Below are 42,127 nucleotides of genomic sequence, written 5' to 3' on the forward strand. Positions count from 1 at the left end.
ACGGCCGTGCGGAAGCGTCTTCGCGGCGTTCGGCCTGCGAAGGTGTTGGAGGGCTGGGCGGAGCGCCGGGCCTTCGCCCGGAGTGTGAGTTTGTGAGTACCGTTTCGACGAAGGGTTGACGCTCCGCGCGGTTGGTTGGCCTGCAAGCTCGGGGCGTCGAGCGGTGGCGGTCTTATCGCCTAACCCCATAAGCCTGCGACGGGTCGGCAGTCCCTGCGAGGACTGTCCCGAGTGCGGCCGAGTATCCCCCTCGACCCTCCGACGGCGCACCGTATGTCGCCGTCAGCGCGAGCCGTTTCAGACCCGCTCCCGTTCCATCCGCTCCCGCCGCCGCAAGGTCGCAGGCCAAGCGAGCCCTCCGATGCGACGGGACGGGTGTATTATGCGGCGGTTTGACCCCATGGGCAGGAGAAGGGGGACATAAATCGGCAAGCGATTGGATTCGCTACGAATGGACCAGCGTCATTGTGCGCGTTGGCGCGCGTTTCTCCCTCCCCTTCATGGGGAGGGGCGGCGAAGCGGAGCGCAGCCGGTGTGGGGGCGTGTGAAGCACTGCGCCCGCCCTCACGGCCCCACCCGGATCGCTGCGCGATCGTCCCTCCCCATGAAGGGGAGGGAGAGGCGTCTGTAGGGCTTTGAGAGTTCCTCCCTTGTCACCTGCGGCATCGACGCGCCTTCACGCAATGTTGCGAGCGGCGAAACCCCGTGCTATCAGGCGCCCGGCTTGAAGGGGGCGTATTTACGGATACGGCCTCTGTCGTGCTTTCCGTAAGCATTTCAAGCTTTTGACCGTTGCGAGCCTCGCAGTCGGTTGCGACCCTGACACAACGACCTCGGACCCTAATCAGTGGCTGATGATTTCAGAACGACGGAAGTCGGCGATCGCTACGCTCAGGCGCTGTTTGACCTGGCGCTGGAAACCGGCCGCCTGGACGCCGTGCGCGCCGATCTGAAGTCGCTGAAGGCGGCCTGGATCGAGAGCGCCGACCTGCGTCGTCTGGCCGCCTCGCCCGTCATCTCTGCGGACGATCAGGCCAAGGGTCTGGTCGCCATCGCCGCCAAGGCGAAGTTCGAGCAGACAACGTCCAACTTCCTGGGTCTGCTGGCCCAGAACCATCGCGCCAAGGATCTGCCGGGCGTGATCGCCGGTTTCGAAGCGCGCTACGCCAAGCACGCCGGCGTCGTCGCCGCCGAGGTCGTCTCGGCCCAGCCGCTGGACGCCAAACAGGTCGCCGCCATCACCGCAGCCCTGTCCAAGAGCCTGGGCAAGGCGCCGGAACTGACCGCACGCGTCGATCCGTCGATCCTGGGCGGCCTGAAGATCAAGGTCGGCTCGAAACTGTTCGACGCCTCGCTGAAGACCAAGCTCGACCAGATGAAGTTCGCCCTCAAGCGGGCTTAAAGCCTGCTCCCCGCACACAAGAATGAAGCGCGCCTGATCGGCGCACCCGCATAAAGACTGAAGAACAGAGAGCCCGTCATGGACATCCGCGCCGCTGAAATCTCGGCCATCCTCAAGTCGCAGATCGCCAACTTCGGCGTCGAAGCCGACGTTTCCGACGTCGGCAGCGTGCTGTCGGTCGGCGACGGCATCGCCCGTATCCACGGTCTGGACAATGTCCAGGCCGGCGAAATGGTCGAGTTCACCAAGGCCGGCGTCAAGGGCATGGCCCTGAACCTGGAACGCGACAACGTGGGCGCCGTGATCTTCGGCGCCGACGCCCAGATCGCCGAAGGCGACGACGTGCGCCGTCTGGGCGAGATCGTGGACGTGCCGGTCGGCCGTGGCCTGCTGGGCCGCGTCGTCAACCCGCTGGGCGAGCCGATCGACGGCAAGGGCCCGATCGAGTTCACCGAGCGCCGCCGCGTCGACGTCAAGGCGCCGGGCATCATCCCACGCAAGTCGGTCCACGAGCCGATGCAGACCGGCCTGAAGGCTATCGACACCCTGATCCCCGTCGGCCGCGGCCAGCGCGAGCTGATCATCGGCGACCGTCAGGTCGGCAAGACGGCCGTCGCCGTCGACACCATCCTGAACCAGAAGAACGTCAACAAGACCGACGACGAGAGCGCCAAACTCTACTGCATCTACGTCGCCATCGGCCAGAAGCGTTCGACCGTCGCCCAGATCGTCAAGACCCTCGAAGAGGCCGGCGCGATGGAATACACCATCGTCGTCGCCGCCACGGCGTCGGAACCGGCCCCGCTGCAGTTCCTGGCGCCGTTCGCCGGCACCGCCATGGGCGAGTTCTTCCGCGACAACGGCATGCACGCCCTGATCGTCTATGACGACCTGTCGAAACAGGCTGTGGCCTATCGCCAGATGTCCCTGCTGCTGCGCCGCCCGCCCGGCCGTGAAGCCTATCCGGGCGACGTCTTCTACCTGCACAGCCGCCTGCTGGAGCGCTCTGCAAAGCTGAACGAGGACTACGGCTCGGGCTCGCTGACGGCCCTGCCGATCATCGAAACCCAGGCCAACGACGTGTCGGCCTATATCCCGACCAACGTGATCTCGATCACCGACGGCCAGATCTTCCTGGAATCCGACCTGTTCTACCAGGGCATCCGCCCGGCCGTGAACGTCGGCATCTCGGTGTCGCGCGTCGGCTCCTCGGCCCAGACCAAGGCGATGAAGAAGGTCGCCGGCACCATCAAGGGCGAGCTGGCCCAGTATCGCGAGATGGCCGCCTTCGCCAAGTTCGGCTCTGACCTGGACGCCTCGACCCAGAAGCTGCTGGCGCGCGGCGCCCGCCTGACCGAGCTGCTGAAGCAACCGCAATATTCGCCGCTGGCGATGGAAGAGCAGGTCGTCTCGGTCTACGCCGGCACGCGCGGCTATATCGACGGCATCGCCGTGGGCGACGTCGGGCGTTTCGAGAAGGAACTGCTGGCGCGCATCCATGCGAACCACGCCTCGCTGCTCGAAGGCATTCGCACCAAGAAGGACCTGACCTCGGACCTCGAAGCCGAGCTGAAGGACATCCTGGCCGCCTTCGTCAAGACCTTCGCCTGAACCCCGCCGGTAGTTAGAGGAAGAGCAACGCCGGATGGCCAGCCTCAAGGAAATGCGCAATCGGATCGGAAGCGTGAAAGCCACGCAGAAGATCACGAAAGCCATGCAGATGGTCGCCGCGGCCAAGCTGAAACGCGCCCAGGATCAGGCCGAGAGCGCCCGTCCCTATGCGCAGAAGATGGCCTCGGTCATCGCCAACCTGGCCGCCGGCGTCTCGGGCGCCGACGCGCCCAAGCTGCTGGCCGGCACCGGTCAGGACCATCGTCACCTGATCGTGGTGGCGACGGCGGACAAGGGTCTGGCGGGCGGTTTCTCGACCAACGTCATCCGCGCCGCGCGCGAGCGGATCAACAGACTGATCAACGCCGGCAAGGACGTGAAGATCATCGCCGTCGGCAAGAAGTCGCGTGATCAGCTGACGCGTCTGTACGGCGACAAGGTGATCCACACCTTCGAGCTGAGCGCCCAGAAGACCATCGGCCTGCCGCTGGCCCAGCCGGTCGCCGAAATGATCGCCACGGCGTTCGAGGACGGTCAGGCCGACGTGGTCACCCTGTTCTACAGCCAGTTCAAGTCGGTGATCCAACAGGTCCCGACCGGCAAGCAGCTGATCCCCGCCGTGGTCGAGGGCGACGCTCAGCCGATCGACCTGAACGGTGCGGTCTATGACTACGAGCCCTCGGAAGAGGAAATCCTCGAGACCCTGCTGCCGCGCAACCTGACGACCCAGATCCTGGCCGCTCTGTACGAGAACCAAGCCGGCTTCTTCGGCTCGCAGATGGCGGCGATGGACAACGCCACGCGCAACGCCGGCGACCTCATCAACGCCCTGACGCTGCAATACAACCGCAAGCGCCAAGCTCAGATCACCACCGAACTGATCGAGATCATCGCCGGCGCCGAAGCCCTCTGATCCCGACCGAACAGACATTCCGATACGGACCCCAGCCATGACCGACACCGTCGCCAAAAAACCCGCCGCCAAGAAGCCCGCCGTCAAGAAGGCGCCCGCCGCCGCGACCGCGCCGGGCTCCATCGTCGCCACCGGCAAGATCGCCCAGGTCATCGGCGCCGTCGTCGACGTCGAGTTCACCGGCCATCTGCCGGCGATCCTGAACGCCCTGAACACCCAGAACGTCGACCAGAAGACGGGCGAGCCCTTCACCCTGGTGCTGGAAGTCGCCCAGCACCTCGGCGAGAACATGGTCCGCACCATCGCCATGGACACGACCGAAGGCCTGACGCGCGGTCAGCCCGTGATCGACACCGGCTCCTCGATCCAGACCCCGGTCGGACCGGGCGTGCTGGGCCGCATCATGAACGTCGTCGGCCAGCCGATCGACGAAGCCGGCCCGATCCAGACCACGCAATACCGTCCGATCCACCGCGAGGCCCCGACCTTCGAGGAGCAGACCAACTCGTCGGAAATCCTGGTCACGGGCATCAAGGTGATCGACCTGATCTGCCCCTACACCAAGGGCGGCAAGACCGGCCTGTTCGGCGGCGCCGGCGTCGGCAAGACCGTGACCATGCAGGAACTGATCAACAACATCGCCAAGGCGTACGGCGGTTATTCGGTTCTGGCCGGCGTGGGCGAGCGCACCCGCGAAGGCAACGACCTGTATCACGAGATGATCGAGTCCAACGTGAACGTGGACCCAGCCAAGAACGGCGGCTCGACCGAAGGCTCCAAGTGCGCCCTCGTCTATGGCCAGATGAACGAGCCTCCCGGCGCCCGCGCCCGCGTCGCCCTGACCGGCCTGGCCCAGGCCGAGTATTTCCGCGACGAAGAAGGCAAGGACGTCCTGCTGTTCGTCGACAACATCTTCCGCTTCACCCAAGCCGGTTCGGAAGTGTCGGCTCTGCTGGGCCGCATCCCGTCGGCCGTGGGCTATCAGCCGACGCTGGCGACCGAGATGGGCAACCTGCAAGAGCGGATCACCTCGACCAAGAAGGGCTCGATCACCTCGGTCCAGGCCATCTACGTCCCGGCCGATGACCCCACCGACCCGGCGCCCGCCGCGTCCTTCGCCCACTTGGACGCGACGACCATGCTGTCGCGCGACATCGCCGCCCAGGCCATCTTCCCCGCCGTCGATCCGCTGGACTCGACCTCGCGGATCATGGACCCGCTGGTCATCGGCGAAGAGCACTACCAGGTCGCCCGTTCGGTCCAGGAAGTGCTGCAGCAGTACAAGGGCCTGAAGGACATCATCGCCATCCTGGGCATGGACGAGCTGTCGGAAGAGGACAAGCTGGTCGTCTCGCGCGCCCGCAAGATCCAGCGCTTCCTGTCGCAACCCTTCTTCGTTGCCGAGCAGTTCACCAACGCTCCCGGCAAGTTCGTCGAGCTGGCCGACACGATCCGCTCGTTCAAGGGCATCGTCGCCGGCGACTACGACCACCTGCCGGAAGCCGCCTTCTACATGGTCGGCGCCATCGAAGAGGCCGTCGCTAAGGCCGAGAAGATGGCTTCGGAAGCCTGATCATGGCCGGCAAGCTGAACTTCTCCCTCGTCTCGCCGGAACGCGAGGTCTTCTCCGGCCTCGTGGACCAGGTGGACGCGCCGGGCGTCGAGGGCGACTTCGGCGTTCTGCCGGATCACGCCCCCTTCATGACCGCCCTGCGCGAGGGTCTGGTGACCGTCTATAACGGCGGGACCAAGATCCAGTACGACGTCCACGGCGGCTTTGCCGACGTCAACGGCGAAGGCCTAACCATCCTGGCCGAACAGGCGACCGAGGTCGTCGCGGGCTGAACGTCGAACGCCTATATTTAAGTTGACGGAAACGGCCCCGGCGTGATCGCGTCAGGGTCGTTTTCAATTCTTCGCCAGGTGATCATGAAGCGCGCCCTGACACTGTTTGCGATGCCGGTGCTGTTTGGTGCGACGTCCGGCTGCGCGGCCCTGGTCGAGCCGAATCTGGACGCCAACGGGTGTCGTCCGGCCATGGCCATCTATCAGCCGCCGGTGCGCCTGGGCGGTGCCGGGCAGGTGATCCATATTCCGGCGTCCTGCCCGTCGAACGCGATGTTGGAGGCGCAGGTCGCGCAGGCCAATGCCGAAGCCCAAGTCGCTGCGGCGCAGGCCGTTGAAACGCAGGCGTCGGACGCAGCGCCTGTCGAGGCTCCGGCCCGTCCTGCGCCGCCTGCATCCGTCGAGCCGGTGGCCGCCATACTCAACGGCGTCGATCGGTTCTGCGGCTGGTTCCTGGGCGACAAACCCTATTCGCTGGAGGGATTGCGGCAGGCCGCTTTCGACGCCGGCTATGCACGCGGTGCGCCGGTGCAGATGATCCCGCTGCCCGAGATGCGCGAAGCGGCGTCATACAGCACGATGGGCTTCACCGCCGTCATCGCCGAGCCGCCCAGCGACGGCCACGGCATGGCCGCCTTCGTCACCTTCCACGATCCGGCCTGTCAGGTGCTGGTCTATGGCTACGCCGATGCGGCGCAGACGGCGCTGGCGCGGTTGGAAACTCAAGGGTGGCGCAAGGACGGCGAGCCGGTCGCGCTGCCTGATCTGACGGCGCAGCGCTATCGCGGGCATGGCATGACCTTGACCGCGCATCGTCCCAGCGCGCCGTCCGAGGGTGCGCGGCTGGAGCTGATCCTGAACCTGACGCCCGGCGAGGGCTCGACGCGGGGCCTGTTGGAATAGGCCGGCGTCGGTCTGTACGTCCCGCGCGGCTGACAGACGGCCGGCGGGCGGCTAAAAGCAGCCTCATGACCGATCCCATCGACATCCAAGGCGTCTGCGCACCCGGCTATGAGGCCGTGCGCGAAGCGTTCGCCGACAACTTCACCGAGGCGCCCGAGGGGCTGAACGAGCAGGCGGCGCGGTTCAGCGTGCTGGTCGAGGGCGAGGCGGTCGTCGATCTGTGGGCGGGCCATGCGGATACGGCGAAGACGACGCCGTTCACGGAGGCGACCCTGACCTCGGTCTTCTCGACCGGCAAGGCGGTGATGGCGATCCTGATGGCGACGGCGGTCGAGGCGGGGCAGATCGAGTATGACCAGACGGTCGCCTCGCTGTGGCCCGAGTTCGGGGCGGCGGGCAAGGCGGACGTGACCGTGGCCCAGTTGATGAGCCATCAGTCAGGCCTGCCCGGCTTCTCCGAGGCGGTCGATCCGACCATCTGGTTCGACGTGCCCGCCGTCCTGGCGCGGTTGGCGGCCCAGGCGCCGATGTGGGAACCGGGTACGGCCTCGGGCTATCACCCCGTCACCGTCGGCTATCTGGCCAATGAGGTGTTTCGCCGTGCGACGGGGCGGACCATGGGTCAGGCCCTGCGCCAGGACTTTTCCGATCTCGATCTGTGGATCGGCCTGCCGGAGAGCGAGCACGGGCGAGTGGCGCAGATGAGGAAGCCGACCGCGGCGCCCAGCCTGGGGACCATCGATCCGATCAAACAGGCCGCCTTCCTGGATCGCGGCTCGGCGCCCGGCGGGCGGGGCTCGGCCGCATGGCGCGAGATGGAGATCCCGTCGGCCAATCTGCACGGCACGGCCCTGGGGCTGGCGCGGCTGCTGGGCGTGGTCGCCAATGACGGCGTGCTCGACGGCCGGTCGGTGCTGTCGGCGGGGACGCTGGAGCAGTTGACGCGCGAACGCATCCAAGGGCGGGACAAGGTGCTGCCCTATACGATCAGCTGGGCGGCGGGCCTGATGCGCAACGACGGGCTGAAGGTGTTCGGGCCGGATGAAGCCTTCGGCCACTATGGCTGGGGCGGGTCGATGGCCATGGCCGATCCGTCGCGCCGGTTGTCGGCCGCCTATGTGATGACGCGCCAGTCGCCCCACCTGATCGGCGACCCGCGTCCCAAGCGCCTGTTGGAGGCGCTGTACGGCGCGCTCTAGACCGTTTCAGAGAGGGCGACGGCCCGCTTCGCGGCGCGCGAGCGGTTGAGCGCGCCCAGGGCGAAGACGCCCGCGCCCGCCCAGATGAAGACGAAGGAGACGATGCGCAGCGGGGTCAGGGCCTCGCCCGTCAGGACGCCGCAGGCGAACTGGAGCGTGGGCGCCAGGAACTGGATGAAGCCGACGGTGGACAGGGGCAGCCGCCGCGCCGACCAAGCGAACAGCACCAGCGGGATCACCGTCGCCGGCCCGTTGATCAGGGCCCAGGCCAGGCCCGAGGGCGAGGAAAAGCCGACCGCCTGGCCCTGGATCGTCAGCCAGGTCAGGAAGACCGCGCCGATGGGCAGCAGGACCAGGCATTCGACAAACAGGCCGGTCTGGGCCGAGGCGGGCACGCGCTTTCGGATCACTGCATAGGCGCAGAAGGTGACGGCCAGGGTCAGGCCGATGATCGGCACATGACCCAGGGCGACGGTCTGGATCACGACACCGACGGCGGCCAGACCGATGGCGACGGCGCTCCAGCGGTCGATCTTCTCGCGGAACAGCACGGCGCCCGCCGCCATGTTGAGCAGGGGATTGATATAGTAGCCGAGGCTGGCCTCCAGCGTCGCATGGTGCGTCGTTGCGTAGACGTAGAGGCTCCAGTTCGTCGCGATCAGCAGGGCCGACAGAGCCAGCCAGGCCAGGGTGCGCGGCGTGGCCAGCACCTTTTTCGCCTCGCCCCACTGGCCGGCGAGCAGCAGAACCAGGCCCGCGATAAAGACGGACCAGACCGCCCGATGCGCCAGGATTTCGGGCGCGCCGAATCCGTTGGCCGCCATCGCCATGAACAGCAGCGGCAAGAGGCCCCACAGGGTGTAGCAGGCAACGGCCGTGCCGACCGCGCGGGGGTCGTTGGGGGTGGCGGGGGCCGGGAGCATGATGCCTATCCCTTTCGTCATCCTCCGGCGAGCCGCGCAGCGGCGAAGACCGGTGGACCCAGCGGCGCGCGTGAGCGCGAACCTGTCGCGGAGAACCTTCTTCGACGATCCAGCGGCGGATGGATTTCGCCTTCGGCGCCGCTGGGTCCCCCGGTCGCGCTAGGCGCGCCGGAGGATGACGAAAGTCCGGATCAGACGGTGATCGAGCGATATCCCGACGACGATTTGATCACGCCCGTCTCGTCCAGCAGCTGGGCGATCTGGATGGCGTTCAGAGCGGCGCCCTTGCGCAGGTTGTCGGACACGACCCACAGGTTCAGGCCGTGCTCGACGGTCGGATCCTTGCGGATGCGGCTGACATAGACGCCGTGTTCGCCGGCGGCGTCGACGGGGGTGATGTAGCCGTCGTGCTCCTGCTTATCGATGACCAGCACGCCCGGCGCCTCGCGCAGGATGGCGCGGGCCTCGTCGGGTTCCATGGGGCGGTCGAACTCGATGTTCACGGCCTCGGAGTGGCCGACGAAGACCGGCACGCGCACGCAGGTCACGGTGACCTTGATGTCGGGGTCCAGCATCTTGTGCGTCTCGTCCGACATCTTCTGCTCTTCGTCGGTCGAGCCGTCCTCCAGGAAGGAACCGATGTAGGGGATGACGTTGAAGGCGATCTGTTTGGGGAACTTATTGGGACGCGCGTCGCCCAGGCCGTAGATGGCCTTGGTCTGGTTCCACAGCTCGTCCATGCCTTCCTTGCCGGCGCCGGACACCGACTGATAGGTCGAGACCACCACCCGCTTGATCTTCGCCACGTCATGCAGCGGCTTCAGCGCCGTGACCAGCTGGATGGTCGAGCAGTTGGGGTTGGCGATGATGTTCTTCTTGGTCGCGTCCTTGATGGCGTCGGGGTTCACCTCGGGCACGATCAGCGGCACGTCCGGGTCCTTGCGGAAGGCCGAGGAGTTGTCGATCACGATGGGGCCGGCCTTGCCGATCTTTTCCGACCATTCCTTGGACACCGCGCCGCCGGCGGACATCAGGACGATATCGACGGTCGAGAAGTCGAACTGTTCGATGTCCTGGCATTTGATGGTCTTGTCGCCGAACGAGACCTCGACGCCCTTGGACTTGCGCGAGGCGATGGCGTGGATGGCGTCGACGGGGAATTCGACCTCTTCCAGAATGTTCAGCATTTCGCGGCCCACATTGCCCGTGGCTCCGACGATGGCGACGCGATAACCCATGATGCTTGGTCCTTCGGACGCGCTACGCTCGGCTCAGCGGAGCCTCGCTACTTGAGCGCATTTTTGGTGTGGTGGTTGGGGACTGCAATTAGGCGTTCGCAGCCGCGAAGCAATCGCTTTTCGGTTCGGGGGACTTTAAGCAGGGCCGCATGACCTCCCGCATCCGCAACGCCTACGATATCCGCGTGGAAGAGGGCGTGCTGACGCTCGATCCGGCGCAAAGCACGGTGATCGCGGCGCTGGAGCGGCTGGAGGTCGATCTGGCCAGGCGCGGCCTGTTCGGCAAGGCGCCGGAGGTGAAGGGGATTTACCTGTGGGGACCGCCGGGACGCGGCAAGTCCATGCTGATGGACCTGTTCTATTCGGCCACGCCCGAGCCGCGAAAGACCCGCGCCCATTTCCACGCCTTCATGGCCCGCATCCACGACCTAGTGAAACAGTGGCGCGAGGGGGATGCGAAGACGAGGAAGGCCGTGTTCGGGATCCATAAGGGCGACGACCCCATTCCTCCCATCGCCCGACTGATCGCGTCGGAAGCCCGGCTGCTGTGTTTCGACGAGCTTCAGGTGACGGACATCGCCGACGCCATGATCCTGGGCCGGCTATTCGAGGCCCTGTTCGAGGACAAGGTGGTGCTGGCCATCACCTCGAACCGGGCGCCGGAGGACCTGTACAAGAACGGCATCAACCGCCAGCTGTTCGTCCCCTTCATCGACATCATCCGCGAGCGTTGCGCGGTGGTGGAGATGGCCGGGGCGCGCGACTGGCGGCTGGACCGGATGACCTCGGCCCAGGTCTGGCACACGCCGGACGACCGCGCGGGGTTCGAGGATCTGTGGCGCGAGCTGAAGGGCGGCGAGCCCGAAGAGCCGGCGCACCTGATCGTGCTGGGCCGTGACGTGGTGGTGGAGCGCACCGTCGGATCTATGGCGCGGGCGACGTTCGCGGAGCTGTGCAGCAAGCCGCTGGGGCCGCAGGACTATCTGGCCATCGCCCAGCGGTTCCACACCCTGTTTCTGGAAGACGTGCCGATCCTGAGTTCGGCCAACCACCACGAGGCGCGGCGTCTGGTGACCCTGGTCGATGCGCTTTACGAGGCCAAGACCAAGCTGATCGTTCTGGCGGCGGCCAAGCCTGAGGCCCTCTATACCGAGGGGGTGGGGGCGTTCGAGTTCGAAAGGACCGTGTCGCGCTTCAACGAGATGCAGAGCAAGGACTGGCTGGCGCACGTCCGCCACTGACAGCTAGGGTGGGGGCTGACCTTCGGAGTGCCTCCATGCGCTGTCTCGCCCTCGCCGCCCCCATTGCAGCAGTTGCTTCGACTTTGTTCCCGCTGATGACGGGGGCGGCCTTGGCTCAGACGGCGCCGGCGACGGCCAGTCGCGGCCTGACGCCGGCCGAGGTCGGGACCTGGGTGACAGGGCTGGGCGGTCGCGTCGGGCCGGCGCAGACTGAGAACGGCCTGACCTTCTTCACCGTGACCAATGCTGGCCTGACCTGGGCGGTCTTCTTCTACGGCTGCGAGGCGGGCGTCTGCGGCGAGGTTCAGTTCAGCGCCGTGGTGCCGGGCGCCGGCGCGACGCTGGACAAGGTCAACGCCTGGAACCGCGACAACCGCTATCTGAAAGCCTTCCACACCTCAGCGGAAACCCCGACGGCGACGGTGCAGTACGACGTCGTCGTGCTGTCGGGCGGAGGCGTGACGCAACTGGCGGACCCGCTGGCGGTCTGGCTGCAACTGCTGCCCAAGTTCGCGGGCGAGATGGGGTATGTGGCGCCGCAATGACGCCCCTCTCCCGGTGGGAGAGGGCTTGAGCACACGGCGGCTATAGCCGTCGTTCTTGTGCGAAAGGGTGAGGGTCGCGTTCCTGCGTGTTGGCCCACCGGCCGACCCTCATCCGGCCCTGCGGGCCACCTTCTCCCAATGGGAGAAGGGAAGAATTGAAAAGGGCCGCGGATTGCTCCGCGGCCCTTCTTCATTCGATTGACGGGTGGCTTAAGCCAGCGAGGCGTCGATATCCTTGCAGGCTTGCAACAGGCCCTGGACCGAGGCGACGGACTTTTCGAACATCGCCTTTTCTTCGTCGTTGGTGGTGAACTCGATCACCTTCTCGACACCGTTCGCGCCGATCAGGGCCGGGACGCCGACATAGAGGTCGGACAGGCCATATTCGCCCGACAGCCAGACGGCGCAGGGCAGGACGCGCTTCTGGTCCAGCAGATAGGACTTGGCCATGGCGATGGCGCTTTCAGCGGGGGCATAGAAGGCCGAGCCGGTCTTGAGCAGGGCCACGATCTCGCCGCCGCCCTTACGGGTGCGGTCGACGATGGCGTCCAGGTCGGCTTGCGACAGCAGGCCGGCGGCGACGGCGTCCGGCAGGGGCAGGCCGCCGACGGTGGAGTGGCGCACCATCGGCACCATGTCGTCGCCGTGACCGCCCAGGGTCCAGGCGTGGATGTCCTGAACCGACACGCCGGTCTTTTCAGCCAGGAAATAGGCGAAGCGGGCGCTATCCAGCACGCCGGCCATGCCGACGACCTTCTCCTTGGGCAGGCCCGAGAACTTCTGCAGGGCCCAGACCATGGCGTCGAGCGGGTTGGTGATGCAGATGACGAAGGCGTTCGGAGCGTGGGCCTTGATGCCCTCGCCGACGGCCTTCATGACCTTCAGGTTGATGCCGATCAGATCGTCGCGGCTCATGCCCGGCTTGCGCGGCACGCCGGCGGTGACGATGCAGACGTCGGCGCCCGCGATGTCGGCGTAGTCGTTCGCGCCCTTGAGCGACACGTCCGAGCCGAAGACGGCGGTGGCCTCGGCGATGTCCAGCGCCTTGCCCTGAGGGGTGCCTTCGGCGATGTCGAACAGGATCACGTCGCCCAGGGCTTCGCGCGCGGCCACATGGGCCAGGGTTCCGCCGATCATGCCGGCGCCGATGAGGGCGATCTTCGCGCGAGCCATGGATGTCTCCGTTTATTGCGTGTGCGAAAGGGGATTAATCGTGCGGGCGGTCTAGACCCCTCTCGCGGCTGTCGCAAGAACCTCGCTTTACGGCCTTGGTCAGGCTTGCGAAGGTCCGGCCCCAACCGGAGGATTTCGATGCGCCCTTCTCTCGCTCTCGCCCTGCTGCTGGGCGCCGCGCCCGTCGTCGCTTCTGCGCCGGTTCTGGCCCAGACGCCGCCCGCCACGATCGGCGACCGCTACATTCCCGCGCCCTGGTGGATGCGCGATCCGGTGATCGCCTCGGTCGGCCAGGTGCGGGTCGAGATCCAGGCCAACCGCGCCTTCGTCTCCGCAAGCTTCCAGTCGGTAGACCGCAGCGTAACGGAGGCCTCGCGCGCCGCCGCCGACCAGGTGCGGGCGCTAAGCCAGTCGCTGTCGGCCTATGGCGCCGACAAGGTTCGGGTCGAGACCAGCGTCACCACCCGGCCCCTCTATGACCAGTATCGCGACGAAAACGGGGTGATGCGCGACAACACCCGCGCCGACCGCGTGGCCCGCTATCAGGCCGACGCCTCGGTCAGCGTCACGGTGCGCGACGTGCGCCTGATCGAGCGGGTCTATGCGACGATCGTGGCCTCGCGTCCGACGTCGATCGGTCAGGTGAACTTCCAGCTTGAGCCGGAAAACAGCTGGAAGGCCAATCTTCAGGCCGAGGCGATGAAGGATGCGCGTCGCCGGGCCGAGGCGGCCGCGACGAACGCCGGCGCGACCCTGGGGCGGGTCAAGATCATCGATCCGTCGGGACGGGTGTGCCAGACGGACGTCCTGGCCGGCTGGCCATCCTACGCCGCCGGCGGACAGGCGACGACGGTGGACGACATCGTGGTGACCGGATCGCGGTCGGAGAACCGGGTGGAGTATTCGTCGCCGCCCGTGGCCGTACCGCCGCCGCCTGGTGGCGGAGCGCCCAGCGAGGCGCAGATCGAGGCGGCGCGGCTGGCGCTGCAACCGCCGTTGCAGACCCTGACCGACAGCGCCTGCGTCATCTACGGGCTGAACTGAGGATGGGGTTTGAGGTTGCGCCGGCCTTCAAAGCCGGGTCGGTCGCCGCGGCCGAATGGCCGCTGTGCCATGTGCGGCTGCAGAACGATGCGCGGTTCCATTGGCTGATCCTGATCCCGCGCGTCGAGGGGGCGGTGGAGCTTGAAGATTTGAGCGTCGAGCAGCGGGCGATGCTGATGGAGGAGACGGTGCGGGCCGGGGTGCTGGTTCGGCGGCTGGGTATGGTGGAGAAGCTGAACGTCGGCGCCATCGGCAATGTGACGGCGCAGCTGCATGTCCATGTGGTCGGGCGGAGGCGCGATGACGGCCTGTGGCCCGATCCGGTGTGGGGGCGAGGGCCGGTTATTCCGTATGCGGATGATGAGCAGTTGCGGCTGCTGGGAGTGATCGCGGGCGCGGGTCTGTAAGGCAAGAATCCTGTTTGATCCCCCCCCGTCACCCTCGGGCTTGTCCCGAGGGCCCACGGTAAGGCAAGCCCGGTCGCAAGTCGCTGCAAGTCGCGCCCTGAACGTGAGGCTGCCGAGCCTGAACCTGCGGTGGGCCCTCGGGACAAGCCCGAGGGTGACGGAATAAAGCTTTGGAACTCAGATGATATCCAGCGGCACCGCATGGTTCGGCGCCCGAAACGCCTCGTCCAGGCGTTCCAGGTCTTCCAGATCGAACTGGATTTCCAGGGCGTCGGCATTGGCTTCGACGTGTTCGACGGAGCTGGCCTTGGGGATGGCGATGACGCCGTCGTGGCGAAGGACGGCGGCAAGGGCGACCTGGGCGGGGCTGGCCGAATGGCGGTTGGCGATGTCGCGGATCAGGGGCTGTTCCAGCAGTTCGCCGCGGCCAAGGGGCGAATAGGCCATCATCGGCATGTCGCGCGCCTGCATCCACGGCAGGAGATCGAACTCCACCCCGCGCGACGCCAGATTATAGAGCAACTGATTGGCGGCGCAGTCCTCGCCCCCCTCGATCTCCATCAGTTGTTCCATGGCTCGCAGGTCCAGGTTGGACACGCCCCAGCGGGCGATCATCCCCTCGTCGACCAGGTCGCGGAAGGCCTCGACGGTCTCTTCCAGCGGGACGTTGCCTTCCCAGTGCAGCAGGTAGAGGTCCAGCCGCTCCACGCCGAGCCGTTCCAGCGACTTCTCGCACGCCAGCATCATCTTCATCTCCGAAGCGTTCTCGGGCCGCACCTTGGAGACCAGGAAGACCTCGTCGCGGCGGTCGGCGATGACCTCGCCCACCAGTCGCTCGGACCGGCCGTCGCCATATAGTTCGGCCGTGTCGATCAGGGTCATGCCCAGGTCGATGCCGCGCGCCAGAGCCTGCTGCTCCTCGTCGCGCCAGGCCGGGTCGTCGCCCAGCTCCCAGGTGCCTTGGCCGAGGGCGGGAACGGTCGTACCGTCCGCAAAGGTGACGAGGCGGGTCATGTCCGTCCTGACGAAACTAGAAGCGGCGAAGACCGCGAAAGAGGGTGGAATGCGAACGCGGCTTATCAAGACCGACGGCCTGGTCCAACAGGTTCTGGACGCCGGGTTCGAGGACCAGAACGCGCCGCTGGTCCTGCTGATCCACGGCTTTCCCGAACTGGGGGTCAGCTGGCGGGCCCAGGTCGAGGCCTTGTCTCAGGCAGGATACCACGTCGCAGCCCCGGACATGAGGGGTTATGGCGGGACCGAGAAGCCGGCGGGGGTGGAAGCCTATTCCATCCTGCATCTGGTCGGGGAAATGGTCGATCTGGTCCGGGCGCTGGGCAAGGCGTCCTGCGTCGTCGTGGGTCACGACTGGGGCGCGCCGGTGGCCTGGCATTGCGCCCTGTTGAGGCCCGATGTGTTCACCGCGGTGGCGGGCCTGTCGGTGCCGTTCCAGCCGCGCCGGCTTAAAGGACCGCCCACCGCCGCCATGGCCGCGATCTCGAAACGGGCCGGGCTGGGCGATCTCTACATCAGCCGGTTCCAGGCGCCGGACGCCCATGTGGCGATGGACGCCGATCCGGCGACGACGTTGAGGAAGCTGTTTTACGCCTATGACGGGGCGACCCCGGCGGATCGGCGCTCCACCGGCTTCATGCCGCAAGGCGTGGATTTGCTCGACACCATCGACGACGCGGCGACCCTGCCGCCGTGGATGAGCGCGGATCATTTCGGCGAGTATGTGCAGGCGTTTTCGGTGGGCGGGTTCGACGCGCCGCTGAACTGGTATCGCGCGATGGATCTGAACTGGTCGCTGACGGCCTTCGTGCAGGACCAGAAGATCACGCCGCCGGCCCTGTTCGTCGTCGGTGAGGACGATCCGGTGCGCCACTACGCCGGAGGCCATGAGGCGGGGCTGAAGGACTGGGCGCCGGGGCTGACCCGGTCGGTGGTCGTGCCGGGGGCGGGGCACTGGATCCAGCAGGAGCGGTCCGCAGAGGTGAACACGCTGCTGCTGGAGTTTTTGGCCGTGCTTTAGGCCGCGGCAGCCATCGCCATCTGCTCGCGCGCCTCGGCGACGATTTCCAGGCTGTGGATGCGGGCGGCGTTGTCGAACATCATGCCGGTGACCATCAACTCGTCCACGCCGGTCAGGGCGATGAAGTCGGAGAGCTGGCGCTTGACCGTCACGGGCCCGCCGACGGCGGAATAGAGCAGGCGGCCCTTTGCGCCTTCGATCTGTTGCGGCGTCAGGACGGTGGTGATGTCGTCGACGGGCGGGGGCAGTTTGCCGGGCTTGCCGGTCGAGAGGCGGGCGAAGCTCTGCTGCATCGAGGTGGACAGGCGCACGCCCTCGGCGTCTGTGTCGGCGGCGAAGACGTTGATCGCGGCCATGGCGTGGGGCTTGGCCAGGCGGTCCGAGGGGGTGAAGCTGCGGCGATAAAGCGCCAGGGCCTCAAGCAGCAGTTCGGGCGCGAAATGGCTGGCGAAGGCGTAGGGCAGGCCCAGCTGACCGGCCAGCTGCGCGCTGAACAGGCTGGAGCCCAAGAGCCAGACGGGTACGCGCAGCCCGGCGCCGGGCACGGCGCGAACGGGCTGGTTCTCGGACGCCGGTTCGAACCACTGGATCAGTTCGACCACGTCGCGCGGAAACTGGTCGGCGCCCTCGAAATAGCGACGGAGCGCACGGGCGGTGGCGCCGTCCGTGCCGGGCGCGCGGCCCAGGCCGACGTCGATCCGGCCGGGGAACAGGGTCTCCAGCGTGCCGAACTGTTCGGCCACGACCAGGGGCGCGTGATTGGGCAGCATGACGCCGCCGGAGCCGACGCGAATACGCTGCGTCCCCGCCGCCACATGGCCGATAACGATCGAGGTCGCGGCGCTGGCGATGCCGGGCATGTTGTGGTGTTCGGCCAGCCAGAACCGCTCATAGCCGAGACGGTCGGCCGCCTGGGCCAGGGCCAGGGTTTCGTCCAGGCCGCGACGGGCGTCGCCGCCTTCGACGATGGGGGAGAGGTCGAGAACTGAGAACGGGATCATGACGCCTAGATCGGGGCTGTCCGCCGAGGTTCAAGGGCGCGGCGGCGGAACCGCAACCGGGTCGGGCGCTTTAAGACTCAAATCCTCACTACGGAGACCTGCGCCATGACGGACATCGATCCCAACAAGCCCGAAGTGGATTGCGACGACGCAAGAGAGGCCGCCGACATGGGCGAAAAGCCGGATCTGGGGCACAAGGCGGACACGCTGATCGACGCCCTGGATGGCAGCGATTCGGGATCTGACACGCGGGCAGGATCGCTGCGGGGCGGATCGGCCTCGGGATCGGACGACGATCCTGATTCACGCGAGATCAACGACGCCCTGGCGGAAGAGGGACGTGAGTCCGCCGATGCAGTCGAGCGTGGGGACTGAACCACGGCGCCTTGCTGCCGCCGCACGCATGCGCCACGGTGGCGCTTCGACCAAATTAGGTCAGGGACGATCTCTCGATGACGCTTCGTAGGGCGGCAGCCGCCGCCGTGGTTCTGTTATGTATCGCCGGATGCGACCGCACGGCCGAGCCGGCCGATGCGAAACAGGCGCCCGATGCGGCCGCGCCTGCGGTGGTCGCAGAGACGCCGACGCCTGACCCTGTCGCGCCGTCCGACGACGCGCCCGTCGCGGGCGCGCCTGCGGTCGATGGTGCGCCGGCATTCGCCGCGATTTATCCGGGCGGCCAGGTCGAGGGACAGCCGCTGCTGGCCGGCGGCGAAGCGGGCGCCGGCGGTCTGGTCACCTTCACCACCGACGCCTCGCCCGATCAGGTCGTGGCCTTCTATCGCGAGCGGGCGGAGGCGGCTGGGCTGCGATCCGTCACGGGCATGAACCAGGGCGAGGCGCGGGCCTATGGCGCGGCCGGCGACCAGGCGAACGGGCCGTCGCTCCAAGTCGTGGCGGCGCCGACGGATGCGGGCGCGACCTCGGTCCAGCTGGGCTGGAGCGCCGGGCAGTGAGGCCGGTCGCCGCCCTGGGCGCGGCGACGGCGATCCTGCTGGTCGTCGGTTGCGCCGGCGCCCCGAAACCGGTCGTGACGATGCCGAGCGAGGGATTTCTGGCCGAGGGCGCGATCGCGCGGCTGGCCGAGGCGGTCCCGCCGCCGCCTGCGGTTGGGTCGATCCAGGACCTGGCGGACAAGGCGGCCTCCGCGCGCTATGTCGCGCTGGAAGACAGTGATCGCTGGCTGCTGGCGACCTCCCACGCGGAACTGCGTCCGCCCCTGGCCTTGCAGCATTTCGACTGCGCCCTGGGCGTGCGGCTGGGGTCGGCCGAGACGCCGGCGCTGGATCGGCTGATGGCGCGCGTGTTTCACGACGCGAACAGCGTGGCGGAACGGGTGAAGGCGCGACAGGCGCGGCCCCGACCGGTCGGCGACGATCCCCAACGGCGCGCCTGTCAGGTCGTGAACGCGGCCACCCGACAAGGCGCCTCCTATCCGTCGGGCAGCGCCGCCGTCGGCATGGCCTATGGCGAGGCCTTCGCTGCGTTGGAGCCGGAGCGGGCCGAGGCCGTGCGACGGATCGGCCATCAGCTCGGTGTCAGCCGCCTGATCTGCGCCATGCATTATCCGACCGACGTGGCTGTGGGCGAAGCGATCGGCCGGGCCGTCGTTGTTGAGGTCGTGCAGACGCCTTCCTTTCAGGTGGATGCCGCGACGGCGCGAGCGGAACTGGAGGCCGCGCGTCGCAGCGGCCTGACCAACCCCGGCTGCGCGGCCGAACGCGCGGCCCTGGCGACCGTTCTGCCCTGACATGGCGCTGTGGCTCGCCCTGGCTGCCCTGGCGTTCCAGGCGCCGCCTGCCGACCGGCCCTGCACGGCGCAGGAAATCCGAGACCTGACCACGCCGTCGGATCAGCCCTATCGTCTCAGGTGCCGCGCCGAACTGTCGGGCGTCGACATTCGCCGCCGTGTCCTGATCGAGGGCGCCGAGGCGTCGGGCGCGTCGCTGGACTGCGGCGGGGGCGCTGTCCGCGCGCCGGGTCAGGCGACGACCTCTGCCCCGACCGTGGCCGTCTGGTCCCGGCGTGACGGAGAGGGGTGGTCGCGGCCGGTCGATGTCACGGTGCGCAACTGCACCGTCGTCGGCAATGTGCGGATCTGGGGCATGGGGGCGGGCGGGTCGATGCGCGACCTGCTGGCCTCGTCGCGCACCGCCGGCCATACGCAGGCGGCCCAGTCTGCGGCGCCGATCCGGGTCACCCTGGACCGGGTGCGGTTCGAGGGGGCGGGGACCATCCCCCTCTATGTCGGGCCGGGCGTGACGCGCACGACGGTGACGCGTTCGACCTTTTCCGGCCGTTCGACCTCGACCGCCGTCTATCTGGACGCCGAGAGCGCGGGCGCCCTGATCCAGGATAACGATTTCGACATCCGCACCGGGCGCGAGCAGATCGCCGTGGATGGATCGGGCGCCAATCGAATCGTCGGCAACCGGCTGGCCCTGGGCGGCAAGGGCGGGGTGTTCCTTTACCGAAACTGCGGCGAGGATGGGGTGATCCGGCACCAGACGCCGTCCTATAATCAGATTACGGACAATGTCTTCACCAGCGCCGGCTGGTTGCGTCCGCGCGCGGTGGTGATCGGCTCGCGCGAGGGCGGACGGCGCTATTGCGGCGACGACCGGGGCTGGCCGTTCGGCTCCAGCGCGAACGACAGCGATGGCGCCACGGGCAATGTGACGGCGCGCAATATCGTCCGGCGGTGAGGCCTTTGGGCCGCACTTGCGCAACCTCGCGGTTCGAGGCTGACTGAGCGCCTGATCGATCGGGGGATTTGAGTATGCGGCTGATCCTGTTTCTGGCGTCCCTGGCCGCCGCCCTGGGACTGGCCGTTTTCGCCAGCCAGACGCCCGCGCCCCTGCCGGCCTCGACGCCCGCCATCGGCTTTTCCGCCGAGCGGGCCATGGCCGATGTGCGCCGCATCGCCCGCACGCCCCATCCTGTCGGATCGGCCGAACATCAGCGGGTCCAGGCCTATCTGGTCCAGCGGCTGGCCGCCCTGGGGCTGCAGCCCAGCCTGCAATCCGGCGCCCTGTCGCCGGCCGCTGTGGCGCGGATCGAGAAGGACGGCGGCGACGCCGGCGCGCTGAGAGCCGTCAATATCGTCGGAGTTCTGCCGGGGCGAGATCCCGGCCTGCCCGCCGTCGCCCTGATGGCCCATTACGACAGCGTGCCGAACTCGCCGGGGGCCGCCGACGATGCGAGCGGCGTCGCCGCGATCCTGGAGGCGGTGCGGGCGATCAAGGCGCGGGGCGGGGCGGACAGGACGCTGGTCGTGCTGCTGACCGATGCCGAGGAGTTGAACCTGGACGGGGCGCGGGCCTTCTTCAGCGAGCATCCGTTGCGCGACCGCATCGGGGCCGTGATCAATCTGGAGGCGCGGGGCGGCGGCGGGCGCGCCATGATGTTCGAGACCGGCCCCGGCAACGCCGAGACCATTGCCCGCTACGCCCAGGCGACGGGCAAGGCGACCGGCGGCCCGTCTAGCAACGCCCTGGCGATCTTCATCTATCGGCTGATGCCCAACGGCACGGATTTCACGGTGGCGGCGGGGCGCGAACTGGCGGGCATCAACCTAGCCTTCATCGGCCGACCGGCCCAGTACCACTCGCCGGCCTCGACGCCCGAGGCGCTGGACCAGGGCAGTCTGCAGCATATCGGGTCGCAGGCGTTGGAGACCGCCGACGCCTTCCTGCGCGCGCCGACCCTGCCCCAGGCGACGCAGAATGCGGTCTATGCCGATGTGTTTGGCTTGTTCGTCGTGCGTCACCCGCCGGTCGTCGGCTGGATCCTTCTGATCGCCGCCGGGCTTGCGACCGCCTTCGCCGCCTGGGGCGCGCATCATGCGACGGGGCTGAGGGCGATGTCGGTTGTGCGGGGCGCGACGGACGGGCTGTGGCTGCTGGCTAGCGCCGTGGTCGTCGGCCAAGCCGTGCGGGTGCTGGCCGGGCCGGTCGGCGGCCGGATCGATTCGGCAGAGACCTACTACACCCTGCTGCGGCGCCTGCCGGTGCTGGAGGTCGGTGTGGCGCTGGCGATGCTCGCCCTGGTTCTGATGGCGGCGGGGGGACGGGGGCGGATCGGCCGAAGGGCGATAGTTGGGGTGGTCGCCGCAGCGGCGGTGCTCGCGACGGTTCTCGGGGGGTTCAGCCTGCTGGTCGTCGGGGCGGCGGTGGTCGCGGCGGGGTTCAGCCTGTGGCCTTTGGGCGAGGACCAGACGACCTGGGGCGGCTGGCTGGGCTTGATCGTGCTGGTGCTGATCCTGGGCGGGTTGATCCAGGCCGTGGCGCCCGAGGCGGCCTTCCTCTTCCTCTGGCCCGGCCTGATTGCGGCCCTAGCCGCAGCGATTACGGCCGTGATCGGAGCCAGGCTGACGTCCTGGCGCGCCCTGATCCCGGCGGCGATCGCAACCGTGGCCTTGGGCGGATGGCTGCTGGTCCAGGGCCACGGCGTGTTTCTGGGCGTCGGCATGGACCTGCCCGGCGCGTTGGGTCTGATCGCCCTGTTGGTGGTGCTGACGGCCCGGCCGCTGGCGCCGACGTCGGCAGGCGAGGCGCGGGTAGTTAGCTTGCTTGCCTCCGCCGGCCTGCTGACGGGCTGCGCCGTGGCGCTGGCGGCCCGGTTCGTCTCCTGACGCCGCCGTGATTTCCGGGTCGTAGGGGTCATCGATCCGGGTTATGGGTGCGGCTGTTTTCTTCCGGAGCCCAGGCGCGCTTGCACCACGCATACGTCAACCCGTTCACCGTCCTGTCGCTGGCGGTTGCGATCCTGGGCGCGTGGACGGCTCTGGACCTGTTCAATCGGACCCGCAGCCACCTGGGCGCGGCGCGATTGCGCTGGCTGGGCGTCGCCGCCCTGGCTCTGGGCGTCAGCATTTGGTCGATGCATTTCCTGGCCATGCTGGGTTTCCATGTCGAGGAGCCGGTTTCCTATGACGCCGGCCTGACGCTGGTTTCGTTCCTGCTGGCGACGGCCGGGACGGCGGCGGCCTTTCTGGCGGCGGGGACGGCGGGGCCCGCAGCATGGCGACTGGCGCCGGCGGCGCTGCTGATGGGAGGCGCGATCGTCGCCATGCACTATGTCGGCATGGCCGCGATGCGGATGAATGCGACCCTGACCTATCGGCCCGGGCTGGTCGCCTTGTCGGTGGTCGTCGCCGTGGCCGCCGCCTATGCCGCCCTGATCGCCGCCCGTCAGGAGCGCGACCGGGCCTGGCGCGGCGTCGCCGCCGTCATCCTGGGGTTGGCCATCGTCTCCATGCACCATATCGGCATGGCGGCCCTGACGGTGACCGCCAATGCCGGTGGGGCGCCGGTCGAGGGCGGGGCCTCTCCGGTAGTGCTGGCGGTCGCGGTGACGGCGGGCGCGGTCACCCTTTTGTTTCTCGCCGTCGGCGCCTCCATGGCGGACCAGAGGGCCAACGTCCTGGCCGCCGTGGACGCCGGAGGCGTCGGCTTCTGGGAGGCGACGCTGCCGATGAAGGCGCCGGTCATGTCCCGCAGAGCCAGAGAGATCCTGTCCATCGACCCCGCCGAGCGCCTCGGCCCCAGCGAGATCGGCGACCGCCTGTCGCCCGAGGATCTGCCGCGGCATCGCCAGGCGCTGGAACAGTCCATCGCGGGGACCGGCGAATACGATCAGGAATGGTTCCTGCCGGGGTCCGGCCGATGGATTCATCTGCGCGGGCGGTTGATCCGCAGTCGCTCGGGGCGACCCCTGAAGATGTCCGGCGTGATCACCGACATCACCGACCGCCGAGAAGCCTTCGCCGCCCTGGCCGACAGCGAACGGTTGCAGTGGGTGTTGATCAATGAGCTGAATCACCGGGTCAAGAACACCCTGGCGACGGTGCAGTCGATCGCCAGACAGACCGCCCGGCGGACGCCGGACGTGGCCACCTTCACCACCCTGTTCGAGGCCCGGCTTCTGGCGCTGTCCAACACCCAGAACCTGCTCACGGCCGGCAACTGGGAACGCGTCGATCTGCGCGCCATGCTGGCCCAGGAACTGGCGCCCTATGCCGAGGAGCAGGTGCGCCTGACCGGCCCCGACGTTGATCTGAACGCCCAGCAGACATTGGGGATGGGGATGGTGTTCCATGAGCTGGCGGTGAACGCCGCCAAATACGGCGCCCTGGCGAATGCGACGGGATGCGTTCGCGTCGATTGGTCGGTGGCGGACCGTCACCTTCTGCTGGATTGGGTCGAAAGCGGCGGACCACAGGTGCAGCCGCCACAGCGGCGGGGCTTCGGCTCGGCTCTCATCGAGTCCACCGTCAACCGATCCCTGGGCGGGTCGTCGGCCATGGCCTATCTGCCCGAAGGCCTCAGCTTCAGCCTCAGGTTGCCGTTGTAGCTTGCGTCAATATCGGACGTAGCTTTTCGATGTTCTTGTTTTGATCGACGAGAACATCTTGTGAACCAGAACAAACCATGCACATAGTCGTCCTCACGAAACGGGGGCGGGTCCAGGCGGGTCTCTCCCAAGCTTAATGACGGGAATCATGGCAAGGGAGACGAAGGCAATGGCTTCACAGGCAGCACTCAAGTTGGTGGGCAAGGACGACGGCGACAAGCAACGCGCCCTGGAGGCGGCGATCGCTCAGATCGATCGCGCCTTCGGCAAGGGTTCGGTGATGAAACTGGGCAAGGGCGGGGTCGCGGACGTGATCCCCTCGGTGTCCACCGGATCGCTGGGTCTGGATATGGCGCTCGGCATCGGCGGCCTGCCGCGCGGGCGGGTGATCGAGGTGTTCGGCCCTGAATCCTCGGGCAAGACGACCCTGGCCCTGCATACGGTGGCCGAGGTTCAGAAGGCCGGCGGCGTCGCCGCCTTCGTGGACGCCGAACACGCGCTGGATCCCGGATACGCCCAGAAGCTGGGCGTCAATCTGGACGACCTGCTGGTGTCTCAGCCTGACACCGGCGAACAGGCGCTGGAGATCGTCGATACGCTTGTGCGCTCCGGCGCCGTGGACATCGTGGTGATCGACTCGGTCGCCGCCCTGACGCCGCGCGCCGAGATCGAGGGCGAGATGGGCGACAGCCTGCCGGGTCTTCAGGCGCGTCTGATGAGCCAGGCGCTGCGCAAGCTGACGGCGTCGATCTCCAAGTCGAACTGCATCGTCCTGTTCATCAACCAGATCCGTCACAAGATCGGCGTCATGTACGGCTCGCCCGAGACGACGACGGGCGGCAATGCGCTGAAGTTCTACGCCTCGGTGCGTCTGGACATCCGCCGCACCGGCGCGATCAAGAACCGCGACGAGGTGGTCGGCAACACCACCCGGGTCAAGGTAGTCAAGAACAAGGTCGCCCCGCCGTTCCGTGAGGTCATCTTCGACATCATGTACGGCGAGGGCATCTCCAAACTGGGCGAGATCATCGACCTGGGCGTCAAGGCCGGGGTGATCGAGAAGTCGGGCAGTTGGTTCAGCTATGACTCGACCCGGATCGGCCAGGGCCGCGAGAATGTGCGCGAATTCCTGAAGCAGAACCCGGACATCGCCGCCTCGATCGAAAAGGCGGTGCGCGCCTCGACCAGCAAGATCGCCGACGAACTGCTGGGCACGCCCGAGCCGGACGAAGGCCAGGATCTCGAAGGCTGACGACCGTCTCGCCTTCCTAGACACTCCGTCGCCCCAAGCGACCCGCCACCGACCCCGCGAGGGGCGGCGGAGCGACCCGTCCGACCTCGTGTCGGATGGGTCTTTTTTGGGCGGTGTCAGATATCGAGGTCGTCCCGCACCTTGGTCAAAATCCGACCCAGCAAATTGCTGCCTCGCCAAGCATCGGGTGAATGCACCGCCGGATCATCGATCATCAAACCCACGCCCCAGATCCAGTCCCTCGGATTTGCCTCGACCAACATAGCACTTCTCGTCGCGGCCAACTGACGTGCCGCCCCGGCGTTTTGCGCAAACTTGGCGAAATTGCCTCGATAGACGATGTCGATCTTCGCCGCGTCCCAGCGCGCCTGATCGAAGCCAGCTATCTGCTGACCAAGTCGTTTCTGCTCTCCCGGATCCGGCGTCGTCATGACCGCCTTCGCGCGTTGTTCGTCTCCGAACAGCTGCGCCTTCGCCAGCATCATCCACTGCTCCGCAGTGACATAGGTCACACCCTCAAGTGTGAAGGTCGTCGCATGCCACTGGCTGAACACTCCCTTGATGAAGGGGTGAAACTGCGTGAAGGCGTCACTTCGTGGAAGGTCAGCCTCGGTGATGAAAGACAGAGCGCTCATATAGGGCGATCATAGCTGTCGTTCTTCCAAACCAAAACGGGCGACCCGAAGGCCGCCCGTTCCGTACTCACACTACTCCGCAACCGATCAGGCGGCGGCCCTCTCCGGGGCGAACTTGCCGTAGAAGGTCTCGTTCTTGGCGGCCATGTCGCGCAGCAGCTGCGGGACCTTGAACCGGTCGCCGTAGGTCGCCGCCAGACGGTCGGCGGTTTCTACGAATTTGGCCAGGCCGATGCCGTCGATCATGCTGATCGGGCCGCCGGTCCAGGGCGCGAAGCCCCAGCCCAGGATGGCGCCCAGGTCGGCCTCGCGCGGGTCGTCGATCACGCCCTCGGCCCAGCAGCGGGCGACCTCGACGGCCTGCCGATACAGAAGCCGCGTTTTCAGTTCGTCGATCTGGGCGAAGGCGGTCGCCTCTTCGGGCTTGTCGATGCCCTTGGTGGTTGGCGCCAGTTCGGCCAGGCCAGCCCAAAGCGTCTTGGGCTTGCTGTCATAGTCGTAGAAGCCCTTGCCGTTCTTGCGGCCGAAGCGTCCGCCCTCGACCATGGTGGCGACGATCTGTTCGCCCTCGTTGGCGACGTACTTGTCGCCGAGGTCGGCCTTGGTCTGTTTGGCGATCTTGTAGGACAGGTCCAGGGCGACGTCGTCGTGCATCTCCAGCGGGCCGCGCGGCATGCCGGTCATGCGTCCGACATTGTCGATCAGGGCCGGGCCATAACCCTCTTCCAGCATCGCCATGCCTTCCATCAGGAAGGTGGAGAAACAGCGCGAGGTGTAGAAACCGCGGCTGTCGTTGACGACGATCGGGGTCTTCTTGATCTTCAGCACATAGTCCAGCGCCTTGGCGATGGCGGCCTGACCTGTCTTTTCGCCCAGGATGATCTCGACCAGCATCATCTTGTCGACGGGCGAGAAGAAGTGGATGCCGATGAAGTCCTCGGGACGAACCGAGGCCTCGGCCAGGCCGGTGATCGGCAGGGTCGAGGTGTTGGAGCCGAACACGGCGCCTTCGGCCAGTTGCGCCTCGGCGCGCTTGGTCACGTCGGCCTTGATCTCGCGGCTTTCGAACACGGCCTCGACCACGAGGTCCGAGCCCTTGATGTGGTCATAGTCGGTCGTCGCCGTGACCAGGGCCAGGGTCGCGTCATACTTGTCTTGCGTCATTTGACCGCGCGACAGACGCTTCTTCAGCAGTTCCTCGACATGGGCCTTGCCCTTGTCGGCGGCTTCCTGGGTCTGGTCGATCAGGATGGTTTCGATGCCGGCCATGACCTGCACATAGGCGATGCCCGCGCCCATCATGCCGGCGCCGATGACGGTGACCTTCTTTGCGTCCGACTTGGGCACGCCGGCCGGACGCACGGCGCCCTTGTCCAGTTCCTGCTTGGACAGGAACAGGCTGCGGATCATGGCCTGGGCCTGCGGCGTCATAAGGGTCTTGATGAAATAGCGGGTCTCGATCCGCAGGGCCGCGTCCATCGGAACCTGGGTCCCTTCGTAGACGGCCTTCATCAGGTTCACCACGGCCGGATAGTTGCCGTAGGACTGTTTGCGCAGCATGGCGTTGCCGACCATGAAGTTCTGGATGCCGGCCGGGTGATAGGGGCCGCCGCCGGGCAGTTTGAACGACTTGTCGTCCCACGGCTGGACGGCCTTGCCGCCGTTCTTGATCCAGGTCTTGGCGGCCTCGACCGACTGACCCTTGTCGACCACCTCATGGACGATGCCGGCGCCCTTGGCGTCGTTAGGACGGAAGGACTTGCCTTCGCTCATCGCCATCATGGCGTTCTGCACGCCGACCAGACGCGTCAGGCGCTGGGTGCCGCCGCCGCCGGGGAAGAGGCCGACCTTGATCTCGGGCAGGCCCAGCTGGATCTTGTTGTCGTTCTCGACCACGCGATAGTGGCAGGCCAGGGTGAACTCCAGCCCGCCGCCCAGGGCCAGGCCGTTGATCGCGGCCGCGATCGGCTTGCCCGAGGTTTCCAGCGCGCGGAAGGCGCCGTTCAGCTTCCAGCCGGCGTCGAACGCCTTCTGCAGGTCGCCGCCGCCCGAGAGCACGCCGCCGGCCATGTCGCCCAGGTCCGCGCCGGCGCAGAAGCCGGAAGGCTTGCCCGAGGTGATGACCGCGCCCTTGATGGCGTCGTCGGTCTTGATGCGTTCGACCAGTTCGGGGATTTCCGCCATGACCGAAGAGGTCAGGGTGTTCATCGAACGACCCGGCACGTCGAACGTGACCAGGGCGATGCCGTCGGCGTCGACGTCGATCTTGAAGTTTTCCATGGGTGTGATCCTCAGACGCGTTCGATGACGGTGGCGGTGCCCATGCCGCCGCCGATGCACAGGGTGATCAGGGCGGTCGACTTGTTCGAGCGTTCCAGCTCGTCCAGGGCGATACCGGTGATCATGGCGCCGGTGGCGCCCAGGGGGTGGCCCATCGAGATGCCGCCGCCGTTCACATTCATCTTGGCGTGGTCGATGTTCAGGGCCTGCATGTAGCGCAGGACGACGGCGGCGAAGGCCTCGTTCAGCTCCCACACGTCGATGTCGTCGGGCGTCATACCCAGCTTGCCCAGCAGTTTGCGGGTCACATATTCCGGGCCGGTCAGCATGATCGACGGCTCAGAGCCGATCGAGGCGCCGCCCAGGATCTTGGCGCGCGGCTTCAGGCCCAAGGCCTGGCCGGCTTCCAGCGAGCCGATCAGCACGCCGGCCGAACCATCGACGATGCCGGACGAGTTGCCGGGGGTGTGCACGTGGTTGACGCGCTCGACCTCGGGGTAGCGCTGGTTGATCACGCTGTCGAAGGCCATCTCGCCCATCATGGCGAAGGAGGGGTTCAGGCCGCCCAGGGCCTGCATGTCCGTGTTCGGACGAATGGTCTCGTCATGATCCAGGATGGTCAGGCCCAGCTGGTCCTTGACGCCGATGACCGACTTCTTGAACCGGCCCTCGGCCCAGGCCTTTGCGGCGCGCTTGTGGCTCTCGACCGAATAGGCGTCCACATCGTCGCGGCTGAAACCGTATTTGGTTGCGATCATATCGGCCGACACGCCTTGCGGCACGAAATAGGTGGGGAAGGCCGAAGACGGATCGGTAGGCCAGGCCCCCATGTCCGAACCCATGGGCACGCGGCTCATGACCTCGACCCCGCCGCCGACGGCGAAGTCGGCCTCGCCGGACTTCACCTTGGCGGTGGCCATGTTCACGGCTTCCAGGCCCGAGGCGCAGAAGCGGTTGACCTGAACGCCGGCCGTATATTGCGACCAGCCGGCCGAGAGCACCGCCGTGCGGGCGATGTCGGCGCCGAGTTCGCCCACGGGCGTGACGCAGCCCAGGATGACGTCGTCGACCTTGGACGTGTCCAGGTCGTTGCGGTCGCGCAGGGCTTCCAGCACCTGGGTCGCCAGGCTGAGGCCGGTGATCTCGTGCAGCGAGCCGTCCTTCTTGCCCTTGCCGCGCGGCGTGCGGACGGCGTCGTAGATATAGGCGTCAGCCATGGGAGTGAGTCTCCATCTTTGGCCCTTAGGCTCACCGCCCCCTTTTGAAAGGAATGGGCGGTTCGCGACATGAGGGCAGGGCGGTTCCAAGCGTGGACGCCAAGAACCCTACGTTTACGTCAACGTCAAGTAATAAGCCGCGTGACGCCGCGCCATGGGGCTGAAGGTCTTCGATTTTAGAGGGGCTTCGACGCCGCCAGCGAGCGGGCCGGGCATGGCTGCCCGGCCCGCTTGTGATCCGTCAGCGCGGCGGAATCCGCGTCGCGCCGCCAGTGATCTTGCAGGCGTAGTCTGTCTGGGGCCGTCCGGTCTGAACGCCCGTCGGCGTCAGGATGCCCTGGCTGCGGGTGCATTCCGCTTCCAGCGCATCCATGTCCTTCTGATAGCTGTTGACGCCGCCGGTCGTGCCACAGGCAGCCAACAGCGGCAGGCTGATCACTGCGGAAAGAATGAGGATACGCATGGCTCGGTGCTCCCTTGGAGCGTCGAAGCGCTCCTCATTGCCCCCCGGCGTCGAAAGATTACTGCGTCGCCGCCAGCCTGACCAGCTTGCCGTTCTCCTCGTCGGTGATGGCCCAGACCGCGCCGTCGGCGCCGACCGCCACGTCGCGAACGCGTTCGCCCAGATCGGTCAGCAGCCGCTCCTCCCCGACCACGCGGTCATTCTGGATCACCAGACGAGCGATGTGCTTTTCCTTCAGCCCCGCGACCAGCAGGTTTCCGTCCCAGCCGGGGAACATGGCGCCCTGATAGAAGGTCGCGCCGCCGGGCGCGATGACGGGATCCCAGTAATAAACCGGCTGTTCCGTGCCCGGCGCCTGGGTCGCGCCGGCGTTGATTTGACCGCCGGCGTATTCGACGCCGTAGGCCGCGTCGGGCCAGCCGTAGTTCAGGCCCGGCTTGTCGATATTGACCTCGTCGCCGCCGCGCGTGCCGTGTTCGATCGTCCAGATCGCGCCCGTGCCGGGCTGGACGGCGATCCCCTGGACGTTGCGATGGCCCAGGCTCCAGATTTCGGGCAGGGCGCCGGCGCGCCCGACGAAGGGGTTGTTCTGAGGGACCGTGCCGTCGGCGTTGATGCGGATGGTCTTGCCCATGTGCGAGCCCAAGTCCTGGGCCTGGGGCCGCATCGGCCGGTCGGAGCGTTCGCCCAAGGTGATGAACAGCTTGCCGTCCGGCGCGAAGGCCAGGGACGAGCCGAAATGCTTGTCGCCGTCATAGATGGGCAGGGCGCGGAAGATGACTTGGACATTCTCCACGCGCGAGCCGTCGTCCGACAGACGCGCCCGGGCGACCGAGGTGGCGTTGCCGCCGTTACGCGGTTCGGAATAGCTCCAGTAGATCATCCGATCTTGGGCGAAGCTCGGCCCGACGATCACGTCCAGCAGGCCGCCCTGGCCGCGGGCGTCGACGGCAGGCAGGCCCGCGACCGGCTCGCTGATCTGGCCCTGGGCGGTGATGATGCGCAGGCGGCCGGGCTTTTCCGTCACCAGCCAGCGACCGTCGGGCATGGCCGCCAGTCCCCAGGGGTGAACCAGGCCGGAGGCCACGACCGTGTGAGCCATCGCCTGTTTCGTCTTCACGCCCGGCGCGCGCGTCTGGCCGGCGAAGGCCGGCTGCTGGTCGGGGTTGTTGGCCGGACGGGTCTCCAGCGGTGCGCCGGCCTGGGGTGGAGCGTTTGCGCTTTCGCCGTTCGCGCCGCAGGCGGCGGCGAGGACAAGCAGGGACGTCGAGGCGGCGGCGACGATCAAGCGCATGGCGAAGGCTCCGATGGGAAACAGGCGTTGGTTCGGGAACGGCGACGCCAGCGTTACCGTTCCGGCCCTGCGGCGTCTTGCGCCCTATCGCCGCACGATCTGCACCGAGACGACTTGAACCGCGCGCCCGACGGCGATATAGGCACGCCTCTTTCGCGCTGGCCCTCGGCCTCGCGCAGGCCCGGGACTGGGTAGCTCAGATGGTTAGAGCGGTGGATTCATAACCCACAGGTCGGCGGTTCGATCCCGCCTCCAGTCACCACTTCCGCCAACTGCAACCTGTGCCGTTGTGCGGCGTTGTCGGTCGAGACCTTAACCTTGACCGGAGATCCGCCATGACGATCCGAACCAAAGCCTTGATGGCGGCCGTCGCCGCCCTGACCCTGGGCGCCGCCGCCTGCACCGAGGCCGAGCAGGAAAAGACCGAAGCCCATGCCGAGGCCGCCGCCGACAAGACGGCGGATGTGGCGTCGCGCGCCGGTGAAGTGATCGAGGGCGGCGCGATGAAGGCGGCCCAGGCCGTCGAGACCGGCGCTGGCAAGGTTGCAGACAAGCTGGAAGGCGAACAGGCCGAGGCGGCAGCCGAAGGCAAGCCCGGCGCGATCAATCCCGCCACCGACCAACGCGTTCCGGTCGACAACTAAAGCACGGATCAGGCGGGGGGCGGTGAGCCACCTTCCGCCAGCACCGCGTCGATCAGTGCGCGAGCCTGGGGGCTGGACCAGTCCGCCTCGCCCGCCATGGTCGCGCGCATATGGCCTTGGCGATCCAGGATGATCGTCTGCGGCATGGCGCCCTTGCCGGGAAACTCGAACGGTAACTGGAAGCGGATGTCGCTGTAGAAGGGCAGGGGGGCGTGGTCGTCAAGGAAGCGCCTAGCCTCGGCCGCCGCTTCAGGCGTGGCGTCCACGTTGATCGGCAGGACCACCAGATCCTCGTTCGCCTCATAGGCTTTCGCCAGGGCCTGAAGCGTCGGCATCTCCGCCTTGCACGGCGCGCACCACATTGCCCACAGGTTCACGACCACCACCTTGCCCTGAAAGGCCGAGAAGCGGACGGCCGTGCCGGTGCGGTCGCGGAAGGCGTATTCGGGCGCCATTTCGGCCTGGGCCGGTGTCGAAAGCGCCGCCAGGGGGCCGACGGCGAAGCGCGCCAGGTCGCTTTTCGGCGTCGCGGCGGCGGTTGCGGCCTCTTCGACTTGCGCCTTCTGGCGATGATTGGCGTATAGCGACATCGCCATGCCGCCGGCGCCGGCGATGGTGCTGACGACGACGACCGCGCCGACGACCGCCCAGATCGCCTTTCTAGAGCCGCTCATGACTGAATCCACCTCTTCCGACGCCAAGCCATCTGGCGGTTCGACTGCGCCGGTGAAGCCCGCGGGTCAAGACATGTGGGGCGGACGCTTTTCGTCGCGCCCCGCCGAGATCATGCAGGCGATCAACGTCTCCATCGGCGTGGATCAGCGGCTGTGGCGCCAGGATCTGGCGGGGTCGCGCGCCCACTGCCGCATGCTGGCCAAACAGGGCATCATCCAGCAGGCGGACGCCGAGGCCATCCTGGGCGGGCTGGACGCCATCGAAGCCGAGATCGAGGCCGGGACCTTCCCCTTCCGTGACCAGTTCGAGGACATCCACATGAATGTGGAGGCGCGCCTGAACGAACTGATCGGCGAGCCGTCGGGACGCCTGCACACCGCGCGCAGCCGCAACGATCAGGTCGCGGTCGATTTCCGCCTGTGGGTGCGCGACGCCTGCGATCGCTCGGTCGCCCAGTTGAAAGCGTTGCAGGCCGCCCTGCTGGCGCGCGCCGAACAGCATGCCGGCGATCTGATGCCCGGCTTCACCCATCTGCAAACGGCTCAGCCCGTGACCCTGGGTCATCACCTGATGGCCTATGTCGAGATGTTCGGCCGTGATGCGGGGCGCTTCGCCGACGCGCGGGCGCGGATGAACGAAAGCCCGCTGGGCGCCGCGGCCCTGGCCGGTTCGCCCTTTCCCATCGACCGACAGATGACGGCGGGCGAGCTGGGCTTCGACCGGCCCATGGCGAATAGCCTGGATGCGGTGTCGGACCGGGATTTTGCGCTGGAAAGCCTGGCCGCCGCCTCGATCACGGCGGGGCATCTGTCGCGTCTGGCCGAGGAGATCGTGGTGTGGATGACGCCGATGTTCGGCTTCGCCTCCCTGCCCGACGACCTGACGACGGGGTCGTCGATCATGCCGCAGAAGCGCAATCCCGACGCCGCCGAACTCGTGCGGGCCAAGACCGGCCGGATCATGGGCTCGCTCGTTGCTCTCTCCACGGTGATGAAGGGCCTTCCGCTGGCCTATTCCAAGGACATGCAGGAGGACAAGCCGCCGGTGTTCGAGGCGTTCGACGCCTTGGATCTGGCGCTGGTCGCCATGACCGCGATGGTTTCGGCGCTGCAGCCCAATACCGAACGCATGGCCCAGGCGGCGGGCGCGGGCTTCTCGACGGCGACGGACCTGGCGGACTGGCTGGTGCGCGAGCTGAACCTGCCGTTCCGCAAGGCGCACCATGTGACGGGGGCGGCGGTGAAGCGGGCAGAGGGCCTGGGCGTGGACCTGTCGCAACTGCCGCTGGAAGAAATGCAGAAACTGGAGCCGGGGATCACCGAAGCGGTTTACAAGGTGCTGACCGCCCAGGCTTCCTGCGAAAGCCGTCAAAGCTATGGTGGAACCGCGCCGGAACAGGTCCGTGCGCGTATCGCCGACTGGAGAGCCCGCCTGTGAAGAAGACCCTGATCATCGTGGGCGCGCTCGCCCTTATGACCTCCGCCTGCGGTCGCATGGCCGATCTGGAATCGCCGGTGCGCGAGACCGAGCGTGCGCCGCGCGACAGCCGCGCGCCGCATCTGCCCGAGCCGGCGACCATGAACCGTCCGTCCAGCAGCGTGCCGATCGACGGCGGGCCGTCAAACCCCATCGGCGCCGGCGCCGCCCAGAACGACCCGCGGTAAGTTGCACCACTTCGACCTGAAGGACGGCGCCCTGTATGCCGAGGGCGTGCCGCTGGAGCTGATCGCGGACGAGGTCGGCACGCCGGCCTATGTCTATTCGACCGCGACGCTGAAGCGGCACTACGGCCTGCTGCACGCCGCCGCCGATGCGCATCGCGACGCCCTGGGCGAGGCGCTGATCGCCTTTGCGGTCAAGGCCAACTCCAACCTGTCGGTGCTGGCGACCCTGGCCAAGCTGGGATCGGGGGCGGACACGGTGTCCGAGGGCGAGATCCGCCGGGCTCTTGCGGCCGGCGTGCCGTCCGACCGGATCATTTTTTCCGGCGTGGGCAAGACCGACGTGGAAATGGCCTTCGCCATCAGCGTCGGCGTGCGCCAGATCAACGTCGAATCCGGCGCGGAGCTGGATCGGCTGATCGCCATCGCGGCCATGATGGACACATCGCCGGCCATCGCCGTGCGGGTCAATCCCAACGTCGGCGCCGGCGGTCACGCCAAGATCACCACGGGCGGCAAGGGCGACAAGTTCGGCGTGCCGGTCGAGGAGGCGATGGGGCTGTACGCGCGCGCCTCTGCCTCGCCCCATGTCACGCCCGTGGGGCTGGCCTGTCACATCGGCAGCCAGATCACCGACCTGGCCCCGCTGGAGGCCGCCTTCAAGGTGCTGGCCGAGATGACGCGGGAGCTGCGGGCGCAGGGTCATGCCGTGACGCGGCTGGACCTGGGCGGCGGACTGGGCGTGCCCTATTCGGGCGGGGTCGAACCGCCGTCCCCGGCCGACTATGTCGCCATGGCTGCGCGGGTTCTGAACGGGCTGGACGTCGAGGCGGCGTTCGAGCCGGGGCGGCTGCTGGCGGCCAACGCCGGCGTGCTGCTCAGTCAGGTGATCCAGGTCAATGAACGCTCGGACGGGCGGCGTTTCCTGGTGCTGGACGCGGCGATGAACGACCTGATGCGGCCGGCGCTGTACGACGCCTTCCACGACATCCAGCCGGTCAATCCGCGTAGCGGCGCGCGCCTGCCGCACGATGTGGTCGGGCCGGTTTGCGAGACGGGCGACACCTTCGCGCGCGACCGCGACCTGCCACCGCTGGAGGCCGAGGACCTGGTCGTCTTCACCGGGGCGGGGGCTTACGGCGCGGTGATGTCGAGCGAATACAACAGCCGCCCCTTGGTCCCCGAGGTTCTGGTGGATGGCGATCAGTGGGCCGTGATCCGGCCGCGCCCGACCTATGAGGAAATGCTGGACCGCGAGCCGTTCGCCGACTGGCTTTAGGCGAGAATCCCTCTCGACCGTTATAAAGTAACACGCTATAGGGCCGGTCATGTCCCCCGGTCCCGAACAGTCCGTCATGCTTTCCCTGCTGGGGGGCGGCTTCGTCGCGGCCTTTCTGCATGCGGCCCTGCCGACCCACTGGCTGCCCTTCACCCTGGTCGGGCGGGCGCAAGGCTGGCGACCGTCGCGAATCCTGATGGCGGTGACGGCGGCAGGCCTGGCCCATATCGCCACGACGGCGGTGGTCGGCGGCCTGATCGTGGCGGCGGGCCTGGCGCTGGATCAGTGGATCGAGGGGGTCCTGCCGCATCTTGCGGCGGTGCTTCTGTTCCTGTTCGGCGCCTTCTACCTGGCCCGCGCGACCTTGCGCCGGCCGGTTGTGGCGGGCGGGCCCGTTCTGGAAACCTCAGAGCCGGCGGTGTCGGACAAGGCGGCGTTTCTGGGTCTGATCGCCATGATGGCGGTGTCGCCGGGCGAGGTGTTGTTGCCCATCTATCTGTCCTCGGCCTCGGCGGGCGTCGGCGCTCTTGCGATGCTGACGGTGGTGTTTGCGGTCGGCACCATCGCCGGCATGGCGACATTCACGGCCCTGGCCAGCGCCGGCGCCTCGATCCTGCGGTTGGAACGGTGGGCGAGATATGAAGGGGCGGTGCTGGGCGTGGCCCTGATCGCGCTGGGCCTCGTCGTCGCCATGCATCAGCACTGAAGCGATATTACATGATAACATTCAACGCGTTATCATGTAGCGGCTTGGCTGTTCCTGCAAACGGCGTATAGGCGAGCGATGAACGCCGCACACGACCACGCCGATCACGACCATGACCACGATCACTCGGATCACGGTCACGGCCATTCGCACAGTCATCACGGACACAGCCACGGGCATGGCGGACACAGCCACGGCCCGGTGGACACCGGCGACTGGCGCTACGCCGTCGGCCTTGTGGTCAATCTGCTTTTCGTGGCGTGCGAGTTCGGCGCGGGCCTGATCGCGGATTCCACGGCGCTGCTGGCCGACGCCGGACATAATCTGTCGGACGTGCTGGGCCTGGCCATGGCGGGCGGCGCGGCCTGGTTGGCGCGGCAAGGGGCGCATGGGGCGGCGGGCGGTCGGCGCACCTATGGGTTCGGCAAGGCGACGGTTCTGGCGGCCCTGGGCAATGCACTGCTGCTGATCTTCGCCTGCGGGGCCATCGCCTTCGAGGCGGTGCGGCGCTTCAACGAGCCGGCGCCGGTAGGGTCGGGCCTCATCATGGCGGTGGCGGGCATCGGCTTCGTCATCAACCTGGGCACCGCGCTTCTGTTCATGAAGTCGCAGCACGACCTGAATGCGCGCGGCGCCTATCTGCACATGATGGCCGACGCCGGGGTGTCGCTGGGCGTGGTGGCGGCGGGGGGCTTGATCATGATGACCGGCTGGTCGGTGGTCGATCCGCTGGTCAGCCTTGCGATCGTGGTCGTGATCCTGTGGTCGACCTGGGGCCTGCTGAAGGATTCCGTCAACCTGGCCATGGACGGGGCCCCGACGGGCGTGGACGTGCCGGCGTTGGAAAAGGCGCTGGTCGCCTTACCGGGCGTGCGGGCGGTGCATGATCTGCACGTCTGGGGCCTGTCCACGACCGAGACGGCCCTGACCGCGCATCTGGTGCACGACCGCGAGGATGCGGCGGCCCTGATCGGAGAGGCCCAGGCCGTGGCGAAACGTTACGCTATCGGCCACACGACGCTGCAGCTGGAGAACGAGCCCCTGCCGGATTGTCCGGGTTGCTGACCCTCTAGGCCTGGGCGAAGGTCAGGGGCGCGCCCCAGAACTGGGACACCATCTCCGACTGGGGGCCGGCCTGGCCGGTGGTCAGGAAGTCGCGGCGGCCGCTGTCGCCCAGATCGTATTCGGGATGCGACTTGAAATACCGCTCCAGCGCATCGGCGACGGCCTTGGGCTGTTCGATCAGCGCGGTTCCCGCCGGCAGGGCCTGGGCGAACAGTTCGGCGACGATCTCGTAGTGGGTGCAGCCCAGTATGGCCTTGTCGGGATGGCGACCGATGCGACGGCGCAGGGCGTCGACGTGGTCGTCGATCACCACCTTCAGCTCTTCGCGCGGGGCGCCCAGCTCGATCAGGCCCGCCAGGCCGGGGCAGGGTTCGGAGAAGACGGCGATGTCTTCGCGTCGCTTGTCGATTTCGATCTCATAGACGCGGCTGATGGCCGTGGCGGCGGTGCAGAAGACGCCGGTGATGGCGATGGAGGCGACCTTCTCGCCCTCTTGCGGGCGCTCGGCCTCGAAGCTCCAGGGTTTGCCGGTCGCGGCCTCGATGGTTGGCACGATGATGCCCAGGATGTTGACCGGGCGGCCCAGCCGCTCGCGCAGACCCGGCAGCCAGGTCTGTTGCAGGCGGCGAAGCGCGATGGCGCTGGCGGTGTTGCAGGCCAGGACCACCACGGAGGCGCCGGCGTCGAGCAGCCGCTCGCACCCCGTCTTGGTCAGTTCGACGATGTCCTCGCCGCTGCGCCCGCCATAGGGGGCGTGGGCCTGGTCGGCCAGATAGATGAAGTCCCGCGCAGGGAACCGCCGGGTCAGTTCGCGGTGAACGGTCAGACCGCCCACGCCGGAGTCGAAAACGCCAATAGCCATGGGCGCGCTTTAGAGCAGTGCGACGACGTATCCAACCGGATTGCCGAGAAGATTACCGTCCTGTCAGGTGACTGGGGCGTCCGGTGCGCCTAAGTGTGTGGGCAATCATGATCTTCTTTCGGAGCATTCCATGCATAGACGCCAGCTTCTCATCGCGGGCGGCAGCCTGATGGCCCTGTCGGCCTGCGCCTCGACCGGCGTCGCGTCGGGCGGGTCCGCCGCCGCCCCGTCGGCCGCCAGCCTGGTCGAGGAAGCGCGCATCGCCCGCGCCGTCCTGCCGACCCAGACGCCGCGCGCCGAGCTGCTGCAGGTCTGGACCGGCTCCTATGACGGCGTGCCGCCGTTCGACAAGGTGACGCCGGCCAAGCTGCGCGAAGCCATGCTGGAAGGCATCGAGCTGCAACGCGCAGACATCGCCGCCATCGCGAACAATCCCGAGGCCCCGACCTTCGCCAACACCATGGCGGCGCTGGAACTGGCGGGCGAGCCGCTGGATCGCGCGTCCAACATCTATGGCGTCATGACCTCCAACATCGGCGGCGAAGCCTATGACGCCGTCGATACCGAGCTGTCGCCGATCCTGTCGGCCGCCTCTGACGAGATCACCTTCAACGAGAAGCTGTTCCAGCGGGTCAAGACTGTCGCCGACACCGCCGACGCGGCGGGCCTGAGCGCCCAGCAGAAGCGCCTGGCCGAGCGTCGTCGCGACGCCTTCATCCGTTCGGGAGCCAATCTGGACGCAGCCGGCAAGGCCGAGCTGGGCCGGATCAACACCGCCCTGTCCAACGCCTTCACCCGCTTCGGCCAGAAGGTCGTGGCCGACGAGAACGCCTGGACCCTGATCCCGAACGAAGCCGGTCTGGCGGGCCTGCCTGACTCGAACAAGGCCGCCGCTGCGGGCGCGGCGCGCAGCCGCAACCTGCAGGGCTGGGCCATCCTGAACACCCGTTCGTCGGTCGATCCCTTCCTGACCTTCGCCGACGACCGGGCCCTGCGCGAGCAGGTCTGGAAGAAGTTCGTCAACCGCGGCGACAACGGCGACGCCAACGACACGAACGCGACCATCGCTGAGATCGTCAAGCTGCGCGACCAGCGCGCCAAGCTGCTGGGCTATCGCAACCATGCCGAACTGCGCATGCAGGACACCATGGCCAAGACCCCTGCGGCGGCCCAGGCCCTGATGGATCGCGTGTGGGCGCCGGCCAAGGCCCGCGTCGCCGAAGAGGTCGCCGACATGAAGGCGATCGCCGGTTTCGACATCGAGCCCTGGGACTACCTCTACTTCGCCGAGAAGGTCCGCAAAGCCAAGTACGACCTGGATCAGAACCAGCTGAAGCCCTATTTTGAACTGAACGCGGTGCGCGCCGGCTCCTTCGCCATGGCCGAGCGCCTGTACGGCTTCAGGTTCACCAAGCTTCCCAAGGGCTCGGTCCCAACCTTCGAGCCGGACGTCGAGGTCTATGAGCTGCACGACAAGGCCACCGGCAAGCTGATCGGCCTGTACTACACCGACGACTACGCCCGTCCGGGCAAGCGTTCGGGTGCCTGGATGACCACCTATCGGTCGTTCTCGACGCTGGACGGGTCGAAGGTGATCTTGGGCTCGAACAACAACAACTTCACCAAACCCGAGCCCGGCGAGCCGGTGCTGATCTCGCTCGACGACGCCGAGACCCTGTTCCACGAGTTCGGCCACACCCTGCACTACTATTCGTCGAACGTGACCTATCCGTCGTTCGGCAATACGCCGCGCGACTTCGTGGAATATCCGTCGCAGGTGCACGAGCACTGGGTGCTGAGCCGCCCGATCCTAGACGGCTATCTGAAACACTATCAGACGGGCGCGGCCATGCCGCAAGAACTGGTGAACAAGATCGAGGCCGCCGCCACCTTCAACCAGGGCTATGCGACGGTCAGCTATCTGTCCTCGGCCATCGTCGACATGGATCTGCATACCCAGGCCACGCCGCCGACCGACATCGACGCCTTTGAAAAGGCCAGCCTGGCGCGGATCGGCATGCCCAAGGAGATCGTGATGCGGCACCGCCTGCCGCAGTTCAACCACCTGTTCACGTCGGACGGCTATTCGGCGGGCTACTACAGCTACCTGTGGTCCGAGACGATGGACGCCGACACCTGGGCCTATTTCGAGGAGTCGGGCGACGTGTTCAACCCGGACATCGCCGGCCGCTTCAAGTCGATCATGCTGGCGCCGGGCAACACTACGGATCGGGCCGAAGCCTACCGCGCCTTCCGCGGTCGCGACCCGGACGTGGCGGCTCTGCTGAAGGTCCGGGGCTTCCCGGTATCTTGATCCTGGGGCCTATCGCCCTTCGGGCTACTTGAGGCCCGGAAAGCGGCTTTGGCTTTGTGAAATGGGACGCCGTCGGATGACCCATCCGGCGGCGTCCTGCGTTTCAAGCCTCGAAGGCGACGCGACCGCGCGCGTATTCGGTGCGGGCGCGTTCGGGCAGGAGGGACATCGCTTCGTCTCGCACCTTGTCTCTGCAGCTCAGTCGTTCGATGGGCAGGCGGCCGGTGCAGAGATTTCGCGCGACGCGCTGGACGCGGACGTCGAACGCCATCGCGCCGGCGCGGCTCGACAGGTCGAGGTCGCCGTAGGAGATGCGGGCTTCGATAGGGGCGGCGTAGGCGGCGCCGGCGAAGAGGAAGGCGGCGGTCGTCAGAGAGGCAATCCTGAGCATGATCCTGGTTCCATTTTTCCGCCCCTTGTCGTCCGGGGCAGGGAACGGTGACGCTGGATCGGATCGAAACGGCGAAGCTTCCGAGGCGGAAAGGCGGCGCTTTCATAATTCGACGTCATGACATTTCGGTCAGGTTCGACGCCTGGATGAACGCGCCCGCACGTCAGGTGCTTCAACTGGGACCGTTCAACCTCTAAGTCAGGAGCGGGCATCGGCCTGCTGGAGATTTCATGACCGTCGTCGCCTCCTACGTCTATCGCGACGGCCAGCGCGTGCGCGAGGCGCCGCTGACGCCCGCAGGGCTGGCGCTCGAACCGGGAGAGTTCGTCTGGGTCGGGCTCTACGATCCGACGGACGCCGAGATCGATGTCCTGGTCGAACGGTTCAAGCTGCACCCGCTGGCGGTCGAGGACGCCCTGGCCGCGCACCAGATGCCCAAGGTCGAGGTCTATGGTCGCGAACTGTTCGTGGTCGCCCGAACGGCGTTGAAGATCGACGATCGCATCGCCTATGGCGAGACCCACGTCTTCGTCGGCGACGACCATGTGGTCAGCATCCGCCACGGCTCGGCGCGGGCGCACAGTCTGTTGCGGGCGCAGCTGGAGGCGTCGCCGCTACAGCTCAAGAAGGGGCCGGATTTCGTCCTGCACGGCATTCTGGACTTCATCGTCGACGCCTATTCCCCCATCGTCGACGACGCGGAGGACAGCGTGCTGGAGATGGAGCAGCGTACGCTGGACGCCTTCCTGTCGCGGGTCGAGATCCGGCGCCTGTTCACCCTGCGCCGCGAACTGTTGAAGTTCCGGCGCATCCTGGGGCCGATGGAGGAGGTGCTGGGGCGCCTGCAGTCGCTGGACATGCCCTGTATCGACCCGGATGTAAGGCCCTATTTCCGGGACGTGAGCGACCATGTGCGACGGGTGAACAGCCGGCTGGGCGGGTTGAACGACATCCTGTCGTCGGTGTTCGAAGTCGCCAACCTGCTGGAGCAGCAACGCCAGGGCCTGATCACCCGGAAACTGGCCGCCTGGGCCGCCATCCTGGCGGTGCCGACCGCCATCGCCGGCATCTACGGCATGAACTTCGAGCACATGCCCGAGCTGCGCTGGGAATATGGATACTATGCGGTTCTGGGCATCATAGCCGCCATCTGCGCGAGCCTGTACGTGACGTTCAAGCGGACGAAGTGGCTGTAGGCGGCGAGGGGACGTAAGCGACCCCTCGCCATCCATTTGTTTCAGCTGAGCACGAACAGATCGACGACCTGGGCGACCTGGCGGTCGGCGCGCGGCGAACGCGCATAGTCGGTCTGACGCGCTCGCGGCAGTTCGCGCAGGGCTTCCTGACGGACGATGGTGAGGCAGTGGCTTTGGTTGACGGCCAGACGGCCCATGCGACGCATGTCCTGGCACAGGCGGGCGCCGGCCTCCTCGACGCGCGCGTCGAAGGCGGCGGCGCCGGCGGCCGTGGACAGGTCCAGGTCGCCATAACGAATGCGAGCGTCCTGGGCCGTCGCGGGGGCGACGACGGCGGCGGACAGAACGGCGGCGGCGAA

At 67.3% G+C, this 42,127-nt stretch carries 41 protein-coding genes and 1 tRNA gene; 28 read left to right on the plus strand and 14 right to left on the minus strand.

Annotation, left to right across the window (positions count from 1 at the left end):
* The first annotated feature begins 847 nt into the window (after positions 1 to 847).
* From ACK4MH_RS14480 to ACK4MH_RS14510, 7 genes are all read left to right on the plus strand, one after another.
* Positions 848 to 1,402 carry a F0F1 ATP synthase subunit delta gene (locus ACK4MH_RS14480; protein WP_409719595.1) on the plus strand — a complete coding sequence of 185 codons (555 nt, stop codon included), beginning with the start codon at positions 848 to 850 and terminating at the stop codon, positions 1,400 to 1,402.
* A gap of 78 nt (positions 1,403 to 1,480) precedes the next feature.
* Entirely contained in the window at positions 1,481 to 3,013 is a 1,533-nt protein-coding gene (gene atpA / locus ACK4MH_RS14485) for a F0F1 ATP synthase subunit alpha (RefSeq protein WP_409719598.1), read from the plus strand.
* A gap of 34 nt (positions 3,014 to 3,047) precedes the next feature.
* A complete protein-coding gene (locus ACK4MH_RS14490; RefSeq protein ID WP_409719600.1) occupies positions 3,048 to 3,926 on the plus strand; it encodes a F0F1 ATP synthase subunit gamma in 879 nt (292 codons plus the stop codon).
* Positions 3,927 to 3,963: 37 nt separating this feature from the next.
* On the plus strand, positions 3,964 to 5,499 hold the full coding sequence (gene atpD / locus ACK4MH_RS14495; RefSeq protein WP_409719602.1) for a F0F1 ATP synthase subunit beta: 1,536 nt from the start codon (positions 3,964 to 3,966) through the stop codon (positions 5,497 to 5,499).
* A gap of 2 nt (positions 5,500 to 5,501) precedes the next feature.
* A complete protein-coding gene (locus ACK4MH_RS14500) occupies positions 5,502 to 5,771 on the plus strand; it encodes an ATP synthase F1 subunit epsilon (protein ID WP_409719604.1) in 270 nt (89 codons plus the stop codon).
* Positions 5,772 to 5,855: 84 nt separating this feature from the next.
* Positions 5,856 to 6,674, plus strand: a complete 819-nt coding sequence (locus ACK4MH_RS14505; protein WP_409719606.1) for a hypothetical protein — start codon at positions 5,856 to 5,858, stop codon at positions 6,672 to 6,674.
* Positions 6,675 to 6,739: 65 nt separating this feature from the next.
* Entirely contained in the window at positions 6,740 to 7,873 is a 1,134-nt protein-coding gene (locus ACK4MH_RS14510; RefSeq protein ID WP_409719608.1) for a serine hydrolase domain-containing protein, read from the plus strand.
* Here the strand turns inward: ACK4MH_RS14510 and rarD are convergent.
* Both rarD and ACK4MH_RS14520 read right to left on the minus strand, forming a co-directional pair.
* Positions 7,870 to 8,796, minus strand: coding sequence for an EamA family transporter RarD (rarD, locus tag ACK4MH_RS14515; protein WP_409719610.1), 927 nt, complete (start codon positions 8,794 to 8,796; stop codon positions 7,870 to 7,872). The genes ACK4MH_RS14510 and rarD overlap by 4 nt on opposite strands.
* Positions 8,797 to 8,987: 191 nt before the next feature.
* The gene (locus tag ACK4MH_RS14520) at positions 8,988 to 10,034 is read right to left on the minus strand and encodes an aspartate-semialdehyde dehydrogenase (protein ID WP_409719612.1); all 1,047 of its coding nucleotides are present in this window, start codon (positions 10,032 to 10,034) and stop codon (positions 8,988 to 8,990) included.
* Positions 10,035 to 10,183: 149 nt separating this feature from the next.
* Here ACK4MH_RS14520 and zapE point away from each other — a divergent pair, with 149 nt between their 5' ends.
* Both zapE and ACK4MH_RS14530 read left to right on the plus strand, forming a co-directional pair.
* Complete coding sequence (gene zapE / locus ACK4MH_RS14525) at positions 10,184 to 11,275, plus strand: cell division protein ZapE (RefSeq protein ID WP_409719614.1); 1,092 nt, start codon at positions 10,184 to 10,186, stop codon at positions 11,273 to 11,275.
* Between the two features lie 35 nt (positions 11,276 to 11,310).
* Positions 11,311 to 11,820, plus strand: coding sequence for a YbjN domain-containing protein (locus ACK4MH_RS14530; RefSeq protein ID WP_409719616.1), 510 nt, complete (start codon positions 11,311 to 11,313; stop codon positions 11,818 to 11,820).
* 210 nt (positions 11,821 to 12,030) lie between these two features.
* Here the strand turns inward: ACK4MH_RS14530 and mdh are convergent, their stop codons facing one another.
* A complete protein-coding gene (gene mdh, locus ACK4MH_RS14535; protein WP_409719618.1) occupies positions 12,031 to 12,993 on the minus strand; it encodes a malate dehydrogenase in 963 nt (320 codons plus the stop codon).
* Positions 12,994 to 13,131: 138 nt separating this feature from the next.
* On the opposite strand from mdh, the gene ACK4MH_RS14540 reads away from it, so the two are divergent.
* The gene (locus tag ACK4MH_RS14540; RefSeq protein ID WP_409719620.1) at positions 13,132 to 14,037 is read left to right on the plus strand and encodes an SIMPL domain-containing protein; all 906 of its coding nucleotides are present in this window, start codon (positions 13,132 to 13,134) and stop codon (positions 14,035 to 14,037) included.
* 2 nt (positions 14,038 to 14,039) lie between these two features.
* The gene (locus ACK4MH_RS14545) at positions 14,040 to 14,444 is read left to right on the plus strand and encodes an HIT domain-containing protein (protein WP_409719622.1); all 405 of its coding nucleotides are present in this window, start codon (positions 14,040 to 14,042) and stop codon (positions 14,442 to 14,444) included.
* A gap of 177 nt (positions 14,445 to 14,621) precedes the next feature.
* Here ACK4MH_RS14545 and ACK4MH_RS14550 read toward each other — a convergent pair whose 3' ends face one another.
* Positions 14,622 to 15,458, minus strand: a complete 837-nt coding sequence (locus tag ACK4MH_RS14550) for an aldo/keto reductase (RefSeq protein WP_372693276.1) — start codon at positions 15,456 to 15,458, stop codon at positions 14,622 to 14,624.
* Between the two features lie 49 nt (positions 15,459 to 15,507).
* Between ACK4MH_RS14550 and ACK4MH_RS14555 the strand changes: the two genes are divergently transcribed.
* Positions 15,508 to 16,479, plus strand: coding sequence for an alpha/beta fold hydrolase (locus ACK4MH_RS14555; protein WP_409719625.1), 972 nt, complete (start codon positions 15,508 to 15,510; stop codon positions 16,477 to 16,479).
* On the opposite strand, the gene ACK4MH_RS14560 is transcribed toward ACK4MH_RS14555, so the two are convergent.
* On the minus strand, positions 16,476 to 17,480 hold the full coding sequence (locus ACK4MH_RS14560) for an LLM class flavin-dependent oxidoreductase (protein ID WP_409719627.1): 1,005 nt from the start codon (positions 17,478 to 17,480) through the stop codon (positions 16,476 to 16,478). The genes ACK4MH_RS14555 and ACK4MH_RS14560 overlap by 4 nt on opposite strands.
* A 105-nt stretch (positions 17,481 to 17,585) precedes the next feature.
* Between ACK4MH_RS14560 and ACK4MH_RS14565 the strand changes: the two genes are divergently transcribed.
* From ACK4MH_RS14565 to recA, 7 genes are all read left to right on the plus strand, one after another.
* Positions 17,586 to 17,855, plus strand: a complete 270-nt coding sequence (locus ACK4MH_RS14565) for a ribonuclease (protein WP_409719629.1) — start codon at positions 17,586 to 17,588, stop codon at positions 17,853 to 17,855.
* Between the two features lie 77 nt (positions 17,856 to 17,932).
* On the plus strand, positions 17,933 to 18,436 hold the full coding sequence (locus ACK4MH_RS14570) for a hypothetical protein (protein ID WP_409719631.1): 504 nt from the start codon (positions 17,933 to 17,935) through the stop codon (positions 18,434 to 18,436).
* Positions 18,433 to 19,230 (plus strand): phosphatase PAP2 family protein, encoded by a 798-nt coding sequence (locus ACK4MH_RS14575; protein WP_409719633.1) that lies wholly within the window; start codon positions 18,433 to 18,435, stop codon positions 19,228 to 19,230. The genes ACK4MH_RS14570 and ACK4MH_RS14575 overlap by 4 nt, the downstream gene beginning before the upstream one ends.
* Before the next feature lies 1 nt (position 19,231).
* Positions 19,232 to 20,185, plus strand: coding sequence for a right-handed parallel beta-helix repeat-containing protein (locus ACK4MH_RS14580; RefSeq protein ID WP_409719635.1), 954 nt, complete (start codon positions 19,232 to 19,234; stop codon positions 20,183 to 20,185).
* 74 nt (positions 20,186 to 20,259) lie between these two features.
* Positions 20,260 to 22,113 carry a M20/M25/M40 family metallo-hydrolase gene (locus ACK4MH_RS14585; protein ID WP_409719637.1) on the plus strand — a complete coding sequence of 618 codons (1,854 nt, stop codon included), beginning with the start codon at positions 20,260 to 20,262 and terminating at the stop codon, positions 22,111 to 22,113.
* An 80-nt stretch (positions 22,114 to 22,193) separates the two neighbouring features.
* Positions 22,194 to 23,834 carry an MHYT domain-containing protein gene (locus tag ACK4MH_RS14590; RefSeq protein WP_409719639.1) on the plus strand — a complete coding sequence of 547 codons (1,641 nt, stop codon included), beginning with the start codon at positions 22,194 to 22,196 and terminating at the stop codon, positions 23,832 to 23,834.
* A gap of 169 nt (positions 23,835 to 24,003) precedes the next feature.
* A complete protein-coding gene (gene recA, locus ACK4MH_RS14595) occupies positions 24,004 to 25,086 on the plus strand; it encodes a recombinase RecA (protein WP_409719641.1) in 1,083 nt (360 codons plus the stop codon).
* A 116-nt stretch (positions 25,087 to 25,202) separates the two neighbouring features.
* Here the strand turns inward: recA and ACK4MH_RS14600 are convergent, their stop codons facing one another.
* From ACK4MH_RS14600 to ACK4MH_RS14620, 5 genes are all read right to left on the minus strand, one after another.
* Entirely contained in the window at positions 25,203 to 25,721 is a 519-nt protein-coding gene (locus ACK4MH_RS14600) for an NADAR family protein (protein ID WP_409719643.1), read from the minus strand.
* Between the two features lie 87 nt (positions 25,722 to 25,808).
* Positions 25,809 to 28,001, minus strand: coding sequence for a 3-hydroxyacyl-CoA dehydrogenase NAD-binding domain-containing protein (locus ACK4MH_RS14605; RefSeq protein WP_409719645.1), 2,193 nt, complete (start codon positions 27,999 to 28,001; stop codon positions 25,809 to 25,811).
* 11 nt (positions 28,002 to 28,012) lie between these two features.
* Positions 28,013 to 29,218, minus strand: a complete 1,206-nt coding sequence (locus ACK4MH_RS14610; RefSeq protein WP_409719647.1) for an acetyl-CoA C-acetyltransferase — start codon at positions 29,216 to 29,218, stop codon at positions 28,013 to 28,015.
* 241 nt (positions 29,219 to 29,459) lie between these two features.
* Positions 29,460 to 29,681, minus strand: a complete 222-nt coding sequence (locus ACK4MH_RS14615) for a hypothetical protein (RefSeq protein WP_409719649.1) — start codon at positions 29,679 to 29,681, stop codon at positions 29,460 to 29,462.
* A gap of 58 nt (positions 29,682 to 29,739) precedes the next feature.
* Positions 29,740 to 30,975, minus strand: coding sequence for a PQQ-dependent sugar dehydrogenase (locus ACK4MH_RS14620; RefSeq protein ID WP_409719651.1), 1,236 nt, complete (start codon positions 30,973 to 30,975; stop codon positions 29,740 to 29,742).
* Positions 30,976 to 31,160: 185 nt separating this feature from the next.
* Here ACK4MH_RS14620 and ACK4MH_RS14625 point away from each other — a divergent pair.
* Together ACK4MH_RS14625 and ACK4MH_RS14630 are read left to right on the plus strand one after the other, a co-directional pair.
* Positions 31,161 to 31,237 (plus strand) — tRNA-Met (locus tag ACK4MH_RS14625).
* 73 nt (positions 31,238 to 31,310) lie between these two features.
* Positions 31,311 to 31,619, plus strand: a complete 309-nt coding sequence (locus ACK4MH_RS14630) for a hypothetical protein (RefSeq protein ID WP_409719652.1) — start codon at positions 31,311 to 31,313, stop codon at positions 31,617 to 31,619.
* Between the two features lie 8 nt (positions 31,620 to 31,627).
* On the opposite strand, the gene ACK4MH_RS14635 is transcribed toward ACK4MH_RS14630, so the two are convergent.
* Entirely contained in the window at positions 31,628 to 32,293 is a 666-nt protein-coding gene (locus tag ACK4MH_RS14635; protein WP_409719654.1) for a TlpA family protein disulfide reductase, read from the minus strand.
* Here ACK4MH_RS14635 and argH point away from each other — a divergent pair.
* The 5 genes from argH (at position 32,292) to ACK4MH_RS14660 (ending at position 37,005) form a co-directional block, all read left to right on the plus strand.
* The gene (argH, locus tag ACK4MH_RS14640) at positions 32,292 to 33,731 is read left to right on the plus strand and encodes an argininosuccinate lyase (RefSeq protein ID WP_409719656.1); all 1,440 of its coding nucleotides are present in this window, start codon (positions 32,292 to 32,294) and stop codon (positions 33,729 to 33,731) included. The two genes, ACK4MH_RS14635 and argH, sit on opposite strands and share 2 nt — an antisense overlap.
* Positions 33,728 to 33,958, plus strand: coding sequence for a hypothetical protein (locus ACK4MH_RS14645; protein WP_409719658.1), 231 nt, complete (start codon positions 33,728 to 33,730; stop codon positions 33,956 to 33,958). The genes argH and ACK4MH_RS14645 overlap by 4 nt, the downstream gene beginning before the upstream one ends.
* A gap of 1 nt (position 33,959) precedes the next feature.
* Positions 33,960 to 35,234: a diaminopimelate decarboxylase gene (gene lysA, locus ACK4MH_RS14650; protein ID WP_409719660.1), complete on the plus strand. Its 1,275-nt coding sequence runs from the start codon at positions 33,960 to 33,962 to the stop codon at positions 35,232 to 35,234.
* A 49-nt stretch (positions 35,235 to 35,283) separates the two neighbouring features.
* Positions 35,284 to 35,940 (plus strand): hypothetical protein, encoded by a 657-nt coding sequence (locus ACK4MH_RS14655; protein ID WP_409719662.1) that lies wholly within the window; start codon positions 35,284 to 35,286, stop codon positions 35,938 to 35,940.
* A 78-nt stretch (positions 35,941 to 36,018) separates the two neighbouring features.
* Positions 36,019 to 37,005 carry a cation diffusion facilitator family transporter gene (locus tag ACK4MH_RS14660; RefSeq protein ID WP_409719664.1) on the plus strand — a complete coding sequence of 329 codons (987 nt, stop codon included), beginning with the start codon at positions 36,019 to 36,021 and terminating at the stop codon, positions 37,003 to 37,005.
* Between the two features lie 4 nt (positions 37,006 to 37,009).
* Here the strand turns inward: ACK4MH_RS14660 and ACK4MH_RS14665 are convergent, their stop codons facing one another.
* The gene (locus ACK4MH_RS14665; protein ID WP_409719666.1) at positions 37,010 to 37,867 is read right to left on the minus strand and encodes a glutamate racemase; all 858 of its coding nucleotides are present in this window, start codon (positions 37,865 to 37,867) and stop codon (positions 37,010 to 37,012) included.
* A 130-nt stretch (positions 37,868 to 37,997) separates the two neighbouring features.
* On the opposite strand from ACK4MH_RS14665, the gene ACK4MH_RS14670 reads away from it, so the two are divergent.
* A complete protein-coding gene (locus ACK4MH_RS14670; protein WP_409719668.1) occupies positions 37,998 to 40,181 on the plus strand; it encodes a M3 family metallopeptidase in 2,184 nt (727 codons plus the stop codon).
* Positions 40,182 to 40,284: 103 nt separating this feature from the next.
* Here the strand turns inward: ACK4MH_RS14670 and ACK4MH_RS14675 are convergent, their stop codons facing one another.
* Positions 40,285 to 40,572, minus strand: a complete 288-nt coding sequence (locus tag ACK4MH_RS14675; RefSeq protein WP_409719670.1) for a UrcA family protein — start codon at positions 40,570 to 40,572, stop codon at positions 40,285 to 40,287.
* Positions 40,573 to 40,802: 230 nt separating this feature from the next.
* Here ACK4MH_RS14675 and ACK4MH_RS14680 point away from each other — a divergent pair, with 230 nt between their 5' ends.
* The gene (locus ACK4MH_RS14680; RefSeq protein WP_409719672.1) at positions 40,803 to 41,768 is read left to right on the plus strand and encodes a magnesium and cobalt transport protein CorA; all 966 of its coding nucleotides are present in this window, start codon (positions 40,803 to 40,805) and stop codon (positions 41,766 to 41,768) included.
* Between the two features lie 41 nt (positions 41,769 to 41,809).
* Here ACK4MH_RS14680 and ACK4MH_RS14685 read toward each other — a convergent pair.
* Positions 41,810 to 42,127, minus strand: a 318-nt coding sequence (locus ACK4MH_RS14685; protein ID WP_409719674.1) for a UrcA family protein, incomplete at its 5' end; no start/stop codon positions are given.

The organism is Brevundimonas sp., from assembly GCF_046295075.1.
Lineage (GTDB): Bacteria > Pseudomonadota > Alphaproteobacteria > Caulobacterales > Caulobacteraceae > Brevundimonas.

Excerpts from the sequence above, each read along its gene's own strand:
- atpA (WP_409719598.1), top strand. The coding sequence starts at position 1,481 with ATGGACATCCGCGCCGCTGAAATCTCGGCCATCCTCAAGTCGCAGATC.
- ACK4MH_RS14490 (WP_409719600.1), top strand. The coding sequence starts at position 3,048 with ATGGCCAGCCTCAAGGAAATGCGCAATCGGATCGGAAGCGTGAAAGCC.
- atpD (WP_409719602.1), top strand. The coding sequence starts at position 3,964 with ATGACCGACACCGTCGCCAAAAAACCCGCCGCCAAGAAGCCCGCCGTC.
- ACK4MH_RS14500 (WP_409719604.1), top strand. The coding sequence starts at position 5,502 with ATGGCCGGCAAGCTGAACTTCTCCCTCGTCTCGCCGGAACGCGAGGTC.
- ACK4MH_RS14505 (WP_409719606.1), top strand. The coding sequence starts at position 5,856 with ATGAAGCGCGCCCTGACACTGTTTGCGATGCCGGTGCTGTTTGGTGCG.
- ACK4MH_RS14510 (WP_409719608.1), top strand. The coding sequence starts at position 6,740 with ATGACCGATCCCATCGACATCCAAGGCGTCTGCGCACCCGGCTATGAG.
- rarD (WP_409719610.1), bottom strand. The coding sequence starts at position 8,796 with ATGCTCCCGGCCCCCGCCACCCCCAACGACCCCCGCGCGGTCGGCACG.
- ACK4MH_RS14520 (WP_409719612.1), bottom strand. The coding sequence starts at position 10,034 with ATGGGTTATCGCGTCGCCATCGTCGGAGCCACGGGCAATGTGGGCCGC.
- zapE (WP_409719614.1), top strand. The coding sequence starts at position 10,184 with ATGACCTCCCGCATCCGCAACGCCTACGATATCCGCGTGGAAGAGGGC.
- ACK4MH_RS14530 (WP_409719616.1), top strand. The coding sequence starts at position 11,311 with ATGCGCTGTCTCGCCCTCGCCGCCCCCATTGCAGCAGTTGCTTCGACT.
- mdh (WP_409719618.1), bottom strand. The coding sequence starts at position 12,993 with ATGGCTCGCGCGAAGATCGCCCTCATCGGCGCCGGCATGATCGGCGGA.
- ACK4MH_RS14540 (WP_409719620.1), top strand. The coding sequence starts at position 13,132 with ATGCGCCCTTCTCTCGCTCTCGCCCTGCTGCTGGGCGCCGCGCCCGTC.
- ACK4MH_RS14545 (WP_409719622.1), top strand. The coding sequence starts at position 14,040 with ATGGGGTTTGAGGTTGCGCCGGCCTTCAAAGCCGGGTCGGTCGCCGCG.
- ACK4MH_RS14550 (WP_372693276.1), bottom strand. The coding sequence starts at position 15,458 with ATGACCCGCCTCGTCACCTTTGCGGACGGTACGACCGTTCCCGCCCTC.
- ACK4MH_RS14555 (WP_409719625.1), top strand. The coding sequence starts at position 15,508 with ATGCGAACGCGGCTTATCAAGACCGACGGCCTGGTCCAACAGGTTCTG.
- ACK4MH_RS14560 (WP_409719627.1), bottom strand. The coding sequence starts at position 17,480 with ATGATCCCGTTCTCAGTTCTCGACCTCTCCCCCATCGTCGAAGGCGGC.
- ACK4MH_RS14565 (WP_409719629.1), top strand. The coding sequence starts at position 17,586 with ATGACGGACATCGATCCCAACAAGCCCGAAGTGGATTGCGACGACGCA.
- ACK4MH_RS14570 (WP_409719631.1), top strand. The coding sequence starts at position 17,933 with ATGACGCTTCGTAGGGCGGCAGCCGCCGCCGTGGTTCTGTTATGTATC.
- ACK4MH_RS14580 (WP_409719635.1), top strand. The coding sequence starts at position 19,232 with ATGGCGCTGTGGCTCGCCCTGGCTGCCCTGGCGTTCCAGGCGCCGCCT.
- ACK4MH_RS14585 (WP_409719637.1), top strand. The coding sequence starts at position 20,260 with ATGCGGCTGATCCTGTTTCTGGCGTCCCTGGCCGCCGCCCTGGGACTG.
- recA (WP_409719641.1), top strand. The coding sequence starts at position 24,004 with ATGGCTTCACAGGCAGCACTCAAGTTGGTGGGCAAGGACGACGGCGAC.
- ACK4MH_RS14600 (WP_409719643.1), bottom strand. The coding sequence starts at position 25,721 with ATGAGCGCTCTGTCTTTCATCACCGAGGCTGACCTTCCACGAAGTGAC.
- ACK4MH_RS14605 (WP_409719645.1), bottom strand. The coding sequence starts at position 28,001 with ATGGAAAACTTCAAGATCGACGTCGACGCCGACGGCATCGCCCTGGTC.
- ACK4MH_RS14610 (WP_409719647.1), bottom strand. The coding sequence starts at position 29,218 with ATGGCTGACGCCTATATCTACGACGCCGTCCGCACGCCGCGCGGCAAG.
- ACK4MH_RS14615 (WP_409719649.1), bottom strand. The coding sequence starts at position 29,681 with ATGCGTATCCTCATTCTTTCCGCAGTGATCAGCCTGCCGCTGTTGGCT.
- ACK4MH_RS14620 (WP_409719651.1), bottom strand. The coding sequence starts at position 30,975 with ATGCGCTTGATCGTCGCCGCCGCCTCGACGTCCCTGCTTGTCCTCGCC.
- ACK4MH_RS14630 (WP_409719652.1), top strand. The coding sequence starts at position 31,311 with ATGACGATCCGAACCAAAGCCTTGATGGCGGCCGTCGCCGCCCTGACC.
- argH (WP_409719656.1), top strand. The coding sequence starts at position 32,292 with ATGACTGAATCCACCTCTTCCGACGCCAAGCCATCTGGCGGTTCGACT.
- ACK4MH_RS14635 (WP_409719654.1), bottom strand. The coding sequence starts at position 32,293 with ATGAGCGGCTCTAGAAAGGCGATCTGGGCGGTCGTCGGCGCGGTCGTC.
- ACK4MH_RS14655 (WP_409719662.1), top strand. The coding sequence starts at position 35,284 with ATGTCCCCCGGTCCCGAACAGTCCGTCATGCTTTCCCTGCTGGGGGGC.
- ACK4MH_RS14660 (WP_409719664.1), top strand. The coding sequence starts at position 36,019 with ATGAACGCCGCACACGACCACGCCGATCACGACCATGACCACGATCAC.
- ACK4MH_RS14665 (WP_409719666.1), bottom strand. The coding sequence starts at position 37,867 with ATGGCTATTGGCGTTTTCGACTCCGGCGTGGGCGGTCTGACCGTTCAC.
- ACK4MH_RS14670 (WP_409719668.1), top strand. The coding sequence starts at position 37,998 with ATGCATAGACGCCAGCTTCTCATCGCGGGCGGCAGCCTGATGGCCCTG.
- ACK4MH_RS14675 (WP_409719670.1), bottom strand. The coding sequence starts at position 40,572 with ATGCTCAGGATTGCCTCTCTGACGACCGCCGCCTTCCTCTTCGCCGGC.
- ACK4MH_RS14680 (WP_409719672.1), top strand. The coding sequence starts at position 40,803 with ATGACCGTCGTCGCCTCCTACGTCTATCGCGACGGCCAGCGCGTGCGC.